The sequence below is a fragment of the Rouxiella badensis genome (genome assembly GCF_002093665.1).
Taxonomy (GTDB): Bacteria; Pseudomonadota; Gammaproteobacteria; order Enterobacterales; family Enterobacteriaceae; genus Rouxiella; species Rouxiella badensis.
Map to the genome: position 1 here is coordinate 57,672 of NZ_MRWE01000015.1, position 57,671 is coordinate 115,342.

49 protein-coding genes (2 of these 49 cut by a window edge) are annotated in these 57,671 nt (G+C 53.6%); 11 read left to right on the plus strand and 38 right to left on the minus strand.

What is annotated here, in order from left to right:
* From BS640_RS10740 to BS640_RS10760, 5 genes are all read right to left on the minus strand, one after another.
* On the minus strand, positions 1-151 hold the start of the coding sequence (locus BS640_RS10740) for a hypothetical protein (RefSeq protein ID WP_017492687.1). 251 nt of this gene lie to the left of the window's left edge; the window shows 151 of its 402 coding nt (coding positions 1-151); its start codon is at positions 149-151; its stop codon lies beyond the left edge, outside the window.
* Positions 152-331: 180 nt separating this feature from the next.
* Positions 332-1,759 (minus strand): efflux transporter outer membrane subunit, encoded by a 1,428-nt coding sequence (locus BS640_RS10745; RefSeq protein ID WP_084912544.1) that lies wholly within the window; start codon positions 1,757-1,759, stop codon positions 332-334.
* Positions 1,756-2,811, minus strand: a complete 1,056-nt coding sequence (locus BS640_RS10750) for an HlyD family secretion protein (RefSeq protein ID WP_084912545.1) — start codon at positions 2,809-2,811, stop codon at positions 1,756-1,758. The genes BS640_RS10745 and BS640_RS10750 overlap by 4 nt, the downstream gene beginning before the upstream one ends.
* A 9-nt stretch (positions 2,812-2,820) precedes the next feature.
* Complete coding sequence (locus tag BS640_RS10755; RefSeq protein WP_017492690.1) at positions 2,821-4,353, minus strand: MFS transporter; 1,533 nt, start codon at positions 4,351-4,353, stop codon at positions 2,821-2,823.
* Between the two features lie 87 nt (positions 4,354-4,440).
* Positions 4,441-5,343, minus strand: a complete 903-nt coding sequence (locus BS640_RS10760) for a LysR family transcriptional regulator (protein WP_017492691.1) — start codon at positions 5,341-5,343, stop codon at positions 4,441-4,443.
* Between the two features lie 224 nt (positions 5,344-5,567).
* Here BS640_RS10760 and BS640_RS10765 point away from each other — a divergent pair, with 224 nt between their 5' ends.
* On the plus strand, positions 5,568-6,347 hold the full coding sequence (locus tag BS640_RS10765) for an L-threonylcarbamoyladenylate synthase (protein WP_017492692.1): 780 nt from the start codon (positions 5,568-5,570) through the stop codon (positions 6,345-6,347).
* Positions 6,348-6,409: 62 nt separating this feature from the next.
* Here the strand turns inward: BS640_RS10765 and BS640_RS10770 are convergent, their stop codons facing one another.
* The 8 genes from BS640_RS10770 to BS640_RS10805 form a co-directional block, all read right to left on the minus strand.
* Positions 6,410-7,324, minus strand: a complete 915-nt coding sequence (locus BS640_RS10770; RefSeq protein ID WP_084912546.1) for a LysR family transcriptional regulator — start codon at positions 7,322-7,324, stop codon at positions 6,410-6,412.
* Positions 7,325-7,368: 44 nt separating this feature from the next.
* Positions 7,369-8,181 carry an enoyl-CoA-hydratase DpgD gene (dpgD, locus tag BS640_RS10775; RefSeq protein ID WP_017492694.1) on the minus strand — a complete coding sequence of 271 codons (813 nt, stop codon included), beginning with the start codon at positions 8,179-8,181 and terminating at the stop codon, positions 7,369-7,371.
* A 15-nt stretch (positions 8,182-8,196) separates the two neighbouring features.
* Complete coding sequence (locus BS640_RS10780; protein ID WP_084912547.1) at positions 8,197-9,435, minus strand: enoyl-CoA hydratase/isomerase family protein; 1,239 nt, start codon at positions 9,433-9,435, stop codon at positions 8,197-8,199.
* A 10-nt stretch (positions 9,436-9,445) separates the two neighbouring features.
* Entirely contained in the window at positions 9,446-10,087 is a 642-nt protein-coding gene (locus tag BS640_RS10785) for an enoyl-CoA hydratase/isomerase family protein (protein WP_017492696.1), read from the minus strand.
* Positions 10,088-10,145: 58 nt separating this feature from the next.
* Positions 10,146-11,231 (minus strand): 3,5-dihydroxyphenylacetyl-CoA synthase DpgA, encoded by a 1,086-nt coding sequence (gene dpgA / locus BS640_RS10790; protein ID WP_084912548.1) that lies wholly within the window; start codon positions 11,229-11,231, stop codon positions 10,146-10,148.
* Entirely contained in the window at positions 11,228-12,364 is a 1,137-nt protein-coding gene (locus tag BS640_RS10795; protein ID WP_225741475.1) for an aminotransferase-like domain-containing protein, read from the minus strand. Before BS640_RS10795 ends, dpgA begins: the two co-directional genes overlap by 4 nt.
* Positions 12,365-12,573: 209 nt before the next feature.
* A complete protein-coding gene (locus tag BS640_RS10800) occupies positions 12,574-13,815 on the minus strand; it encodes an ATP-grasp domain-containing protein (protein ID WP_084912550.1) in 1,242 nt (413 codons plus the stop codon).
* A 107-nt stretch (positions 13,816-13,922) separates the two neighbouring features.
* Positions 13,923-15,101, minus strand: a complete 1,179-nt coding sequence (locus BS640_RS10805; protein ID WP_084912551.1) for a sugar efflux transporter — start codon at positions 15,099-15,101, stop codon at positions 13,923-13,925.
* Between the two features lie 292 nt (positions 15,102-15,393).
* Here BS640_RS10805 and BS640_RS10810 point away from each other — a divergent pair, with 292 nt between their 5' ends.
* Positions 15,394-17,010, plus strand: coding sequence for an inorganic phosphate transporter (locus tag BS640_RS10810; protein WP_017492701.1), 1,617 nt, complete (start codon positions 15,394-15,396; stop codon positions 17,008-17,010).
* 48 nt (positions 17,011-17,058) lie between these two features.
* Here the strand turns inward: BS640_RS10810 and msrA are convergent, their stop codons facing one another.
* The 6 genes from msrA to BS640_RS10840 all read right to left on the minus strand — a co-directional run bounded on the left by msrA (position 17,059) and on the right by BS640_RS10840 (position 22,911).
* Positions 17,059-17,790, minus strand: a complete 732-nt coding sequence (msrA, locus tag BS640_RS10815) for a peptide-methionine (S)-S-oxide reductase MsrA (RefSeq protein WP_017492702.1) — start codon at positions 17,788-17,790, stop codon at positions 17,059-17,061.
* 149 nt (positions 17,791-17,939) lie between these two features.
* The gene (locus tag BS640_RS10820) at positions 17,940-18,527 is read right to left on the minus strand and encodes a flavin reductase family protein (RefSeq protein WP_017492703.1); all 588 of its coding nucleotides are present in this window, start codon (positions 18,525-18,527) and stop codon (positions 17,940-17,942) included.
* 21 nt (positions 18,528-18,548) lie between these two features.
* The gene (locus BS640_RS10825; RefSeq protein WP_017492704.1) at positions 18,549-19,814 is read right to left on the minus strand and encodes a chloride channel protein; all 1,266 of its coding nucleotides are present in this window, start codon (positions 19,812-19,814) and stop codon (positions 18,549-18,551) included.
* Between the two features lie 191 nt (positions 19,815-20,005).
* Positions 20,006-20,239: a tautomerase PptA gene (gene pptA / locus BS640_RS10830; RefSeq protein WP_017492705.1), complete on the minus strand. Its 234-nt coding sequence runs from the start codon at positions 20,237-20,239 to the stop codon at positions 20,006-20,008.
* Between the two features lie 171 nt (positions 20,240-20,410).
* Positions 20,411-21,715 carry an LLM class flavin-dependent oxidoreductase gene (locus BS640_RS10835; RefSeq protein ID WP_026110647.1) on the minus strand — a complete coding sequence of 435 codons (1,305 nt, stop codon included), beginning with the start codon at positions 21,713-21,715 and terminating at the stop codon, positions 20,411-20,413.
* Between the two features lie 122 nt (positions 21,716-21,837).
* Positions 21,838-22,911, minus strand: coding sequence for an iron-containing alcohol dehydrogenase family protein (locus tag BS640_RS10840; RefSeq protein ID WP_017492707.1), 1,074 nt, complete (start codon positions 22,909-22,911; stop codon positions 21,838-21,840).
* Between the two features lie 222 nt (positions 22,912-23,133).
* Between BS640_RS10840 and BS640_RS10845 the strand changes: the two genes are divergently transcribed.
* Genes BS640_RS10845 through BS640_RS10855 form a run of 3 tightly spaced genes read left to right on the plus strand, consistent with a single transcriptional unit; the run spans position 23,134 to position 26,187 of the window.
* Complete coding sequence (locus tag BS640_RS10845; protein ID WP_017492708.1) at positions 23,134-23,664, plus strand: GNAT family N-acetyltransferase; 531 nt, start codon at positions 23,134-23,136, stop codon at positions 23,662-23,664.
* Positions 23,665-23,701: 37 nt separating this feature from the next.
* Entirely contained in the window at positions 23,702-24,853 is a 1,152-nt protein-coding gene (locus tag BS640_RS10850) for an amidohydrolase (RefSeq protein WP_084912552.1), read from the plus strand.
* Positions 24,850-26,187, plus strand: a complete 1,338-nt coding sequence (locus BS640_RS10855; protein WP_084912553.1) for an MmgE/PrpD family protein — start codon at positions 24,850-24,852, stop codon at positions 26,185-26,187. The genes BS640_RS10850 and BS640_RS10855 overlap by 4 nt, the downstream gene beginning before the upstream one ends.
* Here the strand turns inward: BS640_RS10855 and BS640_RS10860 are convergent.
* From BS640_RS10860 to BS640_RS10910, 11 genes are all read right to left on the minus strand, one after another.
* Positions 26,184-28,481 carry a molybdopterin-dependent oxidoreductase gene (locus BS640_RS10860; protein WP_084912554.1) on the minus strand — a complete coding sequence of 766 codons (2,298 nt, stop codon included), beginning with the start codon at positions 28,479-28,481 and terminating at the stop codon, positions 26,184-26,186. The two genes, BS640_RS10855 and BS640_RS10860, sit on opposite strands and share 4 nt — an antisense overlap.
* 8 nt (positions 28,482-28,489) lie before the next feature.
* Positions 28,490-29,251, minus strand: a complete 762-nt coding sequence (locus BS640_RS10865) for an amino acid ABC transporter ATP-binding protein (RefSeq protein WP_084912555.1) — start codon at positions 29,249-29,251, stop codon at positions 28,490-28,492.
* On the minus strand, positions 29,244-30,170 hold the full coding sequence (locus tag BS640_RS10870) for an amino acid ABC transporter permease (RefSeq protein WP_017490842.1): 927 nt from the start codon (positions 30,168-30,170) through the stop codon (positions 29,244-29,246). Before BS640_RS10870 ends, BS640_RS10865 begins: the two co-directional genes overlap by 8 nt.
* On the minus strand, positions 30,170-31,066 hold the full coding sequence (locus BS640_RS10875) for an ABC transporter substrate-binding protein (RefSeq protein WP_084912556.1): 897 nt from the start codon (positions 31,064-31,066) through the stop codon (positions 30,170-30,172). The genes BS640_RS10870 and BS640_RS10875 overlap by 1 nt, the downstream gene beginning before the upstream one ends.
* A 261-nt stretch (positions 31,067-31,327) precedes the next feature.
* Positions 31,328-32,788, minus strand: a complete 1,461-nt coding sequence (locus BS640_RS10880; RefSeq protein ID WP_017490840.1) for an AMP nucleosidase — start codon at positions 32,786-32,788, stop codon at positions 31,328-31,330.
* 89 nt (positions 32,789-32,877) lie between these two features.
* Positions 32,878-40,071: a hypothetical protein gene (locus tag BS640_RS10885; protein WP_084912557.1), complete on the minus strand. Its 7,194-nt coding sequence runs from the start codon at positions 40,069-40,071 to the stop codon at positions 32,878-32,880.
* 130 nt (positions 40,072-40,201) lie between these two features.
* Positions 40,202-41,638, minus strand: a complete 1,437-nt coding sequence (locus BS640_RS10890) for a 6-phospho-beta-glucosidase (protein ID WP_017490838.1) — start codon at positions 41,636-41,638, stop codon at positions 40,202-40,204.
* Between the two features lie 47 nt (positions 41,639-41,685).
* A complete protein-coding gene (locus BS640_RS10895; RefSeq protein ID WP_084912558.1) occupies positions 41,686-43,125 on the minus strand; it encodes a glycoside hydrolase family 1 protein in 1,440 nt (479 codons plus the stop codon).
* A complete protein-coding gene (locus BS640_RS10900; protein ID WP_084912559.1) occupies positions 43,122-43,460 on the minus strand; it encodes a PTS lactose/cellobiose transporter subunit IIA in 339 nt (112 codons plus the stop codon). The genes BS640_RS10895 and BS640_RS10900 overlap by 4 nt, the downstream gene beginning before the upstream one ends.
* Positions 43,461-43,462: 2 nt before the next feature.
* On the minus strand, positions 43,463-44,770 hold the full coding sequence (locus tag BS640_RS10905; RefSeq protein WP_017490835.1) for a PTS cellobiose transporter subunit IIC: 1,308 nt from the start codon (positions 44,768-44,770) through the stop codon (positions 43,463-43,465).
* A complete protein-coding gene (locus tag BS640_RS10910) occupies positions 44,770-45,090 on the minus strand; it encodes a PTS sugar transporter subunit IIB (protein ID WP_017490834.1) in 321 nt (106 codons plus the stop codon). Before BS640_RS10910 ends, BS640_RS10905 begins: the two co-directional genes overlap by 1 nt.
* Positions 45,091-45,437: 347 nt before the next feature.
* On the opposite strand from BS640_RS10910, the gene BS640_RS10915 reads away from it, so the two are divergent.
* Positions 45,438-46,451: a LacI family DNA-binding transcriptional regulator gene (locus BS640_RS10915; protein WP_017490833.1), complete on the plus strand. Its 1,014-nt coding sequence runs from the start codon at positions 45,438-45,440 to the stop codon at positions 46,449-46,451.
* Here BS640_RS10915 and BS640_RS10920 read toward each other — a convergent pair.
* On the minus strand, positions 46,448-46,891 hold the full coding sequence (locus BS640_RS10920) for a hypothetical protein (RefSeq protein ID WP_017490832.1): 444 nt from the start codon (positions 46,889-46,891) through the stop codon (positions 46,448-46,450). The genes BS640_RS10915 and BS640_RS10920 overlap by 4 nt on opposite strands.
* Positions 46,892-47,086: 195 nt before the next feature.
* Between BS640_RS10920 and BS640_RS10925 the strand changes: the two genes are divergently transcribed.
* From BS640_RS10925 to BS640_RS10935, 3 genes are read left to right on the plus strand one after another with little or no spacing between them, the layout of a single operon-like run.
* Positions 47,087-48,085 carry an LLM class flavin-dependent oxidoreductase gene (locus BS640_RS10925; protein ID WP_017490831.1) on the plus strand — a complete coding sequence of 333 codons (999 nt, stop codon included), beginning with the start codon at positions 47,087-47,089 and terminating at the stop codon, positions 48,083-48,085.
* A gap of 10 nt (positions 48,086-48,095) precedes the next feature.
* The gene (locus tag BS640_RS10930; protein ID WP_017490830.1) at positions 48,096-48,656 is read left to right on the plus strand and encodes a GNAT family N-acetyltransferase; all 561 of its coding nucleotides are present in this window, start codon (positions 48,096-48,098) and stop codon (positions 48,654-48,656) included.
* Positions 48,657-48,680: 24 nt separating this feature from the next.
* Positions 48,681-50,027 (plus strand): LLM class flavin-dependent oxidoreductase, encoded by a 1,347-nt coding sequence (locus BS640_RS10935; RefSeq protein ID WP_017490829.1) that lies wholly within the window; start codon positions 48,681-48,683, stop codon positions 50,025-50,027.
* Between the two features lie 54 nt (positions 50,028-50,081).
* On the opposite strand, the gene BS640_RS10940 is transcribed toward BS640_RS10935, so the two are convergent.
* The 3 genes from BS640_RS10940 to BS640_RS10950 all read right to left on the minus strand — a co-directional run bounded on the left by BS640_RS10940 (position 50,082) and on the right by BS640_RS10950 (position 52,367).
* Positions 50,082-50,579: a hypothetical protein gene (locus BS640_RS10940; protein ID WP_084912560.1), complete on the minus strand. Its 498-nt coding sequence runs from the start codon at positions 50,577-50,579 to the stop codon at positions 50,082-50,084.
* Positions 50,580-50,764: 185 nt separating this feature from the next.
* Positions 50,765-51,847: a glycosyltransferase family 9 protein gene (locus BS640_RS10945; protein WP_084912561.1), complete on the minus strand. Its 1,083-nt coding sequence runs from the start codon at positions 51,845-51,847 to the stop codon at positions 50,765-50,767.
* A gap of 235 nt (positions 51,848-52,082) precedes the next feature.
* On the minus strand, positions 52,083-52,367 hold the full coding sequence (locus tag BS640_RS10950; protein ID WP_017490825.1) for a hypothetical protein: 285 nt from the start codon (positions 52,365-52,367) through the stop codon (positions 52,083-52,085).
* 550 nt (positions 52,368-52,917) lie between these two features.
* On the opposite strand from BS640_RS10950, the gene BS640_RS10955 reads away from it, so the two are divergent.
* The gene (locus tag BS640_RS10955) at positions 52,918-53,115 is read left to right on the plus strand and encodes a hypothetical protein (protein ID WP_084912562.1); all 198 of its coding nucleotides are present in this window, start codon (positions 52,918-52,920) and stop codon (positions 53,113-53,115) included.
* Complete coding sequence (locus BS640_RS10960) at positions 53,112-53,873, plus strand: 2-phosphosulfolactate phosphatase (protein ID WP_084912563.1); 762 nt, start codon at positions 53,112-53,114, stop codon at positions 53,871-53,873. The genes BS640_RS10955 and BS640_RS10960 overlap by 4 nt, the downstream gene beginning before the upstream one ends.
* On the opposite strand, the gene BS640_RS10965 is transcribed toward BS640_RS10960, so the two are convergent.
* The 4 genes in view from BS640_RS10965 to BS640_RS10980 are tightly spaced (at most 14 nt apart) and all read right to left on the minus strand, a layout consistent with a single transcriptional unit that may run on beyond the window.
* The gene (locus BS640_RS10965) at positions 53,807-54,757 is read right to left on the minus strand and encodes a metallophosphoesterase (RefSeq protein WP_017490822.1); all 951 of its coding nucleotides are present in this window, start codon (positions 54,755-54,757) and stop codon (positions 53,807-53,809) included. The genes BS640_RS10960 and BS640_RS10965 overlap by 67 nt on opposite strands.
* A gap of 14 nt (positions 54,758-54,771) precedes the next feature.
* Positions 54,772-55,614 carry a carbohydrate ABC transporter permease gene (locus BS640_RS10970; RefSeq protein ID WP_241528205.1) on the minus strand — a complete coding sequence of 281 codons (843 nt, stop codon included), beginning with the start codon at positions 55,612-55,614 and terminating at the stop codon, positions 54,772-54,774.
* Positions 55,611-56,522, minus strand: a complete 912-nt coding sequence (locus BS640_RS10975) for a carbohydrate ABC transporter permease (protein WP_017490820.1) — start codon at positions 56,520-56,522, stop codon at positions 55,611-55,613. The genes BS640_RS10970 and BS640_RS10975 overlap by 4 nt, the downstream gene beginning before the upstream one ends.
* A gap of 10 nt (positions 56,523-56,532) precedes the next feature.
* Positions 56,533-57,671, minus strand: partial view of an ABC transporter substrate-binding protein gene (locus BS640_RS10980; protein ID WP_084912565.1) — the 3' portion only. Its footprint extends 142 nt past the window's final position; the window shows 1,139 of its 1,281 coding nt (coding positions 143-1,281); its start codon lies off the right edge, out of view; the stop codon is at positions 56,533-56,535.

Genomic DNA, 57,671 nt, shown 5'->3' on the forward strand with positions numbered 1-57,671 from the left:
TGCCATTCCCTCCGCCGGACCGGAACATATAAATTCGCCCCATGCCCTCAAGAAAGAATCCTTTATCTTCTTCTTTAATACGTGCAGAGGGAGAACCGGTAACAAGCTTAATCAATAAGTTATGCGTTAATAACCCTTCATTAATAATCATCTTAAATCCTTATCAGCTTATTAAATTAGTGGGTGTTTTATTGGGCGTAAATACAACCCAATAAAACCTCCAAGATCATTTAAGACTAAAAGATATTAAATCGGATGAATAACAAGCAAATTTATAGTGCCTCACCATTTATCCCCTTGCAATGGCTGAGTTATTTATGAGCGAAATACACTAAACTGTGCCGCCAGGATAGGCCTTTTCCCACCCGCCACCCAACGCCTTGTAAAGCCGCACCAAAGACATCGACACATTAGTGTTACTGATGACCAGCGATTGCTGCGCGTCGAGCAGCGCCTGTTGTACCGTTAACACATTGAGGAAGTCGGTGGCGCCGGCAATATATTGCCGCTGGGCGTTATCGAGTGCGATTTGCGAGTCTTCGACCACCGTGACCAGCTTCTGCCGCTGCCGTTGATGGGTATCGTAATCGACCATCGCGTCGTCCACCTCGTGCCACGCCTTCAGCACCGTTTGCTGGAAATGTACCGCAGCCTCCTGCTGCTGAGCCTTGCGCAACGCCAGTTGACCTCGAAGGCGACCGCCTTCGAAAATCGGCAGATTCAGGCCAGGGCCAAAATTGTAAAAATGCGAGCCCCACTGACCCAGCTGATTGAACTGCATCGCCTGAAGCCCGGCGTTAGCCGAAAGGGTAATGCTGGGATAAAAATCGGCGGTGGCAACGCCAATCTCCGCGGTAGCCGCATGCAGTTGGGCCTCAGCGGCACGAATATCCGGTCGGCGCTGTGCCAACTGTGACGGCAGGCCGACCGGAACCTCAACCGGGGTGAGCGGGAGCGGTTTTACTCCGTTCAGTTCTCGGCTCAACGCACCCGGTTGTTCGGCCATCAGATAACTTAAGGCGTTGATTAAATGCGACTGCTGCTGTTCTAAAATAGGCAGCCTCGCCTGAATAGCCGCCACCTGCGCCCGCGCCTCGGCCACTTCAAGCTGAGTAGCCACGCCGTCAGACAGACGGACAGAGGTCAATTTGAGGCTGTGCTCGGCAACGGTAAGGTTCTGCTCGGTAGTCGCCCGCTGAGCCTGAATGCCGCGCAGTTGAATATAATCCCCCGCGGTTTCTGCCTGTACCGTTAATAGCACGGCGCGTCGGAGGTCAGCGCTGGCCTCGACGCTGGCACTGGCCGACTCCAGCTCGCGACGCGCGCGGCCCCACATATCCAGCTCCCAGGAAGCGTCAACGCCCGGCTGCCAGACGTTATAGGCTCGTTTGCCGTCAAGGCCCGAAATATCCTGCAATCCCTCCTGACTGTTGCGCGCACGCTGATAACTGACCGCACCGTTAACCGACGGCTGGCTATCACCACCGATAACGCGCCGTTCGGCCTGTGCCTGCATCAGTCGTGCGGTCGCAGCCTTCAGGTCAAGATTAGCCTGTGCCGCACGCGTAATCAGGCGGGTCAGCGTCGCGTCGTGAAAAATGCCCCACCACTGCGGGCTGATGCCTTTGTCAACCGTGCGGCTGGCGGCGCTGCCCTGCGTCCAGACAACCGGGCCTGTGACCTGCGGCGCCTTGAAATCTGGTCCCAAGGTACAACCGCCAAGCAGCGTGACGCTCAGTGCAAGAGATACCCTCTTCATGGCCTGCTCCCCGCCGTTGCGGCGGTATGCACAGTGGCCTCTACCGCCATTCCGACCAACAGTCGCGATGCCTCACGCTGGCCCGCATCAAGCACTATTTTTACCGGAATACGCTGAACCACCTTGGTAAAATTGCCGGTGGCGTTGTCGGGGGCGATAGGCGAAAAGGTCACGCCCGTCGCAGGCGCGAAGCTGTCTACCACGCCGTGCAGCGTGGCCCCGCCGAAGCTGTCGACGCGGATATCCACCGGCTGACCCGGACGAACGTGCTCAAGCTGGGTTTCCTGAAAATTACCGATAACGTAGGCACGTTTGAGCGGTACCAGGGCCAGCAGCGTATTGCCCGGCGTGACATAGGCTCCCTGCCGCGCGACGCGTTGACCGACCCAACCGTCGACAGGCGCAACAATCTGCGTATAGGAAAGGTTCAGCTCAGCGGCATCAAGAGCAGCCTGCGCACGTTTCAACTCCCCTGTTGCGCGTTCACGCTCGGCCAGCAGAATCGCCGTTTTTTGACGCGCTGCATCCAGGGAGGCACTGTCTCGTGCGACGTTAGCCTGCGCGGTATCGATACGCGACCGCGCCTGCTGAGCGTTCTGCTTGCTGCCTGCGCCCTGCGCCGCCAGGTCGAGATAGCGCGCAAAATCGGCTTTGGCAAAGACGTAAGTCGCCTGACTTGCCGCCAGGGTCGCCGCCGCCTGATGAATATTGGACTGCTGCTGTATCAGGCTCGCCTCAGCGTTCGCGACCGTGGCCTGCTGAACCAGCAGATTCGCCTTTGCCGCATCGAGCGCCGCGCGCAGGTCGCGGTCATCAATATCAATCATCGGCTGTCCTTGATGCACATACTGGTTATCTTCAACCCTGACGTGGGTGATTTGTCCGCTAATGCGCGGCGTTACCAGGGTGTAATCGGCACTGATAAACGCATCGTTGGTGGTTTGGTCCGTGCTGGTGGAAAAAAGCCACCCGCAAATTAGCGCGATCGCCAAAACAGCCGCGCCAACGATGGCAATCAGGGTTTTTTTAGGGGTCAATAAAGAGGGGGTCATCGTCAAACCTTAAGCATCTTTGACGGGACGCGGGGGATAAACCCGTGTCGCCATCAGAGGAATAAAAATAATCAACGTCAGCGTAATAAACGCCATCACACGATAAAGGTCAGCGCTGGCCAGCACGAGCGCCTGCGCCCTAATTTGCCCGGCAAGCCGCGTGAGACCTTCATGCTGCTGCGCTAACCAAAGTGAACGCCCGCCGAGCCTGTCGACCAGCGTGTGGGAGTGAAAGTGCTCACGCATCGTAGTCACTCCCTCAAGCACGCCGGTGCCCACCACCGCCGCCATTCCTTTAACCGTGTTAAACCAGGCGGACGCAGAAGGACCTTCAATCGGCGGTAACCCATTGGTGGCGAGCATCAGAAGCGGAATGACCGCCATCGGCTGCGCGAGAATTTGCAGCATTTGCAGGCCGTAGAAGTTATTGCGGATCCAGTCGGAGGTCATCGCGCTGCCGAGATAGCAGGTCAGCGCGATAAGTCCCAGCCCGACGGCGAGTACCCACCGGCAATCCACCCGATTGAGGTTGCACAGCGAAGAAACCAGCGGCAGCGCGAGCAGCTGACCCAGCGCGACATATAGCGCCAGCGGGGCAATTTGCAGCGGCCGATATCCCTGAACCTCCGCCAGATAAGCGGCAGGAATGCCCGGTACCGCGACGAGGATAACCAATACGCCGCCGAGGGTAATCAGCGAGAACGTCAGGTTGCGCCGCGCCAGCTGTTGTACCTTGAAAAAAGGCAGCGGGTGGAACCACTCGTTAACCATAAACAGCGTCATACTAACCAGCCCCAACGCCAGCATGCGGCCAATAAACGGCGAGTCCAGCCAGCCAAGTCGCGTCCCCTGCTCGAGCACGATAACCAACGAGGCGATCGCCGGAAAACCCAACAGCACCCCGCGCCAGTTGAATTGGCGAAAACGCTCGAGCCGCAGCGGGTCTTGAGGGATCCCCCAGTACACGGCGCTCATCGCCAGCAAACAAACCGGCACGACCTGCCAGAATGCCCAGCGCCAGCCGACATACTCGGTCCAGAGTACCGCCAGCGGCGTGCCCAGATTTGGCCCGAAGGTTGCCGTCAATGCGTAGGCACCGAGGCCATAAAGCTTGATGCCGGGGGGTAAGAAGCGCAGCGCGACGCTCATCAACATCGGCGGCAGACAGCCGCCGAACAGCCCTTGTAGTGCACGCAGCAGGTACAGCTGGTGCAGGTTGGAGGCGAAGGGACAAAGAACGCCCAACAGCATAAAGGCGGCGGTAACGCTGAGCGTGAAGCGACGCAGCGAGAGGGTGGCCGAGAACCAGGGGGCGAAGGCCATGGCAGCGACCTGCGTCGCCTCATAAAGGGTAGTCAGCCAGCTGCCCTCGTCGTGGCTAATTGACATCGCCCCCTGTACGTCGGGCATCGCAATATCGGTCACATGTTCATTCAGCCCGGCAATCAGCGACGCCAGCAGAATGCCCACCAGCCCAGTCATGATGCGCAGATTGAAGGTTGCGGCAGCAGGCGAAACCTTGGGTTGCGCGGTTATTTCCATTACTTGTCCTCTACAGATTAATGAGAGGCTCAGTCTAGAAAGGCGCGAGGGATTGAGAAATTGCTATGTTTGCAGTTGAGGAGTGCGTCAGACGCACGACTGGCACAGATCATGAATGATGCGCCGCAGCCAGCGATGAGCAGCATCACGTTGAAAACGCGGATGCCAGGCCTGCACTATCGGAATAGCCTCGACCGTCACCGGCAGCGCAAAGCTGCGCGCTTTAATCCCCATGCTCTGCACCGCGCGGACCACGTGCTCCGGCAGCGAAAGAATCAGGTCTGAATTGCCTAACGAAAACACGCCAGAGTGGAAGGTTGGCACCACCAGCGAGATAGGCCGCAGCAGTCCCGACTCTGCCAACTGTTTATCGATGGGACCCCGCGCCCGCCCCCGTCTCGAGACGCTAATGTGCTCATAGGCGGCATAACTTTGCGGGGTAATCTCGGCGTTGAAGATGGGATGATCCTCGCGAGCCAGCCCCATAAACCGAGTGCTAAACAGTGACTGCACGTGAATATCGTCACCCAGCGGGCGCATCGCGCTGATATAGAGATCGACCTTGCCATCCCGCAGGCTGTCTTCATCGCTGCCGTTTTCTGGCGTAAAGCGGATCCCGACGTTAGGAGCCTCCTCACGCAAACGCGCAAGCAACACGCCGCCGTAGGCGCTGATAAACACGTCATTGGCGTGCAGCGTAAAAGTACGCTCCAGCGCCGCGAGCGAAAGCACCGACTCAGGTTGCAGCAGCGTTATCGCGCTTTCCATCGTCTGATGCACCTGTTCACGCAACGCCAGCGCACGCGGCGTCGGTACCATTCTGCGCCCAGTCTTCACCAGAATCGGGTCGCCAAGCTGCTCGCGGATGCGGGTCAACGTGCGGCTCATCGCGGGGGGACTCAGGTTCATGCGCCGCGCAGCACCAATCACCGAGCCTTCTTCTAACAAGGCATCGAGCGCAATAATCAGGTTTAGATCGGGAAGCTTCATAATAATCAATCATATCGAGAGGATGGCCGAGTTATAGCACAGCGCCGAATCCCAGGGCCAGCACGAATACCCTCTTCCCTGCGCCTTTTGTTGCCAGAATGAAACAATCAAACACTTTGCTGCAAAATACTCGCGGTTTAGAAAAAATGCGGTAGGATGATTTCACTGATTCGGCACGCCGAATACTTCCCGTTAATGTCATTTAAAATAGAAAGGTCGCGAACATGTCTAGCAAAAAAATTCAGTGGAACGGTGCCTTACAGCCGGAAGCAGTTGAAATCCTGTCTAAAGACGGCGGCATGATCGTTTGCCCGACTAAAGTGGGCTACATCATCATGACTTCAGACGCTAAAGGTCTGGATCGCAAGTTTGAAGCCAAAGAGCGTAACCGTAACAAGCCAGGCGTTGTGCTGTGTGGTTCTCTGGAGCAGCTGAAGTCACTGGCTCAGCTGAACCCTGAGATTGAAGCGCTGTATCAGCAGCACTGGGACAAAGACATTCTGTTGGGCTGCATCCTGCCGTGGAAAGAAGACGCCAAGGCACGCATTCCAGACGACGGTTCTAAAACCATGATGATGGACAAGCGCGACACCAGCTGCTTCGTGATCAAATTCGGTAAGCCGGGTGAGATTCTGGCCAAAGAGCTGTGGGAAAACCACGGCAAGTTCTCCTTCGCCAGCTCCGCTAACCCATCAGGTAAAGGCAACCGCGGCAAGGTAGAAGGCATCGGCGAGCGTATCGAATCACACGCAGACCTGATTATCGAAGCCAACGAATACGTAACCTCGATTCAACCGAACGAAACCGAGAAAACCCGCTACGAGCAAGGCGTGATGGTCTCCATGGTTGACGAGAACGGCACGCTGGTTCCAGAGCAGAAAGGCCAACGCAGCGTGACCCCATGCCCTATCCTGATCCGTAAAGGCCTGGATGTGGATAAAATCATGTCAATCATGTCTGATATTTTCCTGACCTGGGATTACCGTCAAGGTAACTACTACTAATCCCTGCGGCTACGGTCAGAAATGCACGGGCACCTTCGGGTGTCCGTTTTATTTTTCAGCCTCTAATCAGAAGGCGTGAGGTAAAGCTGGCGCAACTTTCTCTCGAGGTCGTCCACAAACAGCCTGACGCGCGCCGAGAGGCCGCTGTCCGATTTGAATAAAACCCAGGAATGATAGGTGTCCATCTTCCAGTCAGGCAACAGCCGCACCAGCTTGCCTTCGTGTACTGACTCCTGAGCAATGTAGTCCGGCAGGTAGGCAATACCGCCTCCGGCCATCGCCGAACTCATCAAAGCCACGCTGTTGTTCATTCTGAAACGGCTGCGCACCTCAATATCCAGCTTCTGCTTGTCTTTATAAAAAGGTAATGAAATCGTGTGTGCTGGCCCACGGAACAGGATGTAGTCGTGGCGCGGCAAATCTTCCGGCTTGGTTATTTTTGCCAGTCGGGCAACGTATTTGGGCGCGGCGTAAAGACCCCAGGTGATTGGAATCAAAGGTTTTATCTGTGCGGCTTCCGGCCTGTCGCGGGTGATGACAATCGCGATATCATAGAGCTCATCGGCCATATTGACCGGTCGATCGGTTAAGTCCAGGTCAACGTTGACGTGAATATTGTTATTTATATAGTGGTTGAGCACCGGAACAACACATTGGCAGCCAAAGGTCACCGGGGCAATCAGGCGCAGATTGCCCATCGGCTCTTCGTGAAAGTGACGAATGAAATGCTCGGCACCCTTAATCTCATTCAGTATACGATTGCAGTACTGGTAGTAGCTCATCCCCACGTCGGTGACCGCGATTTTACGCGTGGTGCGGTTCAACAGCTGCGCACCGAGTCTCACTTCAAGGCTGGCTATTTCTCGGCTCACAGAGGATTTCGAGAGCCGCAGTGATTTTGCGGCCTCGGTAAAGCTGAGTGTTTCAACCACGCGGGCAAACACCACCATCGCGGTAAGGTTTTCTATATTGTCCATCGACCAATCTAAGGTTTTTTAAAACATAAGATAAAATAACATAATTATCTCCCGCACCAGACAGGATCTCTTTTTTCCAAAAATGCATCAACGCCTTCAACTAAATCCAGGCTCTGTAAACGCTGCTGCTCGGCGTAGTATTCAGCGGCAAAGGCCTGTTCCAGACTCTTGTCGGCGCTTTCATAGGCAATATTTTTAATCGCCTGAATCGCCATCGGTGAACAGCGCAGGATATCTTGCGTGAGCTTATTCACCGCTTCATCAAGATTCTCTTTCGTCGTCACCTGATTCACCAGGCCAAATTCCAGTGCTTCACGGGCGGTGATCCTTTTACCGGTCAGCAGCATTTCCATCGCCTGTTTAAGCGGCATTTGTCGCGTCAGTCGGAAGATCCCGCCCGCGCCCTGAATCAGGCCCAGCTTAGCCTCAGGCAGAGCGAAAACGGACTCCTCCGTTGCAACAATCAAATCGCAGGCCAGCGCCAGCTCAAAGCCGCCTCCGAAGGCATAACCGTCGACCTTGGCAATCACCGGTTTATGGATGTCGAAACGCTCGGTAAATCTCGGCCATCCGGCACGACCGCCGCTGCCCAGACTCGACGGTGGCTCACCGGCCTCATAGCGCAGCTTGAGTTCTTTGAGATCCTGTCCCACCGAAAAGGCGCGGCCCCCCTCGCCCGCCAGCACCACCACCCAGACATCAGCGTCCTGATTCACCGTTTCCCATACCGCCAGCAGTTGGCGGTGCATCTCGAGATTCATGGCGTTAAGTACGTCAGGACGGTTAAGGGTGATATACGCCACCCGCCCCCGTTTTTGGTACTGCACCGCCTGAGGATTTTCATCCTGCTTGGTCATTACGCTCTCCTGCTTTCAACCCAGTTTCGCCTTTTGAGCAAATTTGCCGGTTTTTTCCCTGACATCGCGAGAATACATTCTGATGACCTGTTCGGTACAGAAGCTCGCCATATAGTGTCTGAAGGCCGATAAAGGCTCTTTCGAAAGCGAAATCATTCGCTTATTGGCCGGAACTGCCGGCGCAGCCATCAGTTCGACGGCGTCGGCCAACGCTCCGTCCAGCTCTTGCGACGTCACCACCTGGTCAAAAATATAATCTGAATAGGCAGCGCCCGCATAGATTTGTTCACCATGCAAAATGACCCGCTTGGCAAACCGCTCGGTGGTGGCCGCCGTCAGGCGCAGATTGGAAACGCCGGGGATAATGCCCTCTTTGGCGGCAGGCAACGAGGCATAGCTGCCCGTTTCCGCAATCACATAATCGCAGGCCAGGACCATCTGCATGCCGCCACCGATGGCAAAAGTATCGACCACCGCAATCCAGGGTTTAACGGCTCTGCTGACAAGATTAGGCGTCGGATATGTCACGCCGTGGATAAGCTTGTTGAGGCATGCCATCTCTCGGCCAATGAGAAAACCGGCGTAGGATATTTCGCCGCTGTGCAGCTTTTTCAAATTAATACCGGAGCAGAAGACCCTCTTGCCAGCATATTTGGGATGGGTGACTTCTCCTCCGCGCAGTACGCCGACCTTGATATCTGGCGACAAGCAGAGGATATCTATAGCCGTTTCTAAATCATCGACAAATTCCCCATCTTCGGCGTTGAGATTATGGCCATTGAGGAAGGTGATGACCGCCGCCTCGCCCTCCCGCGTCATCTCCAGCGACGCCAGACGAAGCCTGCCATCGGCGGCAAACGGCCTCATCAGAGACAGCGAAAGCGCCTTTGGCTCAAGCTGGGCATGCAGCAGGTGTGTTCCATGGTCTTCACTCTGTAGCACCTGCTGCAGGAACAGTGAAAAACAGTAGTCGGCAACGACGCGCACATCACTGACTGTGGTTTGCGGCGCGAAAAGCACAGAGAACGTCCTTTCAAACAGGTCCGTCACCCGCAGCGAACGGGAGTAAAGTGCGGTCCAATGCTCATACAGTGCCAACGCATTTTCCTCAAAAAAGGCCTGGATTTGCCTGTCTTGATTGCAGCGTTCGATTTGCGTTTCGCTCGGCGTATCCGCCGTCAATGCCAGTTCGGCCAGCCGTGATTTCACCCGTTTGGCCGCGTTGTTTAAGGTTTCAGTTATCAGGTCGGACATCGTCTGCCTCTCAGCCTTTTCTCATGATTCGGTCGCTGGCCGAAAGCGACAGACCCAGTGTTTCATCGTATGAGGCGGTGCTCGCCTCAAGGATAAGCTTGCGACGCACGCGGATATCATTAAAGGCGTGTGGATTAAGTCCAAAAATAATGTCTTCGGTCAACGCCTGCGGCTGACTGGCTAGACGATCTAGCAGCCCATTGGCTTCGGCCTCTTCGGCGGACCAGCGGTTGCCAAGCAGCAGCAGTGAACGTAACCCGTTGGCATTTAACTGCTGGGTCAGGCGGTGAATCAGCATCCCCGGTACCGTGACCTCTTTGCCGTTCAAGCCGAAAGAGGACGCGGGGGTTCCAATACGAAGGTCAGAGACGGCCAGTATCGACATCGCTGCCAGCGAGAGTTCGCCTTCACAGTGAGCAACAATCAGCGCATTGACATTCTCAAGGCGTCGCAGGCTTTTCTCCCATTTGTGCAGCAGCGCAACGTCGGCGATGGCTTCACCAGCGTCGGCCCCTGAGGTCTTGCCAAAGGTAAAGCCAACGACTTTTACCTGCTCGTCGGCCTCGGCCTGCGCGCAAAGCTGGTTAATTTTTTCGATAAGCTCGACCGAAATTGATGCAGTATCTTCGATATTCATGTTCAGACGTTCCATAACACACCTCTTTAAAATGGGTTGAATTCAATCGTGGGTTCAAAAGAAACGAGGAGCTTTATTCGGCCCACTGTACCAAGGCCGTTTCGATGGCCGCGCCGGGTCCCATGGTCATTAGCACCCCAAGGTCACCCTTGTTGGCGGTTTTTTCATTCTGTAAGCGCTCCAGCGAGAACAGGAAGGATCCGCTGGATAAATTACCGAAATCGTTCAATACGCTGCGCGTATGGCGAAGGTCGTTCTTGGTCAGCCCCAGATTGATGCAGATGGAGTCGATAACCTTCTTGCCGCCCGAGTGGACAATCCAATGGTCGATATCGCTTACGCTAAGCGACCGTTCGCCGAGTAGCCTGTTGATGACCTTCTCAACCTTGGAACCCACTACGTAAGGCACATCCTTCGAGAGATAAAAACTGTTCTTGTGCTGCTCGTCGTTCCAGTCGAACTTCATCATGCCTATCCCCTCTGACTCCGTCAGGCTGAGCTTGTCGAGCAGTCGAACAGCGCCAGCGGGCAGGATTTTGTCTGCGGGTTCAGACACCACGGCCGCCGCGCTGGCACCGTCACCAAACAGGCTGTTGACCACCGAGGTCGCTATCGTGCCGTCTTCGAGGTAGGCGGCCGAACAGATTTCGGTGCAAACCACGATGGCCAGTTTGCCTGGATTGACCACCGACCAGTTTTTGACCGCATCGAGGCCATTTAGACCCGCAGAGCAGCCCATGCCAACAATATCGATGCGGTTACAAAACTCGGAGAGGCCCAGCGACTGACAAAATCGGGCGCTTAATGCCGGTACCAGAAAGCCGGTCGAGGTCACGCAGCAAATGCAGGCGATGTCCTCAACGGTTTTACCGATTTTAGTCAGGCATTTATTGATGGCATTCGCACCCAGTTCAAGCGCGGAATATTCATGACGGTTCAGCATTTCACCGTGTGACTCGGCGTTAGGCTCACTCTTTGCCATCTCTTTTATCGACAAATGACGTTTGCTAATGCCGCTATTAATAAATATCGAGCGAATACGACCGTCTTTTATCCCCAAATTGTCACAGACTTCATGCTGGGTATAGGAGGTTTCAGGAACGTCATGCGCACAGGCTAAAATATAGGGGGCATGGGAATCACGGGTATTTATATTCATAGAAATCTCTCCTTTAAAAACTTGCAGAATTCTCGCGTGCCCTGCTCGATAATTTCAGGCTCGTAATAGCTAAAGGCCAGTCGGATCCCGTTAATCACTTTGCCTTCTCGTCGAGAGAAATAACTAACCGGCATAAAGGTGACCTGATAATTCTCGACGCAGTGAATTAAATCCTTTGAGGTGATTGAAAACGGTAATTTCAGGAACACAAAGAATCCACCTTGCGGGGGTTGCCATTTAATTGGCGAGCCATCCAATTCACTTTGCAGCACCTCGACCATGGCATTTCGGCGACGTTGATATTCTTCACGGATGGGACGTACCCAAGCCTCCACCGAGTACCCGTAGTGAATTAAAAACCCTGCCACGATTTGCTGATTCAGTGCGCTGGTGCTCAGGCTGGTGTGGTCTTTAATATGCAGTATATCGGCGCGCGTCGCGGCGTCTGACTGATTAAGGATTAGATACCCCAAACGCAGCGACGGGCACATCACCTTGGAGAAGGATCCCACGTAGTACACCAGCCCATGCGGGTCCTGCGACTTAATGGAGTGACCGCGCTCTCCGTCAAAATAGAAGCCAGAATAGGTACTGTCTTCGATAATCTTGACCCCGTTTTGATGACACACTGCCAACAGCGTTGCCTTCTCAGACTCGGACAAACGGTAAGTCATTGGGTTATTAAAGTCAGGATTGATATAAAGGAGTCTGGTGTTTTTACCCTGGCTTTTAAACTCGGCGATAAGCGCGGTCAGATTCTCAAACTGGAAAGCGCCCGCCTCGTCACTGACGTCATTAACGGAGACCGTGACCGACGATTTCCCTAACACGGAAACACAATCATTAAAACCAAAATAGGTTGGCTCAATAATCAATACGCAATCACTCTCCTCGCGTAATTCATGCAGAAGAATAAGGTTATAGGCTTCCTGACATCCGTTGGTAATAAAGATGTCATTTTCGGCGGCGTGGATATTTTCATCAATGGATAACCACCGCGAAACATGGCCATTAATAACCCCCTGACTCGGCCCATAGGTACACAAATGTTCATTAATGTCTTTCTGATTATGACTAAACATTTCATCAAGCGTATTTTTATAGACCTGACGATAGTGTTCAAAATCAAGCAATGCATAAACCTCGGGATTGGGCCTGCCCAATGAGAACGAGCAAGCCTGCGGGTACTTCCTCGAGAGAAAGCTTACCGTTGATAATATACTCTCTTCGCTATTCATTATTATTTCCAAATTCGTTATTCCGTATTGCAGGCATGGGGGAGCCACGGCGTTGCACCGGATTAATCGCTTATTTATTTTAAAATGTTACATCAATGGGGTGATTAACTAATAATATCGAATATTTTTCCTTCGCTCTGCCAGGTTAATATTTGCTGGAAATCCTGCTCCAGTTGCGTTTTATTGTCATTAACCAAATAGACAAATCCCGGCAGGCCTTTGGTATCCGTCGTTTTCTTCACCTGCTGCCCCAGCGTCGGTAATCCGAAGAAGTTAGAGAATGAAGGCAGATTTTCGATGGCTTCACGTGCCGGCATTCCCGCCAACAGGCCATCACCGGTAAACAGGAACGACACCTCGGAAACGCCAGACAACAGCCTGTAGTCTTTACCCACTAATTCATTCAGGAAACGGCCCGGTTCAAGATACATCTCCACGCAGCGGCTTACCTGCGTATAGCCTAAACAGCGTGTGAAAGACTCTTCATTGATAGAAGCGCCCATCAGCCGAGCGTTAGCCTCAATTAATACCGGCCCTTCTGAGGTCAGGATAATCTCGTTATGCGCCGCGCCATAGTTTACGCCGAGTGCAGACAGTACGTCGCAGGCATAGGATGACAGCAGATGCGCCGTTGGCTCATCGCCGGGGATAAGATGCATACCCTCAAAATTATAGGCACCGCCGTTAACCCGACTGCGGATCTGTTCCCAGATATCGGTCACGTGATGTTTACCGTTCCAGCTCAGGGTATTAACGAAGTACTGCACGCCATCAACCAGTTCCTGAATCAGCAGCTCTTCATTCACATAGCCAAGAAGATTCTTTTGACCCAGCTGTTTTGCGGCCGCCTGCGCCACCTCTTTCGCGTTTTCACACAGCGTAACCCCGTCACTCGCCCCACTGTTTAGCGGTTTGACGATAACCGGATAACCACAGCATTCATTTGCCCAGTTAACCAACGCCTCTGCCGACGAAGATTTAAACTGTTTGATTGAACGAAGCCCGTTTTCCGCTAATACCTGATGCGAGTGGTACTTGTTTCTTCGCCAGGCCGTGGTCTCAGGACTGTTTCCCTCAACAATACCCATCATCGAGGCCAACATGTCGGCCAACTCAATCCCACTGTCAGAGCCAGCAATAACGTAGCGAATATCGTACTTTCTGAGCCTTGAAACTATCTGCTCGCACGAGCCCTCATACTTTATCGTTTCCACGAACCCGCTGACTCTGGTTTGACGTGTGAAATCATTCCAGACATGAACAACGCGGTATCCGCTCTCCATAAACTTCTTCGCCAGCTCGTTGCCGGTCGACAATGCATCAACAATCGCGACTGTGTTTAACACTCGATCCTCCTCCTGGATGGACACCCCGTTTTAAGACATGCCAATTAAAACCAAATAGGTAAAATACTTAAGAAAAATTAATTAATATTGATAGCAAATTGTTAGCATTAGGCGTCTTTAACGCGCAATAACAGGAAAAGCGCCAGCAGCGAAACGGCCATTGCCAGCCAGTAAACGGCCTGATGCCCAAACTGCTCGCTTGCTGCCCCCTGCATCAATCCTGCAAAGATGGCACCGGTGGCAATGCTGTTGGTGTAAAGCGTGCTGGCGGTTCCGGGGGAGCCAGGCAACAGCTCCTGCAGATAAAGCATGCCAATTCCACCAACAATGCCAATAAAAGCCGCATTAAGCAGCTGTATCGCCACCAGCGCCAGCGGCGAATTCACCGTCGCCATGCCGGTATAAAACAGCGCGGCGCAAAGCGCAGCCACCAGCATCATTGGCCTTTTGCCAAAACGCGTCACAAGCGGCGTACAGAACAGCATAATGAGGATTTCAAAACCTGCGGCACCGCCCAGCAACCAGCCTGCAAACCCCTCGGCAACGCCATGCATTCCGCTGACATAGACAGGCATATCGATGAGATACATCGTATCGCTGCCCCACAGCAGGGCCAGAGCGGCAAATAGACAGCCGACACCCCGATTCTTGGTTGCCCTGTGCATTCCTGCGCCTTTGGCGGCCTGCACAGGAGCAGCATGAAGCGCAGGCAACAGCGTCAGTACCAGAACGATACTGAGGGCAAACAGGAGAGCCACGGTGAGATACAGAGCGGTGAAACCAAAATGTGCGAGAGTAAAAAACGCCACCGGCGGAGCAATAATCCACGAAAGCGAGATCTGTACCCGCATACGCGTGCTGAACTTCACCACCTCACAGCCTGCTTCATCGGCGTACTGGCGCGCCAACGCAAACAGCTGCGGCATGGCGGTCGTGGCGAGTGAAGTCATCACCACGCCAAGCGTTAGCAGCGTCATGTAGTGTCGATTAAAAGCAAACAGCAGGGCGTTGAGGACGGCAATGGTGCAGCAGCCTAGGATCAGCAGGCGACGGTTACCGCCTGCGTCAGAGCGTCGCGCCAAAACTTGGCTAACGCCGACGCCTGCAATGGCGTTAACGGTATAGAAAATACCGACCATCATTGGGCTGGCACCGGTACCACGGGTGAGGAAAAGGCTGACAACGGGCATCTGCAGCGCCCCCGCAACGCCTAATATCAGCGCAACCGCCATGAAAGCAACATTGACAATTTGACTGTTGCCGACGGCCCGCTCTTGCAACTCCATGCTAACTCCCTGAAAGACAATATTTAATCAAACTGATTAAACATTGATAGCATAGATAACATTTGAGCAGCAATAAAACATTAGTGAATCTTATTCATGTGCTCGCTAATTAATCAAATATGATAATGCCTGATGCGCGTATAAAGTGACGGCGTCACGAAAATTGACAGCATGACAGCATCAGGTGCCTAGAATTCACTCCCCTGACATAAATGTGTCACGCATTACAAAAATAATGGGTTCAGTTCTTATTAAGCGTTTGCTTTCCCATTTTCCTATTCAGGGGTTAAATATGAGTGACAATAACGCCATTCGACGGGGTGCACTTCCCCTCACGTCCGAGAGCAATCCAAAAATATACAAGAAGAACAACCGATTCACCGTTATCTTCTTTTTACTGCTTCTGGTACTCGGCATTGCTTTTGCCGGGGTTAATCTGTTCAACGATGTTAGCGATACCGGTGCCGTCTATACCAGCTACATCCCCTTCTTACTGCTTGGACTGGCGCTGCTCATCGCCCTCGGGTTCGAATTCGTTAACGGTTTTCATGACACCGCCAATGCCGTGGCAACCGTCATCTATACCCATTCTCTTCCGCCTATGGCCGCGGTCGTCTGGTCAGGCTTTTTCAACTTCCTCGGCGTTTTACTCTCCAGCGGCGTCGTCGCCTTCGGGATTATTTCGCTGTTGCCCATCGAGTTGATCCTGCAAGCCGGGACCGGTGGCGGCTTTGCCATGGTGTACGCGCTGCTGTTTTCGGCGATTATCTGGAACCTCGGCACCTGGTGGCTGGGCCTGCCCGCCTCCTCCTCACACACGCTCATCGGGTCGGTCATTGGCGTGGGCGTGGCAAACGCCCTGATTCACGGACGCACCGGCACCAGCGGCGTGAACTGGGATCAAGCCCTGAACGTCGGCTATGCGTTATTGCTGTCGCCGATTATCGGCTTCGTGTTTTCAGCGCTGATGCTGTGGGTGCTAAAAGCCGTGGTCAAACAACCCAAACTGTATTCTGCACCTAAGGGGGATACCCCACCGCCGCCGTGGATCCGTGGCCTGCTGATCCTCACCTGCACCGGTGTTTCTTTCGCCCATGGCTCAAACGATGGGCAGAAAGGCATGGGCCTGATTATGCTGATTCTGGTGGGCACAATGCCGATAGCCTATGCGCTGAACCGATCAATGCCGCCAGAGCAGATCCCACGCGTCGCTGCATTGGCAAACGTGACCCAACAGGATTTGCAACGGCAGTTTCCGGCCACTCTGACCGCGCCCGCGCGTGACGTATTAAGCACCTACGTGCGTACCTCCGAGCTGACGCCAGAAGTCATGCCGGCATTGGCAGCCTTGACCGGAACCATCGGTGATGAAATTCGTCAGTACGATTCGGTGAGCAAAATCCCGGCCACGGCGGTCTCCAACACCCGTAACGACATGTACCTCACCTCGGAGGCCATCAAACGCATCAAGGCAGATAAACAGTTGGTGCTGTCGGCCGACAGTCAGCGTGATTTGGGCGCATTGAAAAGCGAGCTGGATAACGCCACACGCTTCATCCCGTTCTGGGTAAAAGTGGTGGTCGCGATTGCTCTGGGACTGGGCACGATGGTTGGCTGGCGACGTATCGTTGTGACCGTCGGCGAGAAGATTGGCAAATCGCACCTCAACTATGCGCAAGGGGCCAGTGCTGAAGTGGTGGCAATGGCCACCATTGGCGCAGCCGATGCGTTTGGGCTGCCGGTTTCCACCACTCACGTACTGGCGTCAGGCATTGCGGGGACGATGGCGGCGAACCGTTCCGGGCTGCAAATGAGCACTCTGCGCAATCTGGTGATGGCTTGGGTGCTGACATTACCGGTTTCAGTGCTGCTTTCTGCCACGCTGTACTGGATTTTCACTCACTTCTAAAGCAGGTTTGCCTTCCTCTGTACCTCAGGAGGAAGGCAAACAGGCCAATTAGCCAGAAACCGGTGTCAGTACAGGGTCTGGACGATAGCGCGAAGCAAACAGCTGTTTCAGCTGGGTCAGCTTCGGCATATCATTGATGGCAATGTAAGGTGCATCAGGGTTCTCGGCCATGTAGTTCTGATGGTAGCCCTCCGCCGGATAGAAATGATTGTGCGTTTCGACGGTCGTCACCAGCGGCTTGCCAAACACCTTACTGGCATCGAGCTGTGCAATATACGCCTGCGCCACGCTTTTCTGTGAATCCGAAAGCGGGAACAGCGCTGAACGGTACTGAGTGCCGGTGTCTGGCCCCTGCCGGTCCAGCTCTGTCGGATTATGTGCCACAGAGAAAAACACCTGCAGCAAATCCCCGTAGGTCACCTGCGTTGGGTCAAAGGTCACCTGCACCGACTCCGCATGACCGGACTCTCCGCCGCTGACGGTTTCATAATTAGCCGTATCAGCTGACCCACCGGTATACCCCGCCACCACCTTGGTCACGCCTTTTACGTGCTGGAATACGCCCGCCACGCCCCAGAAACATCCACCGGCAAACAGTGCGGTTTCTGAATGTGACGTGCTTACCGCCTCATCTTTTAACGGTGCCGGGATTGCCACCGCAGGCTCAGCCCCCCCGAACGACCAGGCAATGCTGCACCACAGCATGGCGGTGACCGCAATTAATACGCCCCAAGGGCCAGAGCGGCGCAGGGACAGGAAACCTTTATGAGCTATTTTCATCATGTACCTCACGGGTGAGTTACCGAAACTAACGCCATTAGATGCGGCGTTAATAATGAGTATCGCGTTGATGAGTCCAAGATGACAGCACAATCGGGTTGGCGGGATGACCGCCCGATGACAAAAATGTCATAAACCGGGCGGTGAAATTACGACTTCTGACTTTCTCCCACGATAATCTCTTCACCAATGGCGTAGAAATGCCCACCGGCGACATAGTGCAGGCTGCGCAGCTCAGGCGCGGCGGTCTCAAACAGCCAGTGGCCGTCTTTAAATACCCGGGAATCGGCCCAGGCACCGATAATCTCACCAATGTAGAGGTCATAGGTCTGTTGATTGTGTGGCTCAGGGATAAGCCGGCACGCCAGCCACGCCGAACATCCCTCGACAAACGGCAGGTCGAAACCTTCGAATTCGAACAGCTTAACGCCCGCGCGGGCCAGTTTATCCGGCTGCTGGGCCAACGTTTCGGTACCCAACTGGAGGGTCATCGGTGCCTGTACCACCGTAGGAACCTGAATCACAAACAGGCCGCTCTTCTCCATCAGCTCACGGGTTTTTGCCTTTTTATCAATAACCACCGTCAGTTTAGGTGGCGAGAAATCCAGCCCGCAGGCCCAGGCAGCAGCCATTACGTTTTCCACCCCCTCATGACGCGCCGAAACCAGAATGGTCGGGCCGTGATTGATTAAACGATAAGATTTCTCTAACGGAACCCCGGTGATGTATTTGTTCATGATTTACCTTTAAATAAACGGTTAAACAGCCCATTTTTTATTGATTAAAGCACTGGTGGCAATCGACCCGGTCACGGCAAAAAGGATGGGGATCAGGAAATCGTGATTCACCCGCGTGAATTCGAGGATAAGCACCACGGCAGTTATCGGCATCTTCATCGAAGAGGCCAAAAACGCGGCCGCGCCGACAATGGCAAACGCGCCAATCGAGGTGCCGGGCCAGAAACTATCCCAGACTCCCCCCAAAATGCAGGCCAGCAGTGCGCCGTTGGACAGTCCCGGCGTCAACAGGCCGCCCTCGGCACCCGAACGCAGGCTACCCCAGATAACCAACAGCTTGAGCACCAGCAAGGCGGCGGCAAGATAGAGCGTAGTTTGATTATCGAAGGTTATCTGCGCGGGCCCTTTGCCGTTGCCCAGAAGCTGGGGGAACCAGGCGGATAGCAGGCCCAGAATGGCGAAGTTGAGCAGGCAGAACACCGGCATCTGCCAGTTGCGTTTTGCCTGTTTGCGCGCCTGCGTCATCACGCGGGTGAAGGCGTTTGCGGCGATGCCAAACAGCGGCCCGCAAATCACCGACCAGATAACCAGTCCAGAGGTAATGTTGAGTTCAGGAAGATGGTACTGAGATTCGTTGCCGAGACCGGCCCACGCCACTAGCGCGGCAATCGAGGAAGTGCAAACTGCCGGGATAAGCAGCTCCCAGCTAAACGCACCCAGAAGAACTTCGAGGGTAAACACCGCGCCACCAAGCGGCACGTTATACACCGCCGCCAATCCCGCGCCCGCACCGCAGGCCACCATCACCCGCGTTTCGGCAGGCGTGAGGCGAAAACGCTGCGACAGCCAACCGGCACCGATAGCCCCCACCTCACGCGGCGCAACTTCACGGCCGAGCGGTGAGCCTAGCGCTACGGTGATGATTTGCAGCAACGCATGCACCAGCGTAGAAAAAAAGGGCATCGGTTTTTGCGGATTTTTCACCGCATTGGCGATGCTGACCAGCGGTTTGCCGAAACGATAGAGCAGATACCAACCGATACCCGCTATCAACCCGCAGCTCACCAGCACATAAAAACGGCGAGAGGCGTTGGCAGCACTGACGCCTTCCAGAAAGCTTTCCTGGCTGATAATCGCATCAGGACTGTATCCGAAGGCAAGGTGCTGAATAGCGTGCAGCAGCAGAGCCAGCAGCATTCCCCCGATGCCCGCCGCGATACCGGTCAAAAGCGTCGCAATAATCAGGCTCAATGTTCCGCTGCGCGGCTCGACGTGCTGTTCACTCATCCTGCATTCCCTGTATTTTTATGCCCTTATGGACAACGATTTTAAATTAAGGAAATTATAAAGTTTAAGTTTTAATGGAGAATCAATGGGAAGAGGGGCAACGGCGCTAAATTAAACATTTCATTAACGAATCAGGATTAACGGCCACCGCCGTCAATCAATACGGCGGCGGCCGTCGGTAAGGCGAGGACTTAGTCCATGGTGTAGCCAGGTTTTTTCACCAGCTCATCCAGATGGGCTTTGATGATTGGCTCGTAAACTTCGCTCTTCCAGTCGTCTTTTGGGATCTCATTCAGGCGAATGGAAACCGCTTCATCGGTGCTGCCGAAATGCTTTTTCAGCACGTCAGTGAGATCATCGGAGATCGCGTGTTGCTGAGCTTCGGTCAGGTTGCGCGTAATGAATTTCAAATCAATGTGTGGCATAGGGTTCTCCGCTAAAAAAGGGCCATCCAGATTAGATGCTCTAGCATCCTACAGCGATAGCCCATAAAAAAGTAAGCACTGTGTGCCGACAAATGATGTCACTGACTTAACTGATGGTTATTTGGCCCTACTTTTACAAGCCGCTTTCTGAAAGCGGCTTGTAACAGAGACTTAGACGACCGGCAGGCCGAGATTTTCCCGCAGCGTGGAGAATTGATAGCTTTCGCGGAACAGACCCCGTTTTCTCAATTCGGGAATGACCAGTTCAACGAACAGGTCGAGCTGTTCGGGGATGATAGCGGGCATAATGTTGAAACCGTCCGCGCCCTCTTGCTCAACCCACAGCTGAAGGTCGTCGGCTATATCTTGCGCCGTCCCTACGATAACGCGATGTCCACGAGAACCGGCGGCAATGGCGGCCAGCTCACGCAGAGTCAGATTCTCACGCTCGGCTAAATCGGTCAGCAGCTTCACACGGCTCTGGTTACCTTCAACCGCTGGAATTTCCGGCACGGGGCCGTCGAGCGGATATTGGGTCATGTCAAGACCGAAGCGGGCAGAAAGCTGCTTGATGCCGTTGTCGATATCCACCAGCAGATTCAGCTGACGCCAGGTCTCTTTGGCTTCTTCAAGCGTGCGTCCAATAATCGGCATCACGCCCGGCAGGATAAGCAGGTGGTCAGGGTGGCGACCCGCTTCGATTACCTGCTGTTTCTGCGAGCGGTAGAACGCCTGTCCCTCTTCCAGACTGGCAGAAGCGGTAAACACCACCTCGGCGGTCTGCGCTGCCAGCTTTTGGCCATCGGCTGAGGAACCGGCTTCGATGATAACCGGTTTGCCCTGCGGCGAACGCGTGATGTTCAGCGGACCTTGCACCTGATAGTGCTCACCGCGGTGATCGATAGCGTTAATTTTGTCATCAACGAAGTATTGCCCGCTGTCTTTATTGGCAATCACTGCGCCTTCCTGCCAGCCTTCCCAAAGCTTGTTGGTGACCTGCAGGAACTCGGTGGCCTTGGCGTAACGGTCGGCGTGACCCGGCATATCTTCTTTGCTGAAGTTGCGCGCCACGTCGTTGGAATAAGAGGTCACGACGTTCCATGCGGCACGACCACGGCTGATGTGGTCTAGCGAAGAGAAGCTGCGCGCCAGGGTGAACGGGTCGCTGAAAGTCGTCGATGCGGTGGCAGCCAGGCCAATGTGGCGGGTGTTGACCGCAACGGCAGACAACAGCGTCAGCGGCTCAAGGCGTGCCATGGTGGACGGCAAACGGTGCACGTTGGTCGCCAGCGCATCGCCGACGAAAAACATATCAAAGGTGCCTTCTTCGGCCTTTTTGGCGATGCTGATAAGCCAGTCGATGTCGGTCGGAGACCCCAGACGCTGGGTAAGACGCCAGCCGCTGACGTGATGGCCGAGAGGTTGTACAAACAGGCCGAGGCGCATTTGACGTGGAGAATTTGAGGGTCGGGTCATGGTGTTCCTTAATATAATTCAAAATTTGTAAAACGTAGCGATTCAAATTGTCGCTATAGCGCTATAGATAGAAGGCAGGAGCGATGAGACAGCCTTTTGACCTCATCGCCGTGGTGTTTAATTTAGAAAGCGTTTTCCGTGGCCTGTAGCGCCTGCAAAATGGTCGCGGCAGAGAGCGTAAACGGCAGTCGCGCCGCATTTTGCGCCGAGAACTTCACCTCCTGCGCCATCTTTTGCAGGGTTTCACTGCGATCGCCGGTCAGCAGCGGCAGCTGTAGCGGTGCGTCGAACTGCTTTAACAACGCAAACAGGCCCGCATCGGGTTCGCCGCCGTCGTTCTCAAGAATCGATTGCAGCAGCAGTCCGTAGCCGACCTTTTCGCCGTGCAGCCAGTCGTGCAGCTCAGGTTGATGCGTCATGCGGTTGTGCAGCGCGTGCGCCACGCCGGGAGCCGGAAAGTCGTCGCGCATGCTGTTGGCCATACCGGCCACGGCGATATTGGCGTCGATCACTTTGACCAGCGCTGGGGTAACCCTCTCCAGCTGGTTATCTTCCACCGCCTGCTGACCAAACTCGATGAACGTATCGACGGCAAAACGTGCGGCCTGCACCTTGAGATTTAACGCCAGACTGTCGCGGTTCTTTTGCTGATAAGGCCGGAATTCGTACCATTTAGCCAGGGCATCGACGATGCCAGCCTTGAGAAAGCGCACGTCGCTGCGGGCAATAACCTCACTGTCGACCAGCACCAGTACCGGCATCTTGGTCAGCGGCTGGCTGCGCTCGTGGCCACCCGCCGCGTTATAGATAATGGTAATCGGTGACCAGGCGGCGCAGGTGGCCGCCACGGTTGGAAAGGTCACCATCGCCACGCCTTCAAGTAGATTGCCCACGCCCTTGGCGGTATCCAGAACGCGTCCGCCGCCAATGCCTAATACCAACGAGGCGCCCTGCTCTTTAACCCTAGCGCCGTGCTCATCAATCGCCTGTTCGGTGCATTCACCGGCTAGAAAAGAGACGCTGTAATTGACACTGTGCGCTTTAAGACTGGCCTCCAGCTCGGGGTTAACGGCTTTCCAGGCCTGAGGGCTGGTAATAATCGCAATGTGCCTGGACAGCGGCGCAATATATTCGCCAACCTGAGATCGAATACCCGATTTATGGTAATAGGTTTGTGGGGATTTAATAGCAAGCACGTCGAGTTAACCTGTTCGATTTAATTAGGGAAATGCTACGAGAAATTCGGAAATAAGCAATAACTTACTGCTATATCGCTTTTCCATAATTCGCAATTGTTTATGCGTTTTTCAGATAAACAAATATCAAAGCTTGCTATGAATAAGCAGATAAAGAAAAGATAATGAAACAACAATCGATAATAATATTATTTTTTACACCGGGAAAAGACGAGAAAATCGATGAATCAAGTGTTCAGGCAACTCACTCCAGAAGATAATCACGCTTACCTCGAACTGATGCTCGCCGCCTATGCGCCCATTCGTGAATTAGGCATTCAGTTTGATGCTGCAACCGCAGACTTGGCCCGCGTGACGCGCCACCTGACCGAGCACGACGTGTACGCGCTGCTGGTAGACGGCAAAATGGTCTCTTCCGTCACTCTGCGCTATCCGTGGAGCCCGCTTCCCGGTCCGTTCAACCTGCCACACATCGGCTGGTTTGGCGTACATCCTGATTACAGCGGCCACGGCTGGGGCAAGAAAATCCAGGACTGGGTCGAGCAGGAAATTCTCATCAAGCAGCTTAAAGCCCCCGCTGTCTCACTCGGCACCGCCACCCGCCATCCATGGTTAAAAGAGATGTATCAAAAGCGCGGCTTCGAGCCGATGCACGAAAAGGATTTGGGCAAGGGCCATATCACCCTCTTTATGAAGAAAGTCCTCGATCCCGTCGCGCATGAAAAATGGCTCTCTCGCCAAAATACGCGCTAATTCGTCTCGATATTGTCATGAACCCAGGAAACCTATTATGAAAATTCTTCCTGAACATCAGGATATTGCACAGTTTATTCAGGCATTCCGTCTTGAACTGCATCGTTTTCCCGAGCTCTCGAATCAGGAGTTCGAAACTACCGCACGCATCAAGGCAGCGCTGAACGAACAGCAGATTCGCATTCTCGACCTGCCGCTGGCCACCGGGCTGGTGGCCGAACTGGGTGACCCTCACTCTCCGCATCTGGTCGTACTGCGCTCAGACATTGACGCGCTGCCGATAGATGAACAGTCGGGCGTCGATTACGTGTCGCAAAACCCAGGCGTTATGCACGCGTGCGGACACGATTTTCACGCCTCGGCGGCGCTGGGCGCGGCCATTTTGCTGAAAAAAATCGAGCATCAACTGCCGGGACGCGTGCGCGTGCTGTTCCAGGCGGCCGAAGAAGTCTTTGAAGGGGCACCTGCGCTGCTGGCTACCGGTGCACTCAATGACGCGGCGGTTATTTTCGGCATCCATAACGACCCCACGTTACCGGTTGGCGTGCTCGGCAGCAAAGCCGGTGCCTTAACCGCAGGCGTTGACCGCTTTGATATATCCATTGCCGGAACCGGCAGTCACGCCGCGCGCCCGCACGATGGCAAGGATCCGATTATTATTCTGGGACAGGTCATTGGCGCGGTACAGACTCTGCTGAGCCGCAATGTGCCGTCCGACCACAACGCCGTCGTGTCGATAACGCAGGTACACAGCGGCTCGACCTGGAACGTTATCCCTGACAGTGCGTTTCTCGAAGGCACCGTGCGCACCTTTAATCAGCAGACTCGCGAACTGATTGAGCGCCGTCTGCGCCAGCTGCTAAAGGGCATCGGCGACGCCTTCGATGCGAAAATCACCCTCAATTGGCTGGCGGGTCCGCCTTCGGTGGTCAATGACGCAGAATGGGTCGATTTCGCCCTTGAACAAGCGCCAGCCGCCGGATTCGAGGCCCGCGTGGTCGAGGCGAGTCCTATCGGTGAAGACTTTGCATTCTATCAACAGCAGATCCCCGGCGCGTTCGTTATGGTAGGCTCCGGTGGCCCTTACGCCCTGCATCATCCTGCCTTCCGCGTGGACGATAAAGCGCTGTTCCCGACCGCAGACTACCTACACCGTCTGGCGGTGAGCGCGCTGGAAAAACTGCAATGAGCCTCACGCAGCGTCTCGCCGAGCTCATCGTGAGTTCAGCGCCCTCACCGCAGGCGCGTGAGCAGGCCCGCGGCGGTTTGCTTGACTTCGTTTCTGTCGCACTGCCGATTGTTCAAGGCGATATTGCGGATACGCCCTTAACTCAGCTGCGGGCCGTCTATCGCAGCCAAGACGCCCAGACACGCGCATTGCTGCTCGGCTACGCCGGGCACGCGCTCGACTTCGACGATTTTCACCCTGATTTTCGCGGTCATCCGACGACGGTTATCCTGCCTGCGCTGTTTGCGCTAATGCCTGAAAAGCCCGACATCAGCGGTGACGCTTTTCTCGACGCCTACGTGATTGGCGTCGAGGTTGCCGGTCGACTGGGGCTGGCGGCGGGTCCTCAGCACTACAAGGGCGGACACCACAGCACCGCCACCCTCGGCACCCTTGCCGCAGCGGCAGCGAGCGCAAGGCTGCTCAATGCCAACGTTGCGCAAACGGCCAATATTCTTGGCATCGCCACCACTCGGGCCAGCGGGCTGCGCGCGCAGTTTGGCTCGGCGGTCAAGCCTCTGCACGCGGGTTTCGCTGCCGAATCGGCGGTTATCGCCACCCGTCTGGCATTCGCCGGTCTACAGGGACAGGCCGACAAGGTGCTCGATGCCTTCCTCACCAGCGGCGGCGGCGGTCAGGAAAGCCCGGAGAAATTAGTGGCGGGCTGGGGGGCTCCCTGGCGCATCGTCTCGCCGGGACTGGAGTTCAAGCCTTATCCGACCTGTGCGGGCACCCACAGCGCTGCCGATGCGGCCTTTACGCTGCGGGCCGAATGGCTGCAAGAAGGCCGACCGCTGGATACGCTCATCGCCAACATTGTGCGTATTGAAGTGGCCTTCCCGCCCGGTGGTGATATTGCGGCCTCGGTTCGCGTACCGCACAGCGGTATTGAGGCCCGTTTCAGTCTGGAATATGTGATTGCGGCGACGCTATTACACAATCGCCTGAGTCTGGCGGATTTCGGCGAAGGCCCTGTCGACGACGAGATAGCGGCGTTGGCGGCTAAAGTGCAGCGTTGCCCCGACGTTTCGGCACCACCGGACGAAATCGATCCTACCCAACGCTTTCACGAAGTGACATTGTCACTAAAAAACGGCGAGAAACGCACCTGCCGCGTGACGCGTCAGCAAAGTGTGGCTCAGGGGGTCAACGGGCGATTCAAGCTGCAAAGCTGTCTGTCTTCAGCGACGCCAAAAGAGTGGGATGAGATTGAAAGTCTGTGCCAGCTGGCAACGCCAGCCGCCCTGCCCGTGTTGGCAAAACGGCTGACTCTCTTTGCCTCTAAAACGTCTTAACGAGTCAGTATTACCGGCGGCTCAAAGGCCTTCACGGCAGGAGCCGTCCCTTGATAACGCGCCACGTTTACCGTAGTTATCTGCCCACAGCATCCCTGCGCCAACGACGAGGTGCCGACGTCCAGCGTCAACACGTTCGGATTACCATGACGACACGTTGGGCGAGCGGCCTGCGGATCCACCGGGTCATACCATGCGCCGGTAGGCAGCTGCACCACGCCCGGTCTGATTCCCTCGCTGATGTCCACGCTGGCGAGCGCCGTACCGCGCACGTTGCTTATAGCCACTGTATCGCCGACTTGAATCCCCCTGACGCGCGCATCCTGTGGGTGCATCAGGCACACCTCACGCCCGTCGCGCTTCAGGCTCACGCTGTGATGACCATAATCGAGCTGGCTGTGCAGCTTAGTGGCAGGCTGATTAGCAATCAGGAAAAGAGGATGCTCGTCGTCCGGTTTTTGCGTCGGCTCGAGCCATACCGGATGTCCCGGGCAGTCGGCGTCGTTAAAATCAGCAATGGTCTGGGAAAATATCTCTATCTTGCCGCTCGGCGTCGGCAGCGGATGTTTGTCAGGGTCGAGGCGCAGGTTACGCAACAGCCGTCCCCCGTCTTTCAACTGCGGTAACGGGATCTGGCCGATTTCCCAGAAGGTGGAGAAGTCCGGTACGCTGATGTGCTGCTGCTCGCACTTTTCCTGCATCTGCTGATACAAATGCTCCAGCCACTGACGCGCGGTGCGCCCCTCGGTAAACGCCTCTTCGCGCCCTAATCGCTTTGCCAGCTCGGCAAAAATAGAATAGTCATCTTTCGCCTCGCCGAAAGGCCTGGCAACCGGCTGCATGGCGATGAGATGGCGGTCCGTCGGTGCACCGCCTACGTCTTCACGTTCGAGCGTCATGGTGGCTGGCAGCACGATATCGGCATGGCGCGCGGTGGCGGTCCAGGCAATCTCGTGGACTATCAGCGTATCCAGCTGATTAAACGCCTGCCGTAGACGAGCCAGACTCTGATGGTGATGGAAGGGATTGCCCCCCGCCCACCAGGCCAGTTTTATCTCGGGATAACGCAGCGTCTGGCCGTTATAGCGAAATTCCTGCCCCGGATTAAGCAGCATGTCAGCGATGCGTGCCACCGGGATAAAGTCCTTCACGCCGTTTTTCCCCTGCGGCAGCGCCGGGAAAGAAACCCGATTGTGGTGCTTACCGTAATGGCCCAGCGCGCCGAGCGCATAGCCATAACCGCCGCCCGGCAGCCCCGGCTGGCCGAGAGCGGCAGACAGCACCAGCCCCAGCCACACCGGTTGCTCGCCGTGCTCGGCGCGTTGCAGCGCGTGCGCCACGGAGACCATCACCCTCTTGCCTGCCAGCTCGACGGCCAATTTTTCAATACGCTCGGCATCGATGCCGCAAATCTCGGCGGCCCACGACGCGTCGCGCACCAGGCCGTCTTCTTTCCCCTGAAGGTAGGCAACCAGCTTGTCCCAGCCGACGCAGTAACGCGCCAGAAAATCTTCATCGGTCAAAGCGTTGGCTTTTAATACAGACAACAGGCCGAGGATCAGCGCCGCGTCGGTACCGGGTCGAATCGGCAGCCATTCGGCGTCTGCTTCGTCCGGCATATCACTCTGTAGTGGGCTGACAGAGATAAATTTTGTGCCGCGCTGCGCCGCCTTGTGAATAAAGCCGCGCTCGGTGTGTTCACTCAGTCCGCCGCTGGCGACCTGCGAATTTTTCAGCGCCAGACCGCCAAATGACAGCAGCAGCTCGGTGTGTTCTGAGATTTCTTCCCAGCTTACGCCGCGACGAGCAATTTCATTCATGTCACCGACGATGTGCGGCAAAATCACCGACGCCGCGCCCGAACTGTAGCTGTTGACCGAGCGAACGTAGCCACCGAGGGTGGTATTGAGAAAGCGGTGCACCTGACTCTGGGCGTGGTGGAAGCGCCCTGCGCTAGACCAGCCGTAAGAGCCACCAAATACGGCGGCGGGACCGTGGGCGCGTGCGACGCGAGAAAGCTCACCGGCAGCCAGCGCGTAGGCCTCCTCCCAACTGATAGCAATATATTCATCGGAACCCCGGCGCTCGTCGGGACCTGGGCCATTTTCCAGCCAGCCACGGCGCACCATCGGCGTGGCGATGCGCACTTTATGGTTCAGCGCATTTTCAAAGTTTTTCAGGATTGGGCTGGGGTCGGGATCGCCTGCGAACGGCGTGATCACCAGTTTATCGTCTTGAACGACGGCGGTAAAAGCTCCCCAATGGGAGCTGTGAGTCGTGGATTTTGCGGTCATTCGGCCCTCTAGAGCACCGTCGATAAGAAATTACGCACGCGGATATTTTCCCTGTCATCGAGCACGGCCTGCGTCGGCCCCGCGGCGACGATTTTTCCCTCTTCCATAAAGACGATATTATCCGCAACCTCACGGGCAAAGCCGACCTCATGGGTGACGATGACCATGGTAATGCCCGAATGTGCCAGCTTTTTGATAACCAGCAACACTTCGCCGACCAGCTCAGGGTCGAGCGCCGAGGTCGGTTCGTCAAACAGCATCACGCCGGGGTCCATCGCCAGCGCACGAGCAATCGCTACCCGCTGCTGCTGCCCCCCTGAAAGCTCGGAGGGCCACGCGTCTTCACGCGATGCCAGCCCGACCTGCTGCAACAGTGAACGTGCCTTGAGCACCGCCTGCTGACGGCTCTGCTTTTTAACTCGCATCGGCGCATCAATGATATTTTGCAGCACGGTGCGGTGAGGGAACAGATTAAACTGCTGGAATACCATGCCAATCTCGGCGCGCTGCGCCGCGGCCTGTTTGCTGTTCAACTCGTACAGCGCACTGCCTTTCTGGTGATACCCCACCAGCTGTTCACCGACGCGAATCGTGCCACCGTCAAGTTTCTCAAGGTGGTTGATGCAGCGCAACAGCGTGGATTTCCCCGATCCAGACGGGCCTAAAATCACCGTCACCGAACCGGCGGCGATGTCGAGATTGATACCGTGCAAAATGGTGTTGCCGCCAAAGCGCTTGGTAATATTGCGGAGTTCGATAGCCTCAGCCATTGTTGCCAACCCTCTCTTTGTTCACCGCCAGAGCAGGCGTCTTGCGTTTAATCCAGGCACGTTTTTCTTTGCGCACGGTACCGCGGCCGAAATAGCGCTCAACGTAAAATTGGCCGACCGACAGCACGGAGGTCATCGCCAGATACCAGATAGTGGCCACCAGCAGGAGCGGAATCACTTCATAGGTTCGTTGATAAATAATCTGCGCGGAGTACAGCACGTCCTGGAGGGCAATCACCGAGACCACTGCGGTGGTTTTAAGCTGACCGATCACTTCATTACCCGCCGGAGGCAGAATAGCGCGCATCGCCTGCGGCAACACGGTGTGACGGAAAATCTGCGCCGGACGGTAGCCCAATGCTCTCGCGGCCTCAAGCTGCCCTTGACTGACGCTCTGAATACCGGCACGCACAATTTCGGCCGCATAGGCAGACTGATGCATCACCAGCGCTATCACCGCCGCACTGAAAGGACTGATCAGCGAGTTGGCGTTAGCGCTCCACAGCTCACCGACGAAAGGCAGAGACAGCGTAATTTTTGGATAAAGCGCGGCAACGTTGTACCACAGGAACAGCTGCACCAGCATCGGTACACCGCGAAAGAACCAGGTGTAACCCCAGCTCACCGCGGAAAGCACCGGGTTCGACGACAGACGCATCAGCGCCAGCACCGTGCCCCCCGCGAAGCCAAGCACCACGGAAATTACCGTGAGCTGAAGCGTCATCAACACGCCCTGAAGAATTGACGCTTCGGTCAGATTTTCAGCAATAACCTTCCATTCAAAGCGCGGGTTATTGATGACCGAGTTTGCTACTGCCAGTAAAATGAGCAATACGATGAAGGCGCTGATCCAGCGCCCATAGTATTTTTTACCGATAATACGCAGCTCGTCCTGCGATTCTGGCGTTGCCTTTTGCATTAAAAAATCTCTTCGTTGCGTTTTGCTTCTTTCATCGCGCCGTAGCCGATGTTCCACTTATCGAGGATCTTCTGGTAGCTACCGTCCTTGATAAGTGAGTTCAACGCGGCCTGCACGGCGTCTTCCAGCGGAGAACCTTTAGGAAATGCAATAGAAACCGGAGCGTCGTTAACCGTAATCTGTCCGCTCATGGTGAGCACCGGGACCTTGCTGACCTGATACGTCAAGCCTTCGTAAGGACCAAAGAACATCGCCACACGACCGCTGACCACCGCTTGCACGCCCGCCGGACGATCCGGGAAGGTCGCAATCGTGATGCCAGGTTTGCCGTCGGCGACACATTTCTGGGTAGCCTCCTGCAGGCGCAGCAGCTGTGTGGTCCCTGCACCGGCACCGACCTGCTTGCCGCAGACGTCCTGCAGTGAAGTAAACGGGGCAATGTTTTCGTCTTTACGCGAGATAATGCCGAGACGCGATGCATCGAAATAGCCGATGAAATCAACCTGACTCAGACGTGCCTTGGTAGCGTTGATGTTGGACAGCGCAACGTCGTAACGGCCGGACTTCAGGCCGGGAATAATATTGTCGAAACCGCCGGTATCGCGCCACTGCACCGCCACGCCGAGCCTTTCGGCGATTGCACTCATCACGTCAATCTCGCGGCCAGCCAGCGTTTTATTGTCGGCCATATAAAAGGTGGTTGGCGGAGTATTGGGGTTAGTGCCTGCAACGATGTAGCCGCGCTTAAGAATGTCTTCAGGCAGCTTACTTTTTAAGGCGCTATCGGCGGAAACGTGGAGAGAACTAGAGAAAGGCACGTTCTGATCGGCAGCCCAAACGCTCTGCGTGCTTGCCGCAATCACGAGAGGAAGCAGCAATTTTTTTAATAACTTCATTTTTAAACCTTTTTCCCGGTGAAAATTAAAATAGATCAATATTATTTATTTTCAGGGGTCGGCCTAAGCCTTACAACTGCTTAAATTAGATAAGTAAATCCAATTTTGTGCTAAAGAAATGCGATTTTTGAGAAAGGGAAATGAGGTCAGGGAATGACTTACGACGGTATCAGGCGGCAGAGATCCTTTCTCCGCCGCCCGTCGTAGAGTCAACATTCTTGTAGACTCAAACTTTTTATTCTAAGCGTCCGCTGCGCTGGGTTAGCGGAACGGCGGCTCGTCGAAGGTGCGCAGTTTACGGGAATGCAGTTTGTCCCCTTCGGCGCGCAGCAGGTCTATCGCTCGAATCCCGATTTGCAGGTGTTCGGAGATAGCTCCCTCATAGAAGTGGTTCGCCTGCCCCGGCAGCTTAATCTCGCCGTGCAGCGGTTTATCAGAAACGCACAACAGCGTGCCGTAAGGAACGCGGAAGCGATAACCCTGGGCGGCAATGGTGGCGCTCTCCATATCCACGGCCACCGCACGACTTAGGCTAAAACGACGCGCCGACGCCGAGAAACGCAGCTCCCAGTTGCGGTCATCGGTGGTGACGACGGTGCCGGTACGCAAGCGCTGTTTGACCTCTTCACCCGGCATGTTGCTGACCAGCTTGGTGGCGTCATACAGCGCGCGCTGCACCTCGGCAATGCTTGGGATCGGGATATCCGGTGGCAACACCGCATCGAGCACGTGGTCGTCGCGCAGATAAGCATGGGCAAGCACGTAGTCGCCAATGCTCTGGCTTTCACGCAGTCCGCCACAGTGGCCAATCATCAACCAGGCGTGTGGGCGCAGTACCGCAAGATGGTCACAGATGGTTTTAGCGTTGGATGGACCCACTCCGATGTTCACCAGCGTGATCCCCTGCCCGTTTTCAGCAATCAGGTGATAGGCCGGCATCTGGTGTTTCTTCCACGCCAAATCGGAGGCGGTGCGCGACGGATCGCTGTCTTCCTCGGTGATGTAGTTGCCTCCGGCACAGGACAGCGCTTTGTAAGGCGAGGTTGGGTCCAGAATCTGCTCGCATGACCAGCTGACGAACTCGTCCACATAGCGAGTGTAGTTAGTGAACAACACGTAAGGCTGGAAATGCTCGGGCGGCGTGCCCGTGTAGTGTTTCAGGCGCGCCAGCGAGAAGTCGGTGCGGAGCGCATCAAAGTGTGAGAGTGGGAAGCTGTCGGTTCCGCTCGGGACACCGTCGGTGATGTCGTCACCAATTTTAGCCAGATCGGTGGTCGGGAAATTCAGCGCCAGACCGGCCGTCATCGAGCGGTCCAGCACCAGGTCAGAACCGTCAATCACGAACGGGTAAGGCATCTCCTGCTCTGACGCACTGACAATAAAGGATGCGCCGTAGTCTTTTTCGAGAATCGAAAGCTGGCTGAGCAAATACCCCCTAAACAGCTCGGGGCGGGCAATGGTGGTCACGTAACGGCCCGGATGCGCGAAACGTCCGTAGGCGCGCGTGCGGAACTGAGTTTGTGAACTGCCGTCCCAGCTGACCTCGATCTGCGGGTAGGCAAAGAGTCCGTTTGCGCGAGCCGCCGCGTCTGGCAAAGTCCCGTTATCGATATATTGGCTGATGGCGGCGCGCAGCGCCGACAGGGAGGCCTCAAACAGCGACTCAAGGCGAGCGATAGCCTCCGAGGCGTTGAGATAAATTGTAGAGGGTTGATTATCCATAATAACTCCTGAGCGCGATTGCCATTTTTTCTCATTTAACATCATATATTGCATGACCTCAATCTAAGATGTTAAATAGCCACGATTGTTTAGGTACTTTGAGCAAGCAGGTCAATTAATTGCTGAACCTGCAATTCATTGACCATAATGTGCTCAGCCTGCATATGGCTTGCGGCCAGCGCTGGAGCAACACCGCGTTTTTCAGCCAGGCCAATAGCCAAACTAAGATCGCCATGTTTAACCAAAAACTCACTAACCTTAACGTTCTGACTTTCCATATATCGGATTAGTTTTACTGGTAAAGTCCCTACGCCAGCTTTACCGTTCGCTATATTATTTTTTATTTGCAACAGCAGTCTGTGGGCGTCATCGTTATTCTTCAGCACCTCGGATTTGTTATTGTTCTCGAGTATATCAATAAGCATCTCCAGCAGTTCCTTATCAACTAATTTGCCCGCGGTTGGCGACCTTACCCCACGCAATGCCAGAATGCTGTTAATGTCGACATCACTTCCTTGCACAACCCTGATAACATTGCGCGGCAGCTGTATTTGGTCATACTCTCCCATTGAAGCTGCATGGGTTTCAAGCCAGCTCTGTGCCTCGGCAACGTGACTAACAGCGGGTTCAAGCATGCTTTTAAGACGCTGGATATCTGCAAGTTTGACAGAATATTCTCCTGGTTTACTGCCAACGGTTTCACCAAGGGGGGTGAGAAAAAGAGTAAAGTCCGGTATTTTTGTGCTTAAGAAATCGATTAAATTTTGAGGCAACCTTCTCGAGCCCAGCCGATCCCCGACCTGCATCATATTTTTTTCCATACTTTCGAGAAAATAATATGCATCCTCTTTTGTAGATATACCTTCAGCCATCAATAGAGTGTATAAATGTATTAAATCGCTTTTAGACAACCGCGCAGTGGGCGCTTCGACGTTGCCTGATGCCAGTGAGTCAGCACCTTGAGTACACGTATTGAGAAAATCCTTTATGGGCTGAAATTGTTCTAGAAAGAATTGGAGCCTCGCTGGCAGCGCAGTCTTAATATCGTTCCTTGCCTCGTTAATCATGGGAAGCAGCTTTGGCTCTAAATGATTTTGCAGAGCTCGAATAATATTTGGTGGATATTTTATTGTGACACCTTCACCCTTTAATTTTATTTTGTCTGCAATCCATTTTTCAGCCTGAGGCATTGTGCTGATATCTCTCGTTTGTTTTAAATCGGTGGTTATCTCTCTTTTAGCTATCGACTCCGGCGTTTCTTCAATGCCTGCATGGCTGACCGGAATGCGTTTATTCAGCAATTTCTCCATCACGTTGGCCACAGCATCAACGTCTCCACCGTCGCTGATCGCACCGACGATAGCGTCACGGGGTATCACGCCCGGTATGGGCTGCCCTTCAACGTAACCGGGAATTTTCAACTTATCAAGCACTAGCACAACGGGAATATTCAGTGTCGATATATCCACCGTGTCGCCTAATTTAGCCTTTATTGCGCTATATCGGGCATTCATCGCGCGGTCTGCTTCACTCCAGGTGCCATTAGCCACCTTCTCCCGCGCCCGCGTATAGTTAAGATGTTTAGCCGTAAAGGTTGCAGACTCTGCGGCTTCATTGACCTGAGTATGGCCATAAGCATGGAGCTTGTCTTTCGGGGTACGGTTGCCAATAGTTCGCACTCTGTAGCCCATGATATTGACATTGGTGCTTTCCCCCTCCTGCACCATCGAATTCAGTGAGACACCTACCACCAGGGTGCCCGACGGGGTATTTTTATAACGTATACCGCTGCCCAGCCTATCAACATTAGTCGATATTTCGGCAAGTGAATAAGGTTGTTCCGCCGTACTGCCGAGTGCACTTTTCCATGCCGCCGCTCCCTTGTTTACGCTGCGATTAGCAGCCCAGCTAATGATCACCCCTTCCACTCCGCTTCGCATCCGTGCCTTATTGTCCCAGTATTGCAGCGCTGAAGCGTCGATTTTCCTTTCACCTCCGCGTCGAGAGCCTGACCGATGGGAAATAGCATCGTTAGGCATTGAACTACGACGACCAAAATGGGTTAAGGACTCATCAAGCTGCTGCGCTCTATACCAGTCGGGGCGATGGCTGATTTCTGTAAATGACGAGGCGTGCCTGGCAGCATAGGGAGGGGTGCTCGAGAAGGTCTGATCCAGCATGCTGAAATTTTTATGCCAGTCGATTTGTACCGCGTTATCGGTAAATTCCATGTCCGCGATATAATTTTTATTGAAATTATTGGCGTCGAACGCCTTGGCAGCCTCTTTTTCACCGAAGGTGGTGCCTGGTGTATCAGTCGTGCTGATTGTCCTGCTTTTGAAGTAAATGTATTGGTCTTCTGTTCCGGGTTTTGACACTTTAACGATCAACGCAGGCTGGGTTGAGGCATTTTCACGGACCGCGTGCACATAGCCGACGTCAACGTTATACCCCAGCTTTCGGGCTTCAAAGGCGAGGGTCCGGTAATTGGATTCATTCTCGAGAGCATTCTCTCGCTTGCCGAATCGGGCTTTGAAGACCTCCGTTTTAGCGTCAAACTCAGTATTCAAGGTGGTTTTAAGGTCGGAAATATCCAACGGCGTGGTGGGAAGATCGTCGACATCATCGATAAACTTGAAATCGTTATAGCCTGAATCGCCCGAACTGCTGGCATGACTCACTCTCTCTGAACTGTTGCCAGTGCCAGAGCTCCTGGAACCGCTGGCAATACCCGAATCCGTGGTGCCGTTTAGGCTCCTTGTCCCCGAGGAAACAGAGCTGGTTGAAAGAGTTGATCCAGAATCCGAAAAATGACTGTCTGCCTTTTTGATTTTCGAGTCGATGAAATTTTCCATTCTGGTTTTAAGCTCAGCGGGCAATTGGTCAACGGTAATATTCATCTTTCCAGCGAGGAGGGATAACGAACGGCTCAGCAATTCACCGGCAGCTTGCCCACCCGCCTCTGATATTATCCCCACAGCAGCATCAATCATCGCATTGCGGGCTTCTTCCTGCCTGTCAGCCATGGCGGCCTGAAGCAGTTTCGGCACCACGCCGGTGGCAAGTGTCAATGACCAGCTTGCCGATGCCGTCCCAAGAAATGCCAGCGCTTTACCTGATAGCGTGACAGCAACGCCGCTTGCACCGCCGGTAAACGGCATGGCAAACAGGGCCGCAGCAGTCCCCAGAGTACCGATAGCGTTAACAATATCGTCACCCAGAATTTCATTATCGGACTTCATCAGGTAGTCGGCATCTTGCTGGGCGTGGTGAATTTTTAAGTTAAGTAGCGCGCTGGCATACCCCTTACTTGAAGTCAATGTGGTAAGTCTGGGAGGGGGATTAATGTTAACGGGTATAGGTGCCGGTCCCCCGATCATAATCCGCATTTTTGATTTTGGGATAATTTTTTTTGGGGACGGTAACAGGCCGCTAGCATCAACCACCACATCCTTTGCTCTCATGAAATCATCCCGTTTTAATCCTTTTTTCACCTGCTTGAAGAACTCATCTCCTGTTGCCTTATCTTTAAACTTTAGCCCCGCCGTGCTCCATTGCGCCTCAAAACCTTGCCCACTGGTCAGAGAGAGATATAAAACCTCACCGCCAGGTTTCTTGATACAGGCCATGTCGGTGACGTATTTGCCGTCAAGCTCGAGCAACTCAACCTCACCGCGGCTAATTTGCTCCAGTACCTCATTTTTGCTTAAAGCGCTACGGCCTACCGAGTTGTCGAAATGAGTATTGACGATGCTTCTCATTCTTGAAACTATATATTTTTCTGAAAGATCTTTTATTTCCGGACGTTGATAAAACCTTTTTAACTCATCAATATAAGCCTTTTGCACATCTTCATTTTTGAGAATATGCACAGCTCTTTGCATCCCATCTTTTTCAGCTTCAAATTTCAACTCATTCCCTAAACTGGCATAGTCCTTACGCGCATAGGTCTTAAAGGCATAATCCAGCAGACTAATGGTTTCCAGAAGTTTAGGCCGTTGCTGATGCCTTTCGTCTGCCAATCTGTCGGAGGCGGCTGAAAACGGGATGCTATAGACCTTAACTTTAGTATCCCAATCGATAGTTCGTTGATACCCCGCGTTACGCAGCTTGTCCTCGAGGTGGTTTTTCGCCCACAGCAGCGGGCTGTCGAGGCGGTTTTGCTGATAAAGAGGATTTTTGTCCAGCAGCGCCTCATCCAGGCTAGCTTTGACGTTTAAGTCATCCTGTTGCATTCCCCCGGCAGTGCCCGTCGAGCGTTTGCCGCGCGTAAGCACATTCTCCTGAAGCGCTTCACGCTCAGAGGCAATGCGTTCACTGCGGGTCGCCGCCAGCGGGGCTTTCGGCGCCGGTACCTTACCTGCCGACAGCCTGTTCTGCGTGGCGATTGCTACCGCAGAGACTGAGGCGAAGGAGCTGTCCGTGCCGAACCGCTTTACCGCACTGGCAAGGAACTGCATTCGGTCCTTCTGATACAGCCCGAAACCGGCCAACGGCGCGGCAAGCGCCAGGCTAGCTCCGGCCGGGAGCAGGCCGGTGACAAGGCGGGCAACGGCATTAGGAATTTCACGTTCCAGATAGGTTTTAATCGCGGCATCAGCCGAGCCCTGCCCCGGCAAAAGACAATTTTTCAGGGCTCTCACCCCTAAGCCAATCGTGACAGGCGCTAACAGCGCCTTAATATAGCCCATTCGCGGCATCAGCAACTGCCTGTTAGGATGAAAGGAAATCATCCGATTCAGCGTCACGTCACCCAGTCCCACCGCCGCAGTGACCACCGCGTAAACCCCACGTGAACTGATTTTTTTGCCACCCCACTTGACCAGGTACCGATCAAAGGTGTCGCTTTTCGCCAGCAGTTGTTGTTGATCGGGCGGCAGTGACATGTTCCCATCAAACGCATCGTTTATCGCTAGTGCCACTCTTTCTTGCAGGAACCTGCCTTCGGGGTCGCTGACTTTCGCAAAATTCTTTTCAGCAACGTCTTTGAAAATTTTCGTCATCGCTATTTTGATGACCGCAGGGTCGGCATTGGGGTGCTCACTGGCGAAGGCTTCCAGCTGATCCTTGCTCCACATGCCGACCCCTTTCGCCAGGCGGCCATCGCGAGAATGACGGTGTATGTTCTCACCAAGGTGGTTTTTAGCCGCCTTTTTAATCTTCGCATTAATGGCTTCAATTGTTTCTTTTACCTCAGACAAGGTCTTTAACTGAGTCTTGATATCGCCATTTTCAGACGGCTTCGTCGCCCCCTTTAACAGGGTCGCAGCATCAACCAGTTCTAATGATGCCAAAAGCAAGACCTGTGACAGTTGACGGATCTGTTTATCCTCACCTTGACTGCGCGGCAGATCGAGACTTTCTAGCCCCTTTCGAAGGGTGCTCACCAGCGTCGTTTCTATTTGAGTGGCAACGCGGTGGGCCGACTCCGCAGCCTGCCTATAGGCGTCCAGCGCCTGGGATTTTTCCTGCGCGCGATTAACCCGCTTGATATGTGAGGGATTAATCTCTTCAAGCAGCGTTTTTGCTACCGCCTCAAGTGCCTTCTCTATATCACCAACCGGCCCTGCCTTGGGTTCCTCAATGTGAGGTGATTTTTTGCTGGCCGACGCATAGGTTTCCGCAGCCGACTGCAACCCGTCGACGGCGTCGAGAAACTTCTGTGCATCGGCCAAAAGCGTGACCGGGGGCGCCTTAAATTGGCAGACTACGGGTTTCGCTATATCTCCACGCAGCATCTTGATGAGTCCGATCCCCTGTAACTCCGCGTTGCTCGGCCCTGTGGCCACGCGTTTTGGGATGACAACGCGACCTATGGGCTGCTCGACAACCCGTTTATCGTCAACCATAGAGTCCAGTACCCTAACTCCGCGTAGCGCAGAAGCCTGAAGGTTATCTATCTGGTGTTGAGCAGCAGCTTTAACATTCTGTAGCTTTTTTTGAACATAATTTGGGAACTTCTCTATCTGTTTCAGGCTAAATTTTTCTAAACCCGTCTGCACCACGGTATTAGCCTTATGCAGGAAACTCTCAGGCGTGGCGACCCTGGTTAATTCGGCGGCAATCGCCTTCAGCTCGTCAGCCGCATTACCGATGTGGCCAGCAATGAAGATATGCGGTGCCAGCTTTCCAAATTGCTGACGGATCTCCTTGGGTTCGGTGTTAAATAAGTTACCCGGCATGGTTTTGGTATACGCATCTGCAGCCTTGGCCGCTGTCTTTATCCCTTTGGCAGTTTCCTTCAGCACCGCCATCATTGACCGCGTGTGGTTATCGAGCGACTGACGTTTCACCGTATTCACCAGCGCTTTCAGTTCCGGTGAGGCCTTCTCCAGCAACGTCTTTTCCACCTCGCGCCTGAGTTGGTCCAGCGCCGCGTCTGACGCGGTCGCCTTACCCTCACCCAGCATTAAATCTACTGCCCCTTCAACCAACGTGGCCACCTGTGCCTTGTCGATCTTCGCCGCGTTTTCAGGGTCCTGGAGCCTGGCAGCCAGTTCAATGGCGTCAACGGTTTTGACCAGGGCGGTCACGATCGCGTTTAGCTGGTTGACCGACTGGCTGGTCCTATGCGCTTCAATAACGTCGGATTGCCTGGTTAGCACCTGCGGAGAATCCTGCACCTCCCGAAGTAAATTCTGCGTCACCTCCTGCAATTTCTTTAGGGTGTATTGATACTGAGGCGGCATTGTCTTTTGCAGCGCGTCGAGGTCCGCCGGAAGGCGGTTCAAAACATCCAGGACCAACGTCGGTTTCTCCGGGCTATGGCCTTTTTTATGAAACATTTTGAAGGCAGGGAGTTCGTCGGTCATTGTTTCACTGAACTTCGCAGTCGCCTGAGTAAACGTCGACAGTGTGTTCGCCCATTTATCGGGGTGAGTGGCGAGTTCGCCTTTGATAAGCCTTAGAAAATCTGCCGTTTCAACCGGCGTCGGGTTAGCAGGTTCTTCCAGCAGGGCACTGAGCAGGCTGTGCTTATCCGCCGTCTCATCAGCGGTCACGTTGACATCTTTTTTGAGTTTAAAAACGGTGTCCTTTAAGGCTCGTAGGAAATCCTCATCGTTAACAACCAGAACAAGCAGTTCGCACACGCTTTTATCACCCTGCCAGTTTCCGTCATTGCTGATTTTCTCCACCAGGCTGTCAAGGTTGGCTCGCTCTTCCTTTGAAATAAAAATTCCCGCCTCTTTCGCTTTCATCGGGCTGGAGCATTTGGCCTGGCTCTCAGGATCGAGAGACGAAGGAGGGAGATGGGTTGAAGATAGATTAACGAGGGGCGCCATACGATTACCTGATGAATAGTTAAGAATAATTATTCAAAACTATATTTCATCAGGTGAATCGTAATTTATGAAAGTCGTACAGTTCTTATGGATTTTTACATCTGGCGGAGGTAAAGGTTTGTCAGCAAGACTATAAATCTCTGCCGCCGCTGGCGATCACGCCTTTATACCAGTCGAAGCTCTTTTTCTTGGAACGTTTAAGGGTGCCGGAATTATCATCATGCTTATCAACATAGATAAACCCGTAACGCTTGCTGTACTGGCCGGTCGTGTAGGACACACAGTCAATGCAACCCCAGGGCGTGTAGCCCATCAGGTCAACGCCGTCGTCAATCACCGCTTTTTTCATCTCTTCGATATGAGCCCGCAGATAATCAATGCGGTAGTCGTCGTTGATAGTGCCGTCGGCCTCTGGCGTATCCACTGCGCCAAAACCATTTTCGACGATGAATAACGGCTTTTGATAACGCTCATACAGCGCGTTGAGGGTGTAGCGCAGACCCACCGGATCAATTTGCCAACCCCATTCGGAAGCCGCGACGTGGGGATTGCGTTTTCCCCCTTCTACGGAGACCATTCCAACCTCTTCAAATCTGGCCGCGTACTGTACCGCCGTGCTCATGTAATAGCTGAAACCGAGATAATCGGTGCAGCCTTCGCGCAGCGTCTTGGCGTCTTCTGGATGCATTTCAATGGAGTAGCCTTTGCTTTCCCACTCTTTGAGAATGTAGGAAGGATAGTAGCCACGCATCTGCACGTCGCCAAAAAGATAGCGCTGGCGCATCTGTTCCTGCGCAAACATCACGTCATCAGGGTCGCACGACCACGGATAAATCGGCACCATTGCCAGCATGCAGCCGATTTTAAAGTCAGGGTTAATCGCATGACCGTCTTTTACCACTCTGGCACTCGCCACAAACTGGTGATGCAATACCTGATACATCGCTTGTTCTGGATTAGGCTGTTCGATGAAAATCACCCCGGAGCAGGAATACCCGAACAAGGGGAGCTTCCAGTTGCGCTGGTTGTTGATTTCATTGAAGGTCATCCAATATTTGACCTTGCCCTTGTAGCGCTCCATCACCACGTTGCTGAAATGGACGAAGAAATCGACCACCTTACGATTCAACCAACCGCCGTATTCTTTAACCAGATGATATGGCATCTCAAAGTGCGATAGGGTTATCACAGGCTCAATATTATGCTTGAGTAACTCGTCAAACAGGTCGTCGTAGAACTTAAGCCCCGCCTCGTTAGGCTGCTGCTCATCGCCGTTGGGGAAAATGCGCGACCAGGCGATAGAGGTACGAAAACACTTAAATCCCATCTCGGCAAAGAGCGCGATATCGTCTTTATAGTGTGAATAAAACTCCACCGCCTGATGATTCGGATAGCTGAACCCTGTTTTGACACCGTCGGTTATTTCACGCTGCACGCCGTGCGCACCGGCGGTTAGTACATCAACGATGCTCGGCCCCTTGCCGCCCTTATCCCATCCGCCTTCAACCTGATGAGCGGCCACGGCGCCGCCCCACAGAAAATCATCCGGCAATTGTCTGGTAGACATATTTTTTCCTCAGTATTTGCTCAAAATTGTAAGAGTTTTGGCGGGGATTAATACTCGACCTGTGGGTCAAGATTAGCGCCATTAGACTGGATAACGTGCTGATACCAGACAAAACTTTTCTTCTTGAAGCGCGCGAGATCTTTAAGGTCTTTTTCATCACGATTGACGTAAATAAAGCCGTAGCGTTTGCCAATCCCCTGATGGGTGCTGACCAGGTCAATCGCTGACCACGGACAATAGCCGAACATCTCGACACCGTCGCTGACCGCCAGTTGCAGCTGTTCAAGATGCTGGCGCAGGTAGTGAATGCGATAGTCGTCGTAGACCTTATTGCCCGCCTCAAGCTTGTCGAACGCGCCGAGGCCATTTTCAGTAACGATCATCGGCAGACGATAGCGTTCATAGATTTCACGAGCCGTAATGCGAAAACCGACAGGGTCGATATACCAGTTAAACTGGTTTCTCTTCAGATAAGGGTTGTTCATACCGGCGTAAACGCTGGTGTCGATACCGGCCAACTGCTGGTCGACGGCTTTGGACGGCTCGCCGTGCTCGCGAACATTGGTGGACTCGTCAGCCCCCACCGTGGCCGAGGCGTAATAGTTAAAGGCGATAAAGTCCGGCTTACCTCGGCGCAGTAACGCCATTTCTTCGTCGGTTATCTGCGGCAAATAGCCTTTTTCTTCCATAAAGCTCCAGGCCACCGCGTTATAAACGCCATAGCACCCCAGATCAAGGTACAGCCAGTTGCGAATTGCGCTGAAGTTGTTGGCGGCCAACACGTCTTCGGGTCGTGCGCTGGCAGGGTAAACGCAGGAAATATTGGGCGCTGGACCAATCTTGGCATGCGGCAGCATCTCGTGGCAGACTATCATCGCTTTAGCCTGCGCCAGCATCATATGGTGGTTCTGCTGATACAACACCTTCTGCGGGTCAGGCGTCCCCGGCGGCAACGTGCCTATTACCTCGCCTTTGAGGATCATCATGTTTTGTTCATTGATAGTCAGCCAGTAATTGACCCTATCCCCATAGAGCTCAAAAGCCGTGCGGGAATAGCGCTCGAAGGCATCTATCGTTTCACGATTAGACCAACCGCCCTTCTCCTGCAAGGCCCACGGCAAATCAAAATGGTACAGCGTGACCAGCGGCTCTATCTTGTGCTGGCAAAGCAGGTCAATCAGGCGCTGGTAAAACGCCGCCCCTTTAGGGTTAATCTCACCGTTGCCCTGAGGAAAGAGTCGTGCCCATGAAATGGAAAAACGGTAGGTCTTCAGACCCAGTTCGGCGAACAGCGCCACGTCCTGTTCGAGGTGATGATAGTGGTCGCTGGTGACCTTGAAATCGCTGAGTTCGGCATCAAAAATCGCCTTATCTATCACCGACGGGCCTTTGCCGTCTTCGTTCCAGGCACCCTCGACCTGATAGGCCGAGGTCGATGCCCCCCAGAGAAAACCCTGTGGGAAAGGCTTGATACGTTGATGTTTCATGACGCTCTCCTTGATTGATGATTCTTCAATGCAGAAACTTCGCGATGCAAATAAATCAGCTCTTCGACCAGGTCGCGACAGAGCATGGCGTTCATCAGATGGTCCTGTGCGTGAACCAGTATCAGGCTGACCGGGATCTTGCCCGCGCCCTCATCGGCACCGATAAGCTGGGTCTGAATCAGATGCGCCTCGCGTGCCGCAGCCTTGGCTTCGGTGAGATGCTGATCAGCCAGCGGCCAGTCGCCTTTTCTCGCCGCACTCAGCGCCTCCATCGAACAGGAACGTGCTTCTCCGGCATGAATAATCAGTTCCATAACGACGTTTTCAAGTTCCATAATCAGTTATTCTCCACCGGTTGCAGACTGGGCTCTTCCTGCTCAAGCAGCTGTTTTTCATACATTTTGAAGAACGGGTAGTAGATAAGCGTCGAGACACAAATAAGCACGCCGACCAGAATAATCGCCCGATAATCCCAACCCGTAGACCAGGCGGCGCCTATTGGCCCTGGCGTGGTCCAGGGGGCGAGCGACACCACGTGGTTCACCAGACTGGTGCGCGTCGCCGTGTAGGCAATGACCGCATTAACCAGCGGCGCGGTAATGAACGGAATAAACAGCAGCGGATTCATCACTACCGGTGAACCAAAAATTACCGGTTCGTTGATATTGAACATGCTTGGCACCAGCCCCAGCTTGCCAATCGAGCGGAGATGCGCTGACTTGCTGCGCAAGTAGAGGAATACCAGCCCCATGGTTGAACCCGAGCCACCTACCACGATAAAGAACTGCCAGAAGGGTTCGATGAAGATTTGGGTCAGCGGTTGACCGGCATTGAGCTCCTGCTGGTTAATGCCCAGGTTGGTGAGCCAAAAGGCCTGCAATATTCCCCCGACGATAACGGCGCCGTGAATACCAGCAAACCACAGCAGATGACACAACAGCACGGCAATTAAAATCGCGGGTAATGAATCTGAAGCGGAAATAATCGGCGCAAAAATTGACATTATCGCCTGCGGTAATAACAGGCCAAACTGATGCTGAATAAAAAGGCTTAGTGGGAACAGGGTAATAAATATTGCAAGAATAGGAATTAACAAGTCAAATGACTGCCTTATTTTTGGCGGCACCTGCTCGGGTAATGTAAAGCCAATATTATGCTTTTGCAGGAAGTGCATTAATTCGGTGGAATAAAGGCTGACAAGAATGGCGGTAAATATCCCTTCCCCACCGAGTGACCCGACCGGCAGCGACCCATTATTTTGCGGCGAGGCAACCACCAGAAACGCCATTAACGACAGCATAGCCGCCATAAAGCCGTTCATCTTATAGCTTATTGCCAGATTGTAGGAGATAGCGGCGGCAATATAGACTGCCATGATGCCCATGGTCATATTGTAGGGCATCATGATTTGGTCGGTGTGCTGGGCGACCATGCCAAGCCACCACTGGGCAAAGGCCCACTGGCTGTTGGCGCTAAACGGCGGATGGGCGAACAGCAGCATAAATGAGCCGACTATCAGGAACGGCATGGAGGAGATAAAGCCGTCTTTGATGGCGACAACGTGGCGCTGACTCGACAGTTTCGCCGCAATAGGGCTAATCCTGTTCTCAATCACGCTGAATAATGACTCACTGAGTGTGCTCATTATTTTGCCTCATCTGAGGTGATCATTTTCAGCGTTTCGTTGAGGATTTTTTCGCCGTTCATCATGCCGTAGTCCATGGTGTTGATGACGGTAATCGGCTTGTTCAACGAGTCACAAACCTGCTTGAACTCAGCCAGTTTGTACTTGATCTGCGGCCCCAATAGACAGCAGTCATAATTCTGAATCTGTTCACTAAACTCATCAAAACCAATGGCGTTAATCTCAACGTCGATATTATTTTGCGCAGCATATTTTTCCATGCGCTGGACAAGCATACTGGTGGACATTCCGGCGGCACAGCACAGTAAGATCTTATTCATTTTTTATCCCTCGGCGTAGTGTTTAAATCAAAATATACAAGGCAACGCCGTTTCTGCAACCGGTTTCAGATTACTTAGCTTGATTTGTGATGGCGATCGCACGCGGGAAGCAATCGTTAAATATTAATGCCAACCAGATGGATTAATATCGCAGTGGGAATATTATTAAACGTAAGGAAAACGTTAAAACACGGCTAATAATAACAGAAGATATAAATAGTTATCGTCACCTATAAATGCGGGTTATTTATTGCCATTGCGTAAAGTCGCTCTCTTCGAATAACTTGTTAGTTCAATAAATAACAAGGTACGATAGTCCACTGCGGAATGCCGTTACGGGGAAGAAAATGAAGACCATGCTTGATGTTGCCAATAAGGCCGGAGTGTCCAAGGCTACCGTTTCACGCGTTTTGGCCGGCAACAGCTATGTAAGCAAAACGACCCGCGATCGCGTTTTCAAGGCGGTAGAAGAAATCGGTTATCGCCCTAATCTGGTCGCCAGAAACCTGGCAACCAGCAAATCGCAGAGCATCGGACTGATGGTCAGTAATACGCTCTATAATGGCCCCTACTTCACCGAACTTCTCTTCCAGACGGCGACGCTGACCGAAAGTTATGGTCGTCAGCTGATCCTCGCCGACGGCAAACACAGCGCCGAAGAGGAGCGTCAGGCGATCGAATTTCTGCTCGATTTACGCTGTGACGGCATCATTGTTTATCCCCGTTTCTTAAATTCAGGCGAACTGACTCAAATCATCGAACGCTCTTCGAAACCGATGATTGTGGTCAATCGCCGACTTGAACATAGCCCGCAGCACTGTGTGTACGCCGACCACCAGCAGTACAGCTTTAACGCCGTCAGCCATCTTATTCAGTGCGGGCATCGCGATATCGCCTTTATCAGCGGTATACCCGGTTCGCCGTCTGCAGACAGCCGCCTGCGGGGCTATCGTCAGGCGCTGGAGAAACATGACATTGCGTATCGAGAACCCTGGGTTGTTGCAGGAAGCTGGTCGCTGGAGAGCGGGCGCGAAGCGGCAAAAACGTTGCTCGCGCGCAACATCTCTTTTAGCGCACTGGTGGCGAGTAATGATGATATGGCGATCGGTGCGGCCAATCAGCTGCACGCGGTGGGAAAACGGGTGCCGCACGATGTCTCATTGATTGGCTTTGATGATATCAAGATGGCGTCGTATTTCATCCCGGCGCTCAGCACCGTTCGCGTACCGGTCGCAGAAATGATTGAAACCACGCTCAAACAGCTAGTCGATATGATGGACGGCCGACCGTTCGATGCCCTCCAGCCGTTCCCCGGCGAGCTTATCGTGCGTGACTCTAGCGGACCTGGGCCGCATCTTTAATCTTCAGGCGAAGCAAAATCTTCACCGAGCCATGCCCCTTTGCAAAACAGTCGCGCAGCGGCCAGGCTCTGCTGATGTCGTCCCGCAGGGTCGGCGGGAATTTGCACCATTTGCAGCAGCATGGCGGTGAAAAACTGTGCCAGCAGCGCGACGGAAATATCTTCTCTAAACACGCCGTTTTGCTGCGCTTCGGCAAAAATTCCCTGCACAATCGCCACCAGCTCATCGCGCGTTTTATGCACCGCAGGAAATACCAGCAGCGTCTGCTGGGTTTCACTCGGGTGTTGAGCAAGAAAATTCAGCAACTTGCGAAAGCTTAACGCCACGCGGTCCATCACCTGATTTTCGGGCACCCAGGCGTCAATTTTTAGCGTCTGCGCCAGCGAAAACAGCCGCTGGTTGAAGGCGTTCAGACTCTCATCGTTCAAGGATTCAGACATATTTTTCCGTCGGATGACTTATTGTTAACGTGCAGGTCCGCAACTTTATCCTATTTAATTTCATCCGCAAACCGCCCCCTTACTCGCTATTTCAATTAGCGCAACTTCATAGCAACTATTGTTGTTTTACTTCGCAACCCCCCGAATCCAATAATCAAAAGCATTACCCTCTGAGCTTAATATAAGGAAAAAAAGATGGGATACCGTTTAAGTTTGTTGGACAAAAGCCCTCTTGACGAACATGAGGATGCTGCCGGGGCACTCAAGCGCACGCTGGAACTGGCACAAAAGGCCGAACAGTGGGGTTATCACCGTTTTTGGCTGGCCGAGCATCACAATACCGACAAGCTTGCTATCTCCTCACCGGAAATTGTCATTGCGTGGATCCTTGCTCACACCCGCAAACTGCGGGTCGGTTCGGGCGGCGTAATGCTGCAACACTACAGCCCGTTTAAGGTCGCCGAAAACTTTAACCAGCTGGCGTCACTGGCGCCAGGCCGCGTCGACCTTGGCGTCGGCAAAGCGCCGGGGGGCCTGCCGCTGTCAACGCATGCGTTACAGTACGCGGTCAATCCCGAGTTGAAAGGTGACTTCGCAGAACAGCTAAAACTGCTGGACGACTGGCTTTCCGTGCCGGTCAGAGAGCAGAGCGGTGACACGCTTTCCGTTACACCTCAACCTCCACAGACCGCCTCGCGCTTCCTGCTGGGTGCCAGCGAAGAGAGCGCGAGACTTGCTGCACGACTGGGCTGGAACTTCGTGTTTGCCGCGCACCTCAACGCCGACGAGCGTGATATTTCCCGTGCACTTTCTGCCTATACCCACGACAGCAGCGGCCGTCGCGCTCTGCTAGCCGTGCCGGTGATTGCGGCCGACACCAGCGCACAGGCTAAGAAGTGGGTCGACGAAGGCCAGCTTTATCGCGTCATCGCCAGCGACGGCCAACGGGTCAACGTCGGCAGTCTGGAGCAGGCCGAGGCCTATATTCGCCAGTCGAAGGCCGCGTCGCACAAGATTGAGGAACGCAAATCGGCAGTGCTGGCCGGTACCGGTGAAGAGGTCCATCAGCAGCTCGAGGCATTGCAGGCGCAGTATGGTATTGAGGAGTTTGTGATCGATTCACCGGTTTCTCAGTCTCAGGCCCGTCTGCGCTCGCTCGAATTACTCGCCAGCGCCAGCGTGGCTTTGGCATAGGGAGCCGCTAATGAGTGAAATTATTCGCCAGGCCAATGAGTCAGACGCCGAAGCGCTGCACAGTATGCTGCAAAAGGCCTATGCCTCTCTGCAAGAGCACAATATTCATTTTACGATTACTCGCGCCAGCGTTGAGGACGTGCGCGAGGTTATCCGCAACGAAAGCACTTTCCTGTTGGAAACGGAGCTGGGAATAACCGCAACGGCTACGGTACGACTGCCCTGGACACCGCCGAAGAAGCCTGAGGCACCCTGGCCGTTTCTGCACTGGTTTGCGGTGAACGAACGCGCCAAAGGCAAAGGCTATGGCGCGAAGATTATCAGCTACGCCGAAGAGACCTTCCTGCGCGACCAGCTGAAAGCGCCGGCGGTTTTTCTGGCGACGGCGATACGCCATCCGTGGCTCACCACGCTGTATCAGCGCCGAGGCTATGAGGCGTTTCATACCGCCATCAACCCGCTTGGCGTTGAGTTGGTGTATCTGCGCAAGATTCTTAATCAAGAAATCTATGAGGCGCAGGAGCAGAAAGAATACGTTCGCACCATCGCCGACACGCGAGTTTTGGTATAACCGGTCAGCATAAAGGAAAAAATAATGAGCAAAAAAAGACAGTTACGCTTAGGAGCGATTATTCAGGGACCTTCGGGCAATATGTCGGCATGGCGTCATCCTGACGCGGTGGCCGACGCCAGCATCAACGTTGAGTTCGTTCAGGCATTGGCGAAGAAAGCCGAGCAGGCCAAGTTTGATTTTCTGTTTGTGGCCGATGGCCTGTATATCACAGAGCAGTCAATCCCACACTTCCTCAACCGCTTTGAGCCTATTACCCTGCTCTCCGCGCTGTCGCTAGTGACTAAGAAGATTGGTCTGGTCGGGACGCTTTCGACCTCTTATAGCGAACCCTTTACCGTGGCGAGACAGTTCGCCAGTCTCGATCATCTGAGCGGCGGCCGTGCCGGGTGGAACGTGGTGACCTCACCGCTTGAAGGTTCGGCGAAGAACTTTTCCCGCGATAAACACCCTGAGCACGACGAGCGCTATCGTATCGCCAGCGAATATTTACAGGTGACCAAAGGCCTGTGGGACTCATGGGAAAAAGACGCCTTTGTGCGTAACAAAGAAAGCGGACAATTCTTCGACCGCGACAAGCTGCATACCCTAAATCACCACGGTAAATACTACTCTGTACAGGGACCGCTTAACGTTGGCCGTTCTCCTCAAGGTCGCCCTATCGTCTTCCAGGCGGGTGCATCCGAGCAGGGTAAAGCCTTTGCCGCCGAGGCCGCCGATGCCATTTATACCCGTCAGGAAACGCCGGAGCTTGCCCGTGAATTCCTGCAGGACGTGAAACGTCAGTTGGTTGAGAAAGGTCGCGACGCCGATGATATCCGCGTGTTCCAGGGGACTAGCGTGATTATTGGTGACAGCGTGGAGGACGCCGAGGGCAAGTATCAGCAGACCGCGCAGTTGGTGACCGTTGACAAGGCGCTCGAGTATCTCGGACGCTACTTTGAACACTATGATTTCAGCCAGCATGAGCTGGATGCGCCGTTCCCGGAAATCGGCGACTTAGGGCAGAACAGCTTCCGTAGCACCACCGACGAGATTAAGCGCAATGCAAAAGCGCGTGGGCTAACGCTGCGTCAGGCCGCACTCGAAGCCGCCACACCGCGCCCTTCGTTCCTCGGCACGGCCCAAGACGTTGCCGATGGCTTCGAGCACTGGTTTACCTCCGGTGCGACCGACGGATTCATCGTCCGCGGCGGCACGCCAACGGCATTTGATGATTTCATCGAACAGGTGATTCCGATTTTGCAACAGCGTGGCCTTTACCGCACCGAATACGAAGGCAACACGCTGCGTGAGAATCTGGGATTGCGCGAGCCAGAGAACCAGTTCGCCAGGAATCAGGCAAAAACTCAGGAAAAAGTTACCGCGTAACCTTTTGATGCTCTGCCTCGCGTTACGACCTGGAGGCAGAGTTATTCCCGCTCGTTATTCAACCTCGTAGCTCAATTCCTTCTGAAACTTCTTGCGCAATACCCGACGTGCTCTTCTGAACGGGTAACCTTTCTCCTGTCTCTTAAGTCGACAGCGAATTGCCGCCCTTTCGACGGCCCTGACAGCTCGCTGCTGCTCTAGTCCCGAGCCTTCCTTGTCGGTATCGCCGTCAGTGATGGCGGGTGGTATTAGGCTCAAGATCTCGAGACCATAAAGCAGATTAAACATTCCCCCGCAGTCTGCCTCCCAACGAAGGGGCGTATTGATGTGAATTAACGCCTTCGCAGCCTGCTGTGTCACACCATATCCTGCCGTAGAACATGCCTCGCTGAGGCGATAAAATGTGACGTAATTACCGAGAGAGGCCTTTTTTGTCGGACAATAATATTCTGGAGGAGTTAACAGATAAACCCTGGCTTTATTATCACTTACCGATTCAATCCGTTTTAAAACATCGATTATATTAGCATCGATAAGCGCATCATCTTTCATAATTAGCGCCCATGGCAAAATAATTATCAACGCTTCATGAAATAAATTCCTCGCTTAGCGTAGCGCCATCAATGGCATAAAAAATCTCGGTTTCAAGCCCGATTTTTTGGCACTGCGTCAATAGTGCCGTTCTTTTCTCAAGGTCTTTTTAAGGCTAATAACAAACGCTTTCATTAATTTCATACTCAAGGTGCCAGCATGTAGCGTTCAATCTCCACACCTATTTTTTTGTTGTCTATGGATGATATGTTTTTCTCTTGAGTAATAATCTGTGTCGCCTGCGCATAATTAGGCGCCCAGACTTTATTATTAATAAAGCCACCTTCTAATATCGCGTTGGCATAAAGTGCAATAAGTGGCTTCTGATAACTACAGGCAAGGTGCACCCAAGAGGTGTCTGGCGTAATAATCAGGTCCGCCTGCTTGACTATTGCCGCCGCACTCAAGAAGCTCGTAAACGGACTCTTAATTGCCCGAGCGTCGAGCTTCAGTGACTCCATTAATGCAGGAGGGCCGATAATAATAATCACTGCATCAGGAGTCACCTGCTTAATTTTCTCGATAACATAGCCAAGCTGATGGTCGGACATCAGTCGCGTTTTGCAGGCCGCAAATGGATTGATAACAATCAGTTTTCCTGGCAAAAGAGGGGCCATAAACATCGTCACCGCGTTGGCTACGATGTCCGGAATCGTTATCTCGTAGCGATAATTTTCTGCGCTGAGCCCAAGCTTTTGCAGCACCGTCTTATATCTTTCGCTTACGTGTCTGTCGTAAAACGCATAGGGAATATTGACGTTATAGCGTTTAAATACCTCCTTGTTAAACCCTAAAGTGTATTTTGCATTAATAAGACTGACAAACGCATAATGTGAAGCCGATATATCATCACCAAAATCAAGCAACAGATCGTATTGTTGGCGGCGTAACCTGCACACCGTTTTCAATACGCTGCTTTTCTTGCTGGAGTGTGAAAAAACCTTTCCTGCAAAAGACGCTGCCTGATAAATAAAAGCGTTATCCTTGCCTGTCACAACATCGACAGCATAACCCGCGCGCTCTAGCGCCTTGATCAATCCACTGGCAACAATGGAATCGCCAATCTTGTTGTCTTCACGTAATATTAAAATAGTTTTAACGGCCTGAGGGTTAAATAAATCTTGTTTAATTATCAGGAAATCAAAAAACTGCGAAGCCACTCTAATCTTCCATCTCTTTTGAAAAGCCAGCCTAGCCATGTTCATCTTCTTTATTTTCTTTAAATTCATGATAATTTCCAACCCACGGGAGTGCACCCTGCCAAAACAAAAAAACCGGCAGGATAATATTTAATAAAATTTAAATTTTTAGAGGGGTTTATGGGGCCAATATTACTTGGGTCGTTTTTTTAATACCCGAATATAATACCCGCATTGCGGCGAGGATCAATGAAATGAGTTTTATAAAGCAACAAACCCCGCAGGTGCGAGGTTTGGCTTAATGCGTACAACGTTGTCAAAGACTTTACATCATTGGCTTGATGTTCTTGTGAATTAACAAGTTCGTCTTCTCATCCAGCGGAATGTCAGGACAAGCACCGCAATAGCCAATCAGATACCAGTGCCCATCCGCACATTTTTCTGGACAGACTTTATAGCGTTCGTTTTGCACGCCATAGAGCTCTGCTTTTGCCTGAGCGAGTTCGCCTGAGTTATCTCCGCGAAAGAACAGGGAAAACTGGTGATTTTCATCGACATGTTTTTGTCCATGGCGGCTGCCGCCCAGAAGCAAATAATGGTATTCAGACATTATTTCTCCTCCTCCTAGCAATTGATTAAATGTCGTTACAACCCTTTTTCGCCTGATGCAAAAAACATTTGGAACACACAATTTTGAGGGGCCATCTACGCGCCTAATTTCAGAGACAGCGCCAATTGATGCCCTTCTTAAAGTATAGGACAGATCACAGTTGCTATGAGGTCTTGCGTGACAAACGTGATACAGATCACGCATTAATTTTGTACAACTAATTTGCTCAGTAAGCAAGCAGCTTGAGGGGTGTGGAATGATATTTTTTCAAGAAATCAAAGAAGCGCTAATGCCTTGAAAGTCTTGCCTGTTGGCAGCAATACAAATACGTCTTCGCGTAATAAGTAAAGTTTAGCCTGTTGCTGCCCTAGTGTAACGGTGAAACGATAAAACGGCTTGATTCGGACAAAATGTGGCAAAACTGGCTGTAAAGGGGAAAATAGTGCTAAACGGACATTGACGGGGATGACGGCAAACCCGAGGAGATTAAGATAGACCGGTGTTGGGCATAAAAAAGCCGTAGAGCAAGACAGCTTCAATAAAAATGTTAATGTATCTTGTGCGAAATGCCCATGGACTGCTTTTCGTCGCCATGTTCACCAGCCTGCTGAGTGGCTTTAGTAACGCTTCACTGGGCAGCGGGAAAACCACGCTGGCGAAAGTGTTGGTCGGTCTTTACCCCCCTCATCTGGCCGACAGAATCATTAAACTCGACGCTGGAAAGATTACCGAGGATAGAAATCAGTGAGCTATTTTTCACAATCCGGCTATGAGGTGCGCCTCGAATGGGGTATTGCCGCCGTCGAAAATTTGGCGCACGAGGTGGATTGCATTGTGATTATTGACGTGATGTCATTTTCAACCTGCGTGAGCATCGCCTGCGACCGCGGTGCCTTGCTGTTTCCTTATCCGTGGAAGGACCAGTCTGCGCAGGAATATGCGCGGCAAAAAGACGCCGAAGCGGCCCATGTTGACCGTCGTTTTTCCGGTCCGGGGTATACACTCTCCCCGCAGTCGCTGCTGAAACTGAGCGCAGGAAACCGACTGGTTTTGCCTTCACCCAACGGCTCGGCGACGACCTTCAAGGCTAAAGCCGTCGCTTCTGCCTCCACCGCCCTATTCTGTGGCAGTTTGAGAAACCTCAAGGCAACGGCGCGTGCCTGCCTTGGCTTTTCGAGGATTTTGCTGGTGCCGTGCGGCGAGAGATGGACCGACGGGAGTTTACGTCCGTCGCTTGAGGATCTCACCGCCGCGGGCGGCATCATTGCGCATCTGGCGGGCAAAACGCCGTCCCCGGAAGCAGAAGCTGCGGTGGCGGTATATCGAGCAACGCCGCTCGACCGTCTTCGTGAGTGCGCTTCCGCGCAAGAGTTAATTGAGCGTGGCTTTGCCGCTGACGTCGACCTGTGCCTCGAGCCCGACGTCAGCGACTTGGCCTGTCAGCTGGTTGATGATGCCTTCGTTGGTATCTCCGACGGCAAAACGCGGCTGATTTCAGGACCATAGCCATTAACCGTCAGCTCGCCGGCCTTGAGCTCGACCCTCGCAAACGGCAACCTGTCGGCACCGTCAACCATCCCCTTAAGGGTGATAAAGTCGGTCTTGCCTATCCGCACATAGTTACCCTCATGGTCATGACCGGCGAAATAAGCGCGAACCCCATAGCGACACAGCAAATCAACCAGCTGGTCGCAGTTCCAGAGATTGTGTTTATTTTCCGGTGCCAGCGGGTAATGACCGAAGACCAGCACGGTCTCCTGTAGAGCCTGAGCTTCCTGCAGGGCCTGCTCTATCCAGGCAAGTTGCTGGCTGCCCACGGCACCGTTCCAGCTCTGCGCCTGCGGACGCTGCTGGTCAATCAGTTCATTCAGAGCCTGTTGCGCTTTGTGGCGCTCCTCGCCGTTGCCTTCATTGCAATAAAGACTTAGATCGTTGCCGTCGATGACGATAAAACGGTATCCCGGTTGACTAAACTGGTAATAGCTCTTGGGCAACCCAAGCACCGGCGTCTGCTCAGCCAAATATTCAGTAATCACCTGCGCGTCGTGATTGCCGATAACCACCGCATGCGGATGGCGCAGCGCGTCGTAAACGGGCAGCACGGCCGCAAAGCTTGACCAGTCGCGGTCAACCAAATCCCCCAACGTGACCACAAACTCCAGGCGATGATCGTTGAGCTCGGTAATGGCCTTGGCGAGCTTGCACAGGCTGTTGCGATAAAAACGAGGATGACTGACGCCCGGCTCGGCGTCGGCGTACTGCGGGTCTGCTATCAGTCCAAAACGCAGCGTGGTGCTGGAATGCGCCACTTCTGCCAGTTCGGGCACCTCATAAAGTGCGGCGACGTGGCCCAGAATCTGGCGCTGTTCGGCGGTAAGGGAAATAGTCATAATCGTTCTCCTGCTTAGCGAATGCCGGCGCGCATGAATGACTGCACGAACTGACGTTGGAATACCAGAAACAGCAGCAACAGCGGCAAGGATGTCATGATGGTGGCGGCACCTATCAAGGCCCACTGCACGCCCTGTTCAGGGGCAGAAAACAGCTGAAGCCCGACGGTCAGAGGGCGAACCTTAACCGAATCGGTAATGACCAGCGGCCACAGAAAATCGTTCCAGTGAAAACTTATCGAAACCAGCGCGAAAGCAATGTATATCGGTTTGGCGAGCGGAATATAAATCCGCCGCAGGATATAAAACCGGCTGGCACCTTCGACGATCGCCGCCTCTTCGAGCACCAACGGAATACTTTTAAACGTCTGACGTAGCAGGAAAATTGCAAACGCCGAAGCAAAGTAAGGCAGTGCGATGCCTAACAGGCTGTCGCGCAGGCCCAGCGCGCCGATAGTCTGGTAGTTATTGAGAATCAGCACGTCGGGACTTATCATCAACTGCAGCAAAATGAGCGAAAATATAATCCCCGCGCCCTTGAGGCGAAAACGCACCAACGCATAGGCCGCCATTGTCGCCAGAATCAGTTGACACACTACAATCATCAGCACCAGCAGCGTGGTATTAAGGAAATAGCGACCGAAAGGTGCGGCCTGCCAGGCGTGCACAAAGTTCTGCATGGTCAAAGGCGCCAACAGCGAAAAACTGCCCTGCTCCGAGGCTGGGTGGATAGCCACCCACAGCGACAGTAGAATAGGTAAAAACCACAGCAGCGCCGCACAACAAATTGCCAGATTAAGACACAGGCGAACGTAGGAAAAGGGACGCGCCGGAGATACCGTCATCGTTAAACTCATTGATAATGCGCCCTCTTGTCCAGCAGGTTGAACTTAATTAGGGCGATAGCGCCCAAAATAACCAGTAAAACCACCGTCATTGCCGACGCTGACGGCAGGTCCCAGAAACTAAACGCCGTGCGATAGATATAAAATAGCAGCAGGCTGGTGCTGTTGTCCGGGCCGCCGTTGGTCATGGCAATCACCTGGTCGACGATGCGAAAGGCATTCATCGAGGCGTTAATCAGGATGAACAACGTGGTCGGCATCAGCAGTGGCCACTGAATACGACGGAAGAAATAGGCGCGTGAAGCCCCTTCTATCTCCGCGGCTTCAGCCAGTCGCGGGTCAATCTGCTGTAATGCTGCCAGATAAAAAATCATGAAAAATCCCGCCTCACGCCAAACCGAGACCACCATCAGGCTATAGAGCGCGGTGCCCGGTTCGCCAAGCCAGTTGACCGCTGGCAGCGAGAAAAATGACAACAGCTGGTTAAGCAGCCCCAGCTGCGGGGTATAAAAAAACAGCCAAAGATTGGCAATAGCCACCATCGGTAGCAACGAGGGAATGAAAAAGGCGGCGCGGACCAAGGCATTGCCTCTCAGGCGGCGATTCACCGCCAGCGCCATCATCAGTGCCAGCCCGACGGCCAGCGGAATGGTAATGACCGCGTAAAGCAGATTATTGCGCAGCGATAACATGAAGGTGTCGTCGTCCAGCAGCGCGCGGTAGTTATCCAGCCCGACAAAGTGGGCCGGATGACCGCCGCGAGCCGCGCTAAACACGCTTTCCCAAACCGTTGCCAGCGCCGGATAGTGGGTAAAAAGCAGCAACAACCCCAGCGCAGGAAGTATCAGCAGATAGCCATAGAGCGGGAGAGACAACCCTTTGTTGCGGGCTATCGGGGCAACGGTATGCAGCGTGCTCATCTCAGTGCCCTTATTGATAAGACTTTAGCAAACGGTCGGCCTGCTTCTGTGCCGAGGCGAGGGCTTCTTCAGGTGATTTAGTCTGCGTGACCGACGCCTCGATGGCGTGGTTGAGCAACTCCTGAATCTGCACGCTGTTATAGGTTGAGAGTTCCGGCTGCGAGTATTTGAGTTGCTCGCGTGCGACTAACGCCTGAGGCACTTTCTGCACGTAATTTTTCATGATGTCAGTCTCCCAGGCGGCCGGAGACGTCGCCACATAGCCGGTCGCGATGCTCCAGCGAGCGGCCTGTTCAGGCGCAGAGACCCACTGAATAAATTCCAGTGCGGCTTTTTGCTGCGCTGGAGTGCCATTTTTGAAGATATACAAATTGCCGCCGCCGGTCGGGCTGCCGCGCTGGGTTTTCTCAGGCAGCATGGCGACGCCGAACGGGAATTTAGCGTTGTCATGCACCGTCGTCAGGTTGCCGGTCGTCGTGACCATCATTGCCGTCTTGCCGTCGATAAAGTCCTGCGGTGTGGTGCCCCAGGCAATGGCCCCCTTCGGCGATACGCCATCTTTCTGCTCCAGATCGGTCAACCAGTGCAGCGCTTCAACGGTGGCAGGGGTATTAAAGGTGACCGCCGTGCCTTTGCCGTTGTCCAGACGTGCACCATTAGTCGCCGCGATACCCTGGAAGTTCCAGTAACCGTTTGGTGTTGAAGGAATTTCAATGCCCCATTGTTTGACGTCGTTGCCGTCACGCACGGTCAGTTTCTTGCCGAAATCGGCCACTTCCTGCCAATTTTTAGGCGCGGCGTCGGCGTTAAGCCCCGCCTTCTCAAAAGCCTGTTTATTCCAGTACAGCACCACCGTTGAACGCTGGAACGGAATGCTCCACACCTTGCCGTCAATGTGACGAATAAAGGCCGGGTAGAATCCGTCAATCCATGCCTTACCCGCTGCGCCATTCGCCAGGTCGCTCACCGGCACAATGGCACCGGCGTCAATCAATGAATAGGCTTCAATATCGCCGATTACCGCCATCTGCGGCGCATTGCCTCCACGAAACGCGGTCAGTGCCTTAGTCACCGTGGTCGCATAGTCACCGGTGTAAACCGGCTGAATGCTGACCTCAGGATGAGTTTTCTCGAAATCGGCAACCAGGC

What these genes read in the sequence shown, in the direction of transcription:
- BS640_RS10875 (WP_084912556.1), bottom strand. Translation starts at nt 31,066, where the DNA reads ATGAAGTTATTAAAAAAATTGCTGCTTCCTCTCGTGATTGCGGCAAGC.
- BS640_RS10970 (WP_241528205.1), bottom strand. Translation starts at nt 55,614, where the DNA reads ATGAGTTTAACGATGACGGTATCTCCGGCGCGTCCCTTTTCCTACGTT.
- BS640_RS10935 (WP_017490829.1), top strand. Translation starts at nt 48,681, where the DNA reads ATGAGCAAAAAAAGACAGTTACGCTTAGGAGCGATTATTCAGGGACCT.
- BS640_RS10950 (WP_017490825.1), bottom strand. Translation starts at nt 52,367, where the DNA reads ATGTCTGAATACCATTATTTGCTTCTGGGCGGCAGCCGCCATGGACAA.
- BS640_RS10895 (WP_084912558.1), bottom strand. Translation starts at nt 43,125, where the DNA reads ATGAAACATCAACGTATCAAGCCTTTCCCACAGGGTTTTCTCTGGGGG.
- BS640_RS10750 (WP_084912545.1), bottom strand. Translation starts at nt 2,811, where the DNA reads ATGACCCCCTCTTTATTGACCCCTAAAAAAACCCTGATTGCCATCGTT.
- BS640_RS10755 (WP_017492690.1), bottom strand. Translation starts at nt 4,353, where the DNA reads ATGGAAATAACCGCGCAACCCAAGGTTTCGCCTGCTGCCGCAACCTTC.
- BS640_RS10905 (WP_017490835.1), bottom strand. Translation starts at nt 44,770, where the DNA reads ATGAGCACACTCAGTGAGTCATTATTCAGCGTGATTGAGAACAGGATT.
- BS640_RS10915 (WP_017490833.1), top strand. Translation starts at nt 45,438, where the DNA reads ATGAAGACCATGCTTGATGTTGCCAATAAGGCCGGAGTGTCCAAGGCT.
- BS640_RS10900 (WP_084912559.1), bottom strand. Translation starts at nt 43,460, where the DNA reads ATGGAACTTGAAAACGTCGTTATGGAACTGATTATTCATGCCGGAGAA.
- msrA (WP_017492702.1), bottom strand. Translation starts at nt 17,790, where the DNA reads ATGAAAATAGCTCATAAAGGTTTCCTGTCCCTGCGCCGCTCTGGCCCT.
- BS640_RS10890 (WP_017490838.1), bottom strand. Translation starts at nt 41,638, where the DNA reads ATGTCTACCAGACAATTGCCGGATGATTTTCTGTGGGGCGGCGCCGTG.
- BS640_RS10870 (WP_017490842.1), bottom strand. Translation starts at nt 30,170, where the DNA reads ATGCAAAAGGCAACGCCAGAATCGCAGGACGAGCTGCGTATTATCGGT.
- BS640_RS10945 (WP_084912561.1), bottom strand. Translation starts at nt 51,847, where the DNA reads ATGAATTTAAAGAAAATAAAGAAGATGAACATGGCTAGGCTGGCTTTT.
- BS640_RS10925 (WP_017490831.1), top strand. Translation starts at nt 47,087, where the DNA reads ATGGGATACCGTTTAAGTTTGTTGGACAAAAGCCCTCTTGACGAACAT.
- BS640_RS10780 (WP_084912547.1), bottom strand. Translation starts at nt 9,435, where the DNA reads ATGTCCGACCTGATAACTGAAACCTTAAACAACGCGGCCAAACGGGTG.
- BS640_RS10745 (WP_084912544.1), bottom strand. Translation starts at nt 1,759, where the DNA reads ATGAAGAGGGTATCTCTTGCACTGAGCGTCACGCTGCTTGGCGGTTGT.
- BS640_RS10955 (WP_084912562.1), top strand. Translation starts at nt 52,918, where the DNA reads ATGTATCTTGTGCGAAATGCCCATGGACTGCTTTTCGTCGCCATGTTC.
- BS640_RS10855 (WP_084912553.1), top strand. Translation starts at nt 24,850, where the DNA reads ATGAGCCTCACGCAGCGTCTCGCCGAGCTCATCGTGAGTTCAGCGCCC.
- dpgD (WP_017492694.1), bottom strand. Translation starts at nt 8,181, where the DNA reads ATGACCAAGCAGGATGAAAATCCTCAGGCGGTGCAGTACCAAAAACGG.
- BS640_RS10770 (WP_084912546.1), bottom strand. Translation starts at nt 7,324, where the DNA reads ATGGACAATATAGAAAACCTTACCGCGATGGTGGTGTTTGCCCGCGTG.
- BS640_RS10930 (WP_017490830.1), top strand. Translation starts at nt 48,096, where the DNA reads ATGAGTGAAATTATTCGCCAGGCCAATGAGTCAGACGCCGAAGCGCTG.
- BS640_RS10860 (WP_084912554.1), bottom strand. Translation starts at nt 28,481, where the DNA reads ATGACCGCAAAATCCACGACTCACAGCTCCCATTGGGGAGCTTTTACC.
- dpgA (WP_084912548.1), bottom strand. Translation starts at nt 11,231, where the DNA reads ATGAATATAAATACCCGTGATTCCCATGCCCCCTATATTTTAGCCTGT.
- BS640_RS10910 (WP_017490834.1), bottom strand. Translation starts at nt 45,090, where the DNA reads ATGAATAAGATCTTACTGTGCTGTGCCGCCGGAATGTCCACCAGTATG.
- pptA (WP_017492705.1), bottom strand. Translation starts at nt 20,239, where the DNA reads ATGCCACACATTGATTTGAAATTCATTACGCGCAACCTGACCGAAGCT.
- BS640_RS10865 (WP_084912555.1), bottom strand. Translation starts at nt 29,251, where the DNA reads ATGGCTGAGGCTATCGAACTCCGCAATATTACCAAGCGCTTTGGCGGC.
- BS640_RS10920 (WP_017490832.1), bottom strand. Translation starts at nt 46,891, where the DNA reads ATGTCTGAATCCTTGAACGATGAGAGTCTGAACGCCTTCAACCAGCGG.
- BS640_RS10885 (WP_084912557.1), bottom strand. Translation starts at nt 40,071, where the DNA reads ATGGCGCCCCTCGTTAATCTATCTTCAACCCATCTCCCTCCTTCGTCT.
- BS640_RS10760 (WP_017492691.1), bottom strand. Translation starts at nt 5,343, where the DNA reads ATGAAGCTTCCCGATCTAAACCTGATTATTGCGCTCGATGCCTTGTTA.
- BS640_RS10975 (WP_017490820.1), bottom strand. Translation starts at nt 56,522, where the DNA reads ATGAGCACGCTGCATACCGTTGCCCCGATAGCCCGCAACAAAGGGTTG.
- BS640_RS10820 (WP_017492703.1), bottom strand. Translation starts at nt 18,527, where the DNA reads ATGAACAAATACATCACCGGGGTTCCGTTAGAGAAATCTTATCGTTTA.
- BS640_RS10965 (WP_017490822.1), bottom strand. Translation starts at nt 54,757, where the DNA reads ATGACTATTTCCCTTACCGCCGAACAGCGCCAGATTCTGGGCCACGTC.
- BS640_RS10940 (WP_084912560.1), bottom strand. Translation starts at nt 50,579, where the DNA reads ATGAAAGATGATGCGCTTATCGATGCTAATATAATCGATGTTTTAAAA.
- BS640_RS10765 (WP_017492692.1), top strand. Translation starts at nt 5,568, where the DNA reads ATGTCTAGCAAAAAAATTCAGTGGAACGGTGCCTTACAGCCGGAAGCA.
- BS640_RS10845 (WP_017492708.1), top strand. Translation starts at nt 23,134, where the DNA reads ATGAATCAAGTGTTCAGGCAACTCACTCCAGAAGATAATCACGCTTAC.
- BS640_RS10825 (WP_017492704.1), bottom strand. Translation starts at nt 19,814, where the DNA reads ATGAGTGAACAGCACGTCGAGCCGCGCAGCGGAACATTGAGCCTGATT.
- BS640_RS10805 (WP_084912551.1), bottom strand. Translation starts at nt 15,101, where the DNA reads ATGGAGTTGCAAGAGCGGGCCGTCGGCAACAGTCAAATTGTCAATGTT.
- BS640_RS10835 (WP_026110647.1), bottom strand. Translation starts at nt 21,715, where the DNA reads ATGACCCGACCCTCAAATTCTCCACGTCAAATGCGCCTCGGCCTGTTT.
- BS640_RS10810 (WP_017492701.1), top strand. Translation starts at nt 15,394, where the DNA reads ATGAGTGACAATAACGCCATTCGACGGGGTGCACTTCCCCTCACGTCC.
- BS640_RS10850 (WP_084912552.1), top strand. Translation starts at nt 23,702, where the DNA reads ATGAAAATTCTTCCTGAACATCAGGATATTGCACAGTTTATTCAGGCA.
- BS640_RS10785 (WP_017492696.1), bottom strand. Translation starts at nt 10,087, where the DNA reads ATGGAACGTCTGAACATGAATATCGAAGATACTGCATCAATTTCGGTC.
- BS640_RS10880 (WP_017490840.1), bottom strand. Translation starts at nt 32,788, where the DNA reads ATGGATAATCAACCCTCTACAATTTATCTCAACGCCTCGGAGGCTATC.